A 55,287-nucleotide genomic window follows, 5' to 3' on the forward strand; every position below is an offset into this window, starting at 1 on the left:
GGGCCGCGACTTGGGACGGGTCGACGTGCTCGGCCTGGACCCGGGTGCGAAGGCCACCGAGCGCACCCTGCGCGAGCGGATCGGGCTGGTGCTGCAGGACATCGCGGTCGAGCCCTATCTCACCGTACGGGAGACGGTCGCCCGCAACGCCGGCTACTACCCCGCGCCCCGGGGCGTCGACGAGGTGATCGGCCTGGTCGGTCTCGCCGGGCTGGAGAAGAAGAAGGTCCGGTCGCTCTCCGGCGGCCAGAAGCGCCGACTGGATCTCGCGCTGGGCCTGATCGGTAACCCCAGCCTGCTCTTCCTCGACGAGCCGACGACCGGATTCGATCCGAACGCCCGTCGGAACGCCTGGCAGTTGATACGGGACCTGCGCGACGCGGGAACCACGGTTCTGCTCACCACCCACTACATGGAAGAGGCCCAGGGTCTGGCCGATCGGGTGGCGGTGATCGCCGACGGCCGGATCGTGGCCGAGGGCACCCCCGCGACCCTCGGCGGACGTGACACCGCACGGGCGCGGATCCGCTTCGCGCTGCCGCCCGGAAACACGGTCGCCGATCTGCCCGTTCCCGCCACGCCCGGCCAGGACGGCCTGGTCTCCGTCGAGTCGCCGGAGCCGACGGAGACGCTGTACCGGCTCACCGACTGGGCGCTGCGCCGTGACACCGTGCTCGCCGGGCTGACGGTCGACCGGCCGAGCCTGGAGGAGGTCTACCTGCACCTGACCGACCAGAACAACGGCGCGCCGGAACACGCGCTGGAAAGGAGCCCAGGGTGAGCATCACCGCTTCCCGCGCCACGGCCGGGCATACGCCGAGCCGGAACCGTGGCCTGCGCCTGCTGTGGCATCAGATCCGGTACGAGCAGCTCTCGTTCTGGCGCAATCCGCAGAGCGCGTTCTTCACGTTCGTCTTCCCGGTCGTGGTCATGGCGGTCTTCGGCGGACTGTTCGGCGGCATCGGGAAGAGCGAGTTCTATTACGGGCGATCCGCGCTCCAGTACTACGTGTCCACGATCGCGGCGGTGTCCGTACTGGGCTCCTGTTACAGCCAGTTGGCGATCGTGCTCGCCATGCGGCGGCAGAGCGGGATACTGAAGCGGGTCCGGGCCACCCCCCTGTCCGCATCCGGGTACTTCGCGGGTCTGGTGGCGCACTGCGTCCTGGTGAGCGTGGTCGACGTCCTGCTCATCACGGCGGTCGGCAGGCTGTACGGTGTCCCGCTGCCCGCCGTCTCGCAGTGGCCCACGCTCGCGGTGTCCCTGGTGCTCGGCGCGGCCGCCTTCTGCGCCCTCGGAGTCGCGGTGGCCTCGCTGATCCGCAACGCGGAGGCGGCGCCGTCGGTCGTACAACTGGTGCTGTTCCCGCTCGTATTCATCTCGGGCACGTACATGCCGATCCACTCCGCGCTGCTCAACGGCATCGCCGGTGCGCTGCCGGTGAAGCCGTTCAACGACGCCCTGCTCCGCGCCTTCACCACGGACCACGCAGGCCTCCCGTGGCGGGACCACGCCGTCCTGCTGCTGTGGGGGGTGGCCGGCGCGGCGGTGGCCGTCCGACGGTTCCGCTGGGATGCACGTAGATGAGGGGGAACCGCTTCCCCTACCCCCAATACCCGGCGTGCACCGCTGCCGCCTCCTCGTACAGGTACGGCCCGGACGCCTCCACCGTGTTCCCACCCGACTCGAAGACTTGGCGGCACGGCAGGTCGAGCAGTGGTTCGTTGGGGTCCGCTCCCGCGAGGGCGTTCAGCTCCGTGGCCGAGAGCGCGTACACCACTCGGCGGATGCCGCTCCAGTAGACGGCGCCGGAGCACATCGCACACGGTTCGGTGCTGGCGTACATCGTGGCCTCGATGAGCTGATCCGGCTCCAGCGTGCGCGAGGCCAACCGCACCAGGTTGATCTCCGCGTGACCGGTGACGTCGCGTTCCGTCAGCACCGTGTTCTCGGCCGTGAGCAGGACGCTTCCCGCGGAGTCGGTCAGCAGCGCGCCGAACGGATGGTTTCCGTGCTTCCGCGCGCCGGCCGCGAGCTCGATGGCGGCCAGCAGGTGAGCTCGGTCAAGATCGGTCGGCTCGTTCGGTGATGGCTGCATGGCGCGCTCCTCAGGCGGTCGAAGATTGGAGGAAGGTAATACGTATGACGCTCGCTCCACCAGAGTCTCGCTTCCCTGTCGAGGTCATCTAAAGAATCAGCGTGATCACAGCGGCAGCCCCGCCCAGGCCGAGGGCGAACGCCGCCTCGCCCCAGCCGCCCGTGCCCCAGCGGAAGAAGCGGTCCAGGGCGAGGCGGCCCGGGCCGATGGCCGCGACGGCGATGGCGACCACGGTGATGCAGACGCTGTACTCCACGCCGCCGTCCGTGTCCCACAGGCCGTGCGCGCCGGTGACCGTGACCATGGCATTGATCATCGTGCCGATGAGGGCGGCGGCCGCGAGTGGAGTGAACAGTCCGAGGGCCAGGCCGAGCCCACCGAGGCACTCGGACAGACCTCCGATCGCGGCGAACAGCTTTCCCGGTCGGTAACCGAGGCTCGCGAAGGCCCGGCCGGTGGCCGTCAGGCCGTTCCCGCCGAAGATCCCGAACAGTTTCTGCGCGCCGTGCGCGGCCATCAGCAGTCCGAAGGTCAGTCGGACCAGCAGCAGGCCCCAGTCGGCGGCGGTGGCGACGGGCGCACCGGCGGCGTGCGCTCCTGATCCTTCAGAACTCGAAAGACGTCGCAACAGGTGTTTCGTATCCATGTCAAGGCTCCGGTAACAGCGCCGGAACGGGCTTACCCCCAGCTCGGACGGGCACCGAGACACCGGTCGGTGGTGAGCCCCGCACTGCGTCGCGGAGCGTGGACCACCCCGGCCGATCCTTCTATGCCGATCCTTCCGCCGCGCACATGGTCATGCATCCGGGCGGGGGCAGGATTCGGCCCGCAGGTCCGCGATGCGGTCGGGCGGTAGCCTGCTCGTGAGGGCAGCCATGGCCGATGAGGTACACATCCGGCTCCTCGGTGGTTTCGCCGTTGCGGTCGGGGACCGCCCGGTCGCCGCCGGGGCGTGGCGGCTGCGCAAGGCCCGGAGTCTGCTGAAACTGCTGTGTCTGTCACCGGGCCATCGGATGCACCGGGAACGGCTCTACGACCTCCTGTGGCCGGCCCTCGACGGGGCGTCCGCGGCGAACAACCTGCACCAGGTGCTGCACGCCGTGCGGCGCGCCCTGGCCTCCACAGGAGCGCCGGGAGACGTGCTCGTCCTCCGTGACGACATGGTGGTGCTCGCACCCGACGGCGGTGTGCGGATCGACCTCGACTCGTTCGAGCAGGCGGCCCGGCGGGCCTCGGACGGCGGCGGCGCCGCGGACTACCGTGCCGCGCTCACCCTGGCCGATGCCGGGCTGCTGCCCGAGGACCGGTACGAGCCCTGGGCGGCCGAGGCGGCCGAGGCACTGGAGGGGCGGCGTACGGCGCTCCGGCTGGGGCTCGGCGAGGCGCTGGAGCAAGATCACCACACGGCCGAGGCCCTCGACGTACTGAGGTCCCTGATCGCGCAGGACCCGCTGCACGAGCCCGGTCACCGGGCGCTGATGCGGGTCCTGGCCGACGCCGGTCGACGCCGCGAGGCGCTGGCCGACTTCGAGCAGCTGCGGGACGCACTCCGCGACGAGACCGGCGCCGACCCCGACCCGCAGACACGCCGTCTCTACCGTGAGCTGCTGGCCGACTCGGTCGAGGCACGGGAGCAGCGGCCGACGACGCCACGGCACCGTCTGCCGGCGCCGGCGACGGCCCTCATCGGGCGGGAACGCGAGATGGCCGAGGTGGAGAAGCTGCTCGGGCGGGGCAGGCTGTTGACCCTCACCGGGGCCGGTGGCTGCGGCAAGACCCGGCTGGCGCTCGCCGTGGCGGCTCGTCGGGGCGACGACTTCCGGGACGGGGCATGGTTCGTGGACCTCGCCGGGCTTGCGGAACCGCACCTTGTGCCCGAGGCGGTCGCCGCTGCCCTGGGACTGCAGCTGCCGCCGTCCGGCGGCGGCCGGGAGGCGCTGATCGCACAGCTCGGCGGCCGCGAGATGCTGCTGGTGCTGGACAACTGCGAGCACCTGATCGACGCGTGTGCCGCCCTGGCCTCGGAGGTCCTGGCCCGCTGCCCCGGCATGCTCGTGCTCGCGACCAGCCGTGAACCGCTGCGCAGCTACGGGGAACGTACCTTCCGGGTGCCCTCCCTCGGGCTGCCGGACCCCCGCCGACTCCCGTCCGTGGAGGAGCTGGGCCGCTTCGCCTCGGTACGGCTGTTCGTCGAGCGGGCCGGCGACGCGGACCCCGGGTTCCGGTTGACCCCGGGCAACGCGGAGGCCGTCGCGCAGATCTGTTTCCGGCTCGACGGCATGCCCCTGGCCCTGGAGCTCGCGGCGGCTCGGGTGCCCGTACTGGCCCCGCGTCAGATAGCCGAACGGCTCGACGACGCCCTGGCCCTCCTCGGCCGGGGAAGCCGGCGCGGCGCGACCCGCCAGGAGACGTTGCTGGCCACCCTGGAGTGGAGCCACCGGCTGCTCGACGAGGAGGAACGGCGCCTGTTCCGCCGGCTGGCGGTCTTCGCGGACGGGTTCTCCCTCGCCGCGGCCGAGGAGGTGTGCGCGGACGGTGCGCGGGACACCTCGGTGCTGGATCTCCTCGGCCGGCTGGCCGACAAGTCCCTGGTGTGGGCGGAGCCCCGGCAGGACGAGGTCCGCTACCGGCTGCTGGAGACGATCCGGCAGTACGCCGCCGAGCGGCTGCGGGCCGCCGGGGAACTGGCCGCCACCGAGGCCAGGCATCGCCGGTTCTACCTGGAGCTCGCCGAGGCGCGGGACCGCGAGCCGCCCACCGGCATCTGCGGAGCGACCTCGCTGGAACTGGAGGCCGACTACGGCAATCTCCGGGCCGCCCTGCGCTCTTTCCTGCGCCACGAACCGGACAGTGCGCTCCGGCTGGCCGTGGCCCTGCGCTCGTTCTGGCCCGAACGGGGACGCCTCGCCGAGGGCCGCCGCTGGCTGGAGGACTCCCTGGCCGCCGCACCGGATCCCACCCTCGCGCGGGCGAGAGCGCTGATGGGGCGCGCCGTGCTGGCGATCCGCCTCGGTGACGGCTCACCGCTTGAGGACATCGGCGAGCAGATCGTGGGCATCCACCAGCTGCGTGCGGACCCGGCGGCGCTGGCGTACGCCCACTGTCAGCAGGCGATCCTGCTGTGGATGCGGGGTACGTGGGACCGCGCCCGCACCGCCCTCGACCTGGCCCGCACCCTCGCCCACGATGTGGGAGACCTCTCGGTCCTCGCCGCCGCCGCGCACCTGGAGGGCGTGTGGGCCGTCTGCCGGGGCGAGGGCTCGGTGGCGCGCGAGGCCTGCGCCGAGTGTCTCCGGCTGCTGGATGACGTCCCGGGCGGGCGCGGGCCTTTCTTCCCGGTCATGACACCGGGTTACGTGGTCGAGGACGACGAGTCGGGGCAGGTGTCGCTGTTCTACGAGGAGACGGTGCTCGTCGGCCGTACGGTCGGCCCCGCCCGGGCACGCGGCTACGCCCTGGCGACTCTCGCATGTGCGAGCCGCCGCGACGGCGACACCGGCGCCGCTGTCGCGGCGGCCGAACACAGTGTCGACTGCTTCCGCGCGCTCGACGACCCGCACGGTGAGTCCCTGGCCCTCAACACCCTCGGCAACATCCACCGGAGTCAGGGCGGCCACGACGCGGCACGGAAGCACCTCGAGACGGCTCTGGAGATCCGGCGCCGGCTCGGCGACCGCCGGGCGGAGGGCATCACCCTCGGTTGCCTGGGCCTGCTCCACCTGGCCGCCGGGGACACGGACCGGGCGCAAGCGACTCTCTGCGATGTCCTCGCGGGCTTCGAGGAGACCGACGACATCCCGGGCACCACCAACAGCCTGCTCCACCTGGGGCTCGTGGCCAGGGCCGCGGACGACTCGGCGCGAGCCCTCACCCTGCTGACCCGCGCCCAGCGCCTGGAACACGTCGCCGGGTCGACCTGCACCGTCGGGTGGGTCGCCCTCATGCTGGCCCGGCTGCTGTGGGAGGCGGGCGACCGCGTGGCGGCCCAGGCGGCGGCAGCCCGGGCCGGTGTTCTCTTCGCCGACCTGGGCGACACGCACGGCCAGGCCGTCCTGCGGCGCACGCGGCCCTGGTCGCCGTCCGGTCAAAGCGGCTGCTGAGTGGATGCTAAGAGGAGCTGCCTACGGTCCTGAGTGTCAGCCCGACCAACTCACACCGAGGAGCCGACCATGTCGATCGACACGGCAAAGGGCATCCTGGGGGACGCCACCGTCGCCGAACTGGAGGCAGGCCTGCGCGGCACTGTCGTCCGCCCCGGGGACGCCGACTACGACCAGGCCCGCACGGTCTGGAACGCTTCCCATGACAAGCATCCGGCGCTGATCGTGCGGTGCGCCGGGACCGCGGACGTGATCCGCGCCGTCGAATTCGCCCGCAGTCAGGACCTGCTCGTCGCCGTACGCGGTGGCTCCCACAGCATCGCCGGGTTCTCGACCTGCGACGACGGCATCGTCATCGACCTGTCGCCCATGAAGGGCGCCTTCGTGGATCCGGTACGCCGCCGGGTGGTCGCCCAGACCGGTATGACCTGGGGCGACCTCGACCACGAGACCCAGGCCTTCGGCCTGGCCGTGACCGGTGGCCTGGTCTCCTCGACCGGCATCGCGGGCTTCACGCTGGGCGGCGGCGTGGGCTGGCTGCTGCGCCGCCACGGTCTGGCCTCCGACAACGTGACGGCGGCCGAGGTCGTCACGGCGGACGGCCGTGTGGTGCGCGCGGACGAGAACGAGAACCCCGAGCTGTTCTGGGCGCTGCGGGGTGGCGGCGGCAACTTCGGCGTCGTGACCTCCCTCGAGTACCAGGTGCACCCGGTCGGGCCGCAGGTCCTCGCCGGCCTGATCGTCTATCCGCTGGAGCAGGCCCGGCAGGTGGTCACGGGCTGGCGTGAGCTGACCGGGAACATGCCCGACGAGCTGACGACCTTGGTCAACTTCACCACGGCGCCCCCGCTGCCCTTCCTGCCCCCGGAGGTCCACGGCACCCGCGTCGTGGTGCTGGTCGGCATGTACGCGGGCGACCCCGCGGCCGGCGAGGCGGCCGTCGCCCCGCTGCGGACGCTGGGGACCCCGATCGCCGACCTCATGGGCCCCATGCCGTACACCGGCATGCAGACACTGCTCGACCCGCTGTGGACGGCGGGCGCGCACAACTACTTCACGTCGGCGTTCATCGAGCCGTCCGACGCCGCCCTCGACGCCGTACTGCGCCATCACCTGACGTCACCCTCGCCCTCGAGCGAACTGCATCTGCACCAGCTGGGCGGTGCCTTCGCCCGCGTGCCCGCCGAGGCCACGGCCTTCAGCCAGCGTGATGCGAGCGTGCTGTGCAACGTGATCGCGCGGTCCCCGGACCCGACCGGCTTCGACGCGCAGATCGCCTGGGCCCGCGGCGCCCGTGAGGAGATCGCCCGCCACGGCCGCGGGACCATGTACGTCAACTTCACCGGCGACGCGGCCGAGGACAAGGTGCGCGCCGCGTACCCCGACACGGTCCACGAGCGGCTGGTGCGGGTGAAGGACGCCTTCGATCCCACGAACCTGTTCCGCCTCAACCAGAACATCCGGCCCTCGAACCCGGCCTGATCGGCCTTCTGGGCCGAGGCCCGGCCGAGGTGGTCTCCGCCGTATCGCTCAGCCTGTGCTGAAGTTCCCTCCTACGAGCTGGACAGCTCGACGCGGTTCTTCACCCGCCACCTGAACTGGCACCCTCTGCTGTCCACCGCGCGCTGATCGGGCTCCGCTCCCGGTCAGCGCGTCTCAGCGCACAGCTGATGCGGCACTGGTCGCTGCGTCCTTCAGGAGGGCACCCAGCAGATGGATGTCGGGGCGGTGGGCGGTGCCTGAGCGGCTGACGGTGACGATGGTCCTGCTGACCGGCATCGCCAGCGGATGAAGACTGACGCCCTCGGGGTTCTCCGGAACGGCCAGGCGAGGAGCCAGGGCCACACCGGCCCCTGCGGCCACCAGTGAGGTCAGCACGGAGAAGTCACTGCTTCGTACACGGATGTCAGGCACGAAACCTGCGGCGCCACAGGTGCGCTGGATCATCTCGTAGCAGGACGTGTCCGGTGCCGGAGCCAACCAGGGATCGTGCGCGAGGTCGACCAGGTCTGCCGGCCTGCCCGGAGTCAGCCCCAATGCCTGCGCACGATCGGGGTGGAGAACGGCGACGACCGGGTCCTCCATGAGCAGTTCCTGCTCGCTGCCCGACGGAAAGTCCCGGGGCAGCACGGTGTAGCTGTGCACGACGGCCACATCCGTCTCACGCTTGCGCAGGGCCTCCAGGGCCGCGTCGGGTTCCTGTTCGACGAGGTGCACGGTGAGTGCGGGCTCCGAGTCCTCGGCCTGTTCCGCGAGCGCCCTGTAGACCAGGGGCAGCAGCGTGCGGGCGGCCGACGCGAACGCGGCCACCCGGATCAGGCCGCGTCGCCCACCGCGCAGGGCCGCGAGGTCGGACTCCGCTGCGGCAAGGCCGCCGAGGACCACTTCGGCGTGGGCCACCAGCAGCTCCCCCGCGGCCGTCAGCCTCAAGGTGCGGCCCTGCTTCTCCACCACGGGCATTCCGGCCTCGCGCTCGAGTACGGCGAGCTGTTGGGAAACGGCCGGTGCGGTCAGGTGCAGGGCATCGGCGGCCGCTGCGACCGTGCCGTAGGTGGCCAGATGGTGCAGGATCCGGAGCCGACGCACATCAAGCATAAGTCGAGCTTAAGCTTTGTGAAGGGAAAATCAAGACTGCCTTTCGCATGGTCTCCGGCCGGCGAGCTGGACAATTAAGAACTTCTATGGTTAGCGGGAATAAACCCTAACTGGACCTTCTCGTTCCGTCGCGACACGGTTGGCGGGTGCTTACTCGGTTCACCTCTCCCCGCTTCCTGGCCCTGGCCGGCACGGTCGCGCTCTGGGCGTCCGCCTTTCCGGCGATCCGTGTCGGTGTCGACGGACTCGGTCTGGCGGCTCTGTCGTTCCTTCGGCTGGCCATCGCCGCCGTCGCGCTGGTCGCCGTAGCGCCTTTCGCTCATGTGCGGCTGCCGAGGCGAAGCGACCTGCCCTTGACAGCCCTGTGCGGACTCACCGGCATGACCGCCTACCAGATCCTGTTGAACTGGGGGGAGATCCACGTCGCAGCCGGAACAGCGAGCCTGCTGATCGCGTCCGCACCCGTGTTCAGCATCCTCCTGGGCAGCACCTTCCTCTCCGAGCCCCTGACCCGTGACATCGCCATCGGAAGTGCCGTCGCCATCGCGGGAACGGCCGTCGTCACCCTGGCCAACGGTGCCTCCGGGTTCAGCGCCGCTTCGTTGGCCGTCGTGGCCGCGGCTGTCGTCCAGGGCGTCTACCACAGTGCCACGAAGCCGCTCCTGCGCCGGTACACGGGCCTGGAGGTGGCCACCTACGCCATGGTCGCCGGCACCGTGTTCGCTCTGCCCCTGGTCCCGGCCGCCGTGCGTGCCACGACCCAGGCTCCGACCGCCGCCCTGCTGTCCGCCCTCTACCTCGGCCTACTGCCTTCCGCGCTCGGGTTCGTCATCTGGGGCTACGGCGTCGCACGGCTACCGCTAGCCGTATCCACCGCAGCGCTGTACTTGGTACCACCGGTGGCACTGGTCGTGTCCTTCGTCTGGCTCGGGGAGGTCCCGCAAGGGGTCGAAGTGCTGGGCGGTGGCGTTGTCGTGGCCGGCGTGATCCTCATCAACCGTCGCCGGCACCGGCCGGTATCGGAGGCGGAACAGCAGGCTGCTGTCGCCACCGAACCGTCCGGCATCGCCCGTCGGCCGGCCTTGCGACGACTCGATCGCGAGTGACCGAGAGAGCCACAACTCGCCCTTCCTGTCGGCCAGTTCAGACCTTGACGCGATTGGTTCAGACCTTTTACGTTCCAGGTCTGCCGGGTGGGTCCGAGCCCACCCGTCCGCCGACCGCGAAAGGTTGTGAGCTCCCCCTTGCCCGCACAACCCCCCACGCCTTCAGTACCGTTACGCTCCACGCTTGCCGCCGCCGTCCTCGCCGTGTCGACCGGCCTGCTCGCCGCAGCCCCGGCCCAGGCCGCCACCGGCACCATCACCGGCCTCGCCGGCAAGTGCCACGACGTCGTCGGCGCAAGTTCCGCCAATGGCACGGCCGTTCAGCTCTACGACTGCAACGGCACCGCCGCCCAGCAGTGGACGGCCGGCAGCGACGGCAGCCTCCGCGCCCTCGGCAAGTGCCTCGACGTCACCGGCAACTCCACCGCCGACGGCGCCAAGGTCCAGCTGTGGTCCTGCACCGGCGCCGCGAACCAGAAGTGGACCGTCAGCGCCGCCCACGACATCGTCAACCCGCAGGCCGACAAGTGTCTGGACGTCACCGACAACTCCTCGGCCAACGGCGCCCGCGCCCAGATCTGGAGCTGCACCGGCGGCGCCAACCAGAAATGGAACGCGCCGGCCACGCAGACCACCGACCAGTGCTGGGCGACGCACTACGGCCCCCAGCCACCGGGCGCCCTCACCGCCAGCGGCGAGCTCTTCGACAACAACGCCGACACGGCGGCGACTTCACTGAGTCGTCAGCCGCAACTTCCGTTCGGCACGCGCGTCCAGGTGACCAACACCGCCAACGGCCGGTCGCTGGTGGTCCGCATCAACGACCGGGGCACCTTCACCCAGACCCCGCAGGAACCCAAGTGCCTCGACCTGACCGACGGCGCCTTCAGCCGACTCGGCGGAAGCCTCAACCCTGACGACGGCCACATCGTCGTCACCCAGAGTGTCCTGAACTGAGGGCTCTGTTCCCGGTCAGTGGCCTTCCAGAAGCTCACCCCTTCGTCACCGGGACGACTGCTTCGTCGTGGGCCAGGTCTGCCGGCAGACGCTGTTCAGCCGGGTGGCCGCCGCCGTGGCGCGGCGACGCCGGCACCACGACGACGGCCACCCGAGCAGATGCTGCTCGACGCGATCAACTGAAATAGCGCGGGGTACTCAAGCCCGGTCCGCCCTGAAAGCGGATGCCCATGGGACGAAACCGACGGGTGATCATGCAGAATCGGCGTCCTGCGCCCGCTCTCCCTCCGCCTGGGACGGCTCGGTCCTGGGGACGTCCGGGTGCTGCTCCATAGCTGCACGCTCGGCCGGCTCGTCGCGCTCACCCTCGGCCTGGGAGGGAGTGTGCGAGTACAGCCAGGCGTCGTAATCCGAGGCTCCGGTCTTCATGACGGGCCCCCTTTGCTCGCCTTTGTTCACTCGCCTTCCATACTCCTCCGGGAAGCGCGGCAAGGCCAGAGCAGGCTCTTCGGAGCCTACGACGCCGACGGCAACGGTTACGTCGAGCGTCGCGATTTCGAGATCCCGGCGGAAAGGATCAACCGGAATCTCCGCAGCGATCTGCTCGGGCCTCTGGGGTCCGGGAGTCGTCGGCAGTGGACGAGGCCCCCTCAGCCGATCGAGCCGATCGGCTGCCAGTCGTTCCACTCACCGCTGCCGGGTCAGAACCGGGCGATCCGGTTGCAGCGGGCCGCGATGCCCAGCACGGTCACCGGCCTGCCCGTTCCGCCGAGGACCTCACTGCTGCGGCAGGGTCCTTGTGACGGCGCATCAGGTGTGGACCTTCGCAGCCCCATCGGGCACTCTGCATCCTCGGAGTCACACCACCCGCCCCAGGCGGCACCCCCCAACTACCGAGGGCTGTCCACATGTCGATAGCACCAGCTGTCCTGCGTCTGGCCGCAACAGCCGCGGGCCTCCTGCTCGTGGCCGCGCAGACGGCAACGGCGTCCGCCACTACACCGCCACCGCGCTCTCCGGCCGCTGTGACGGCCTCGGCCACCTGGGCCGCGCCCTTGTCGACGCAGGGCCGCTACATAGTCGACGCCCAGGGCAACCGCTTCCGGCTCAAGGCGGCCAACTGGGACGGCGCCCAAGGATCGTGGACGGGCAGCGGCAGCATCACCGACCCCGCCAACCACCACGCAGGCCAGGACTCCTACGGCATTCCGCTCGGTCTCGACCGTGTCCCGCTGGACGGGCTGCTCGCCGACTTCCACCAGCTGGGCATCAACACCATCCGGCTGCCGTTCTCCAACGAGATGATCCACAGCACGACCCCCGTGCCGGACAACGCCGTGAGCGCCAACCCCCAACTGCGGGGCAGGACTCCCCTGCAGATCTACGACGCCGTCGTCGGTGCGCTCAGCGACAGCGGGTTCGCCGTCATCCTCAACAACCACACCAACACGTCCCGTTGGTGCTGCGGCGTCGACGGCAACGAGCGGTGGAACAGCAGTCAGTCCACGCAGCAGTGGACCGACGACTGGGTCTTCATGGCCCGCCGCTACGCCGCCGTGCCCCGCGTGGTCGGCGCCGACCTGTACAACGAGGTGCGACGCGACGTCCTGGACGACCCCAACTGGGGCCTGGGCGACAACCACGACTGGTACGCGGCCGCCCAGCTCGCCGCCGACCGGATCCTCACCGAGGCCAACCCCCGTCTCCTCATCGTCGTCGAGGGCATCAACTGGACCGGTGTGCCCGTCGACGGGCTGCCGCACGGCCGGCCGATGCTCACCCCCGCCCGCACCCTCTCGCACACCCTGGTCGACTCCCACAAGCTGGTCTACTCCGCCCACTTCTACGGCTACACCGGCCCCCACCACAGCGGCGCCACCGGCATCGGCGAGACGCACGACGCCCGCTACCAGGATCTGACCCGCGACCAGCTCGCCGCTGCTCTCGACGACGAGGCGTTCTTCGTCGAGGAGACCGGCCGGCACTACACGGCACCCGTGTGGATCAGCGAGTTCGGCATCGGCAGCAACGAGACGAACGCGGCGGCCCGAACCTGGTTCGGCAACGTCACCGACTACTTCGCCGACCACGACGCCGACTTCGCGTACTGGCCGCTGGTGGGCTTCGCCGGGCACGACGACTGGGCGCTGCTGCGCTACGACACCGCCGGACACCGCGACGGCATCCTCGACTCCGGCGACTGGCGCAGTACGGCATGGCAGCACCTCATGTCCGCGCCGAGCACGGCCGGTCCCGTCGCGGCCGTTCCGGTGTGGCGGATGCTGAGCACCGACCACGCCGACGCGGTGGAATCCCTGCGCGTACGGGCCACGGGAGACTGGGATTCGGGGGCCTACAAGGCCGCCTGCCCGGATGGGCTGCGGTTGATCGGGCTGAGCCACACCACCGGTCGCGGCCTGTGCACCGACACCGGTACGGCGGATCTGCGGACCTCCGCCGCGGGGCAGACCGTCGTCACCGACGAGCGGTACGTTCCCGCGGGCGGCGACTGGGCGTCCGGGTACACCAAACTCCAGTGCCCACAGGGCGGTTTCCTGATCGGCTACAGCCTGCGCGGGGAGCGTGTGTCGGCGGCGTTGTGCGTGCCGGGTCGCACCGCCCTGTCGGGAACCGGACGCACCCTGTGGTTCGACCGGTCCGACAACCGCCCCGCCAACGGGGCGGGCGGCGACTTCGCCTACGGCGACTACAAGGGCCAGTGCGCGGCGAACGAGTACGCCGCCGGGATCGCCTTCACGACTCGCTTCGGCAGCCGTCCGGGACCCGCTGCGCTGCTGTGCCGGACACTGCCCTGAGGAAAGCAGCACGAAGAGGCCCCTCAGGAGGACGGATAGAACTGGCGGGCCCAGTGGCGGAACAGGCCGATGCCCTCGTCGTTCGCCGCGAGGCGGGGGCGCGGCTCGTACCGCTTGGTGTTCCAGATCCTCAGGTCCTGGCGGACCTTGCCGACCGCGGTCTTCAGCATCGCCCGGGCGAAGGCCCGGTGCAGGCCGTGCCGTGGGAGCGACGCTCCGGTGGCGTCGGGCCTGCGGAGGTCCGCGCAGGCCGTCGCGACCAGCATCTGGGTACGGCGTGGCCCGGTGGGTGTGTGCATGGCCCACAGGTAGCCGACGAGACCGAGCGAGGGCAGGGGCAGTTCGACACGGAGGTATCCCAGCCCTGCCATCAGGAACGTGTGGTCGGCCCGGATCCGGTGCCTGAGGGCGGGAGGCCGGTCCGGTCCGCGGCGCGGTCGCGTGTGCAGGAGGGGGCCCTGGGTCGTGGGCGGGTCGAGTTCCTGCACGGCCGCTTGGTGCGGGACGGGCAGATGCCGGTAGTCGACGGTGTTCTCGATGATCTCCTGCGGGTGGGTGCGCACCTCTGTGCTCCAGGCAGCCGTCGGTACGACTCCGGCCCGGGCGGTGTCGGGGACTTCCCAGCTGGGTGCGGCGCCCTCCGGGTCGTACCAGGCGAGGACGAGGCCGTTGCGCTCGCTGAGGGGGTGGTGCTCCAGGCGGGCGCACGGCGGCGGTCCGTCGGGGGTGCCGACGCAGGTGCCGTCGGGGGCGAAGGCGAAGCGGTGGACGGGGCACACCAGGTGCTCGCCCGCCACGGTGCCGCCCGCCACGAGCTGGGCGCCGAGGTGCGGACAGTGGGGACGCACCGCACGGAGCCGGCCGCCGCGGGTGCGGTGGAGGACGATGTCCTCGTCCAGGAAACGGCGGGTCAGGACACTGCCGGGGGCCAGTTCGCGTGCGCGTGCCAAGTAGAACCAGCCGCTGGGGTAGGGCAGTTCGTCCGTCGTCGTCATGGCCGGCAGCCAAACACGGGACAAGACGTCGAAGATCACATATCCGGCAGGGTCACTCGTATGAGGTAGCGGTGAGAAGATCAGGACTCCAGTGAGGAGGCTCCCCATGATGTCGCTCGATCTCCATCCCCTCTTCCGCAACAACCGTGACATCGAGCTGGCGCTGCGCCAGTTCGTCTTCAAGGCCAACCACTCGGGCGAAACGGTTGCGGAGATCATTCCGGGCAAGGGATCGGGGCAGCTCAGGGCGCGTGTCCTCGCCTTCCTGGACCAGAAGCACATCAGGAAGCTGTACGTCCGCCGGGAGGTCGACTCCGGCAACACCGGGCGCATCCTCGTCTACTTCAAGTGAGCCGACTGCCATGGCCCTGGATCAGTCGACGAATTCCATCGCCGGGTATCGGGGCGACGGTCGGTCCAGGAAGTGGTCGTGGCGGCCGCGCAGCCAGCGGTCGAAGAACGCGGAGACGTAAGCCTCGTCGGTGCGGACGGCCGTGGTCGGTTCGATCGTGCCGATGTCCTGCGTCAGTGTGGCCGCTGGCAGATCCAGCTGCGGGAGCAGGGCCTCCGCGTCCGTGAAGGAGGCGTGTTCGGCGCCGCGCAGTCTGAGCTGACGGTTCCAGCCGGGTGTGTGGGCCCGGAACGCGGTCCAGCCGGGGCCCGTGTCCGTGGGGCCGTCCTTGCCCATCAGCAGGAACGGCCGGGTGAGCCCGTGCTCGGCCACCGGCATCAGCGTGCCGTCGAAGTGGGTCAGGTTGCCGTCCATGTCGATACCGGCAGTGATGCGCGGGTCGGTGTCCATGACCGTGGCCGTGGCGGTTCCGCCCAGCGAGTGGCCGAACATGCCGACCTTGGCGAGGTCGAGAGCGCCGGCGAGGCCGCAGGGCAGTGGGCGGTCGTCCACGTCGGGGTTCCGGCCGGTGTTCAGCAGGCCCAGTTGGTCCAGCACGAAGCCGGTGTCGGCGTTCCGGACGCCGAGTGCCTTCCTGATGAAGGCGTCGGGGTCGCCCGGGGTGACCATGGTGGCCAAGGAACCGTCGGGGAACTCCACTTCCGGCGATTCGTAGGTGTTGTCGATGGTCACCACCACGTAGCCCCGGCCGGCCATGTCCGTCACCAGAGTGGTCCCCCAGGTCCGAGGTTCACCGAGGCCCGGGGAGTAGATCAGCACGGGTCGCCTGCTGCCGGCGTCGGCCACCGGAGCACCCTGTGAGGCGTGCGTGACCGTGGTCGCCCAGTCGGCCCGCCCGGTCGGCAGGCCCATCCCCAGGTAGTCGTCGGCGGTCACCGAGTCGAAGTGGGCTGCCGCCCTGGGCAGCATGTACGGCGCGGCCGGACGGCCGGCTGCGCGGGTCGCGGGGTAGTACACGTCAACCATCAGCTCGCGGCTGTTCCTGCCCTCCTGCCATGGGTCGTGGCGGGAGGTGTCGGCCAGGTGCAGCGTCACTTCGCCGACCTGGAAACGGCCTGTGGGGGCCGGTAACCGCATCCGGGCAGGAGGTGCGGCCGACCCGCGCTGCGTCGCGGCCTGAGCGGGAAGGAGCGCCATCAGTGAGCTGACGACCATGACCGCGCAGACGGCCATCGCCCGCAGGCCTTGATGCTGTTGGACTCGACGGCTGTTCGGCTGTGCCTTCGTCATGCCGCCCATCGTGCAAGCTCGGCTCCTGCCCGCGCATCGGGGACATCCCCCACTGGAACCCGGAGTCCAGGACACGCCCTCGCCGGGCCAGGCCGGACACGGCGCCACAGGGCGATCGTGTCAGCGGTGCGTCAGGCCCGGGTCAGCGGCCCCTGCCACTCTCATTCATGTGAACGGCACGGGAAACCGGAGGCCGGGAGCAGGGAGAGGTGCCCGGAGTGGCTGATCGGGGACCTACGAGCACGCCTCGAGGTCGGGCCCCACGGGGCCCACGCAGGTTCGAATCCTGCCCTCTCCGCACCGATCACCATCGCGTCCCTGGCCCGAGTGGTGGCTAGAATGAGTCATGACATCGAACTCCACACATTCTGGGACCAGTTGGTCCCGGCGGCGCACACCGATTCTGGCATCCTTGCTGAGTGCGGCGGCCCTTGGATGGACTGCCGTTGCACTGAGCGTGCACACGACCGGCTCGACCGCACTGGACCCTGACAGTGTGACCGATGCCGATCTGGCTCGGTTGGGTGCTGCTGTGATGGCCGGCATCGCTGCGGTGGCTGCCGGGCTGTGGTGGCGCCACTGGGCGACCGTACGTCGTTCGGAGATCGGCGGAGGTTGGGCACGGGGGGCGTTTGCCGTCTCCGCCATCCATTCGATGTTCGTCATACCGGTGATCGTGTTCGCCTCCTGGGACTGGAAGGCGCTTGCGATCGTGTTCACGTGCGCGGTGCTCGCTGCCGGTGTGCGGGAGGCCGCCGAGGTGACCGCACCGGCTACCGAGGCTCTCGGCCTGGGGTGACGCCGGCGTAGGTCGCACGGCGAGTACGGGTCTTCCCCAAGTCCGCAGCGCCGGGCGGCCGGCCGCTGCGAAGCCGCCGGCTGGGGGGCGTATCTCCCTGGCCGGTCCGGTCTGCCGCAGGGCCAACTGGTGTCGGCCCCACGTGACGTCGCCCCGAACCGAAGACCTCAGTGGCGCCCGGCCACGTAGTCGCTGATCGCGTACTCCGCCTCGTCGTCGACGGAGTTCGCCGACCAGTCCAGGGTGATGCGCAGTGGATGGCCCGTGGTCGAGTACTCCACCTCCGCGGTGTCCGCGCCGTCGCGCCGCGCCTGTTCCAGTTCCTTCACCAGTCCCCCGATGGTGGGCACCGCCTCGGGCGACTGCTTCACCACCCTGCGGCCCGGCTCGTCCAGCCCCACCGCACGCACCGCCTTCCCCTCCCGCACGGTCACCCGGAAGGTGCCGATCAGGAGCCGCTCTCCCCCGCTCGACTTCAGGGTGTACGTGTACGCCGACGGCTCCTTCCAGGCGGTGCTCTCCGCCTGCGCCGCTCTGTCGACCTCGGCCTCCCCCTGGCACGCGGCGGTTGCCCAGACAAGCCCCGCCGTCAGCGCGAGGCGGGGCAGTACGGACCGGGGAACCGGACGGACGGATCTCATGTTCGGGCCTCTCACCTACGCGGGCTGTTTCTCCTTCGACGCCGGAGGACCGCGGGACGTTCGCCCGACCGGCCCGAACGTCGGTTCAGGACCGGGCGGTGGCCGGGGACAGGTTCCGACGCACGCGGATACCCACTGCCGCCACGAGCACGACCGCGCACGCCGTGAACACCAGACCGGCCCCGCGCAGCCCCAGCGCCAGCGTCATGGCGCCCACCCCCACGACCGGCAACGAGATCCCCACGTACGCGACGACGAAGAACGCCGAGATGGTGGCGCCTTGGTGCGCCGGGGGCGCCGCGGTGCTCACCTCGGTCAGCCCGGCACGGAACGCCATCCCCTGCCCCGCGCCACCGGTCACCGCCCCGGCCAGCAGCAGCGGGAAGGACTCCAGGAACAGCGAGGACGCGATGAGGAGGAGGCCGGCGACGAGCACCGTACAGCCCAAGGGCAGGGCGCGGCGCGCACCGACCCATCCCATGAGCAACTGGCCACCGGTCGAGGCACAGAACACGCAGAAGACGACGCCACCGGCGACCGCCAGATTGTGCTCCCCCAGTGTCTGCGTGAGGAAGGCCGGGGCGACGGCCGTGAACAGGCCGAGCATGGCGAAGCCCGCGAAGGCGGCGAGGGCGCAGGGAGTGAACACCCCGCGCACCTCCGGCGGAACCCTCATGCCCTGCGGTCGCAGCGACGGCCGCGGAACCGTGCGGCGCACGGTCTCGGGCAGCAGGCAGACGACCGCCATGGCGACGGCCAGGAGCACCAGATGAGTGACGAACGGAAGCTTGAGCGGCCAAGGGGCGTACTCGGCGAGGAAGCCGGAGACGAGGGGGCCGAGCCCCAGACCGCCCATGTTGGCCGCGGTCGCCGCCAGTCCGGCACGGCCGCGTTTGCCGGGCGGGGCCAGTTCGAGTACGGCCGCGGTGCCCGTGCCACTGAGCAGACCGGCCGAGAAGCCCGACAGCACCCGGCCCGTGTACAGCAGCGGCAGTCCGACCTCGAACAGGAAGCAGACCGCGCTGAGGGCGGCCAGGCCGAGCGCGGCCAGCAGCACCGGCCGTCGTCCCAGCACGTCGGAGAAGCCGCCGGCGATCAGCAGGGCGGTGATGACGCCCACCGCGTAGACGGCGAACACCACCGTCACGATCAGTTCGGAGAACCCGATCTGCTCCCGGTACAAGCCGTACAGCGGTGTGGGCAGGGTGGTGCCCATCATTCCGATGGCGAAGACGCCCGCAGCGGACTTGTACCCAGGGCGTCCGCCACCCCGCCGGCGAGTCTCTGCGTCGCTGCTGGTCACGTCCCACCATAGGCATCGGCCGTCGGACGCGGTGCGCCTCGCAACGCCGTGCTGCGCCGTCCGGTGCCGCCGCCCCCGGCCAGGGGCTCAGCCCCCGAATGCGGGATACCCCGGCAGAGGCGCGGCCTGCCACCGTCCGGCGACCTTCCGCAGCAGCAGCTCCATGGTGTCCGCGAATGCCGGGAACTCCCGGATCCTGCTCGCCATCTCCCAACGGTGTCGCAGTACCTGACGCATCAGCGGCACGGGACGCCGGGTCCGGTGCATCGGCCGGTCCTCCGCGGTGCGCGGGAGCAGCGCCACTGTCACGCCGACCGTCCAGACCGCGATCGCCTCGCGCATCCCGGCCTCCCACACCGCGCCCTCGGCGAGGGCCGGGTAGGCGGTCACGGCCTCCGTGCGATAGGCCTGCTCGATCTCCTCGGCCAGTCCCGCCGGAAGCCTGAAGACGCACCAGCAGCTGGAGAAGGGCATCCGGCAGTAGGCGGCGGTCAGGAACACCGACTGGAAGCAGGCCGCCTCGAAGTCGATCAGCCGCAGGCCGTCCGCGGTGAGCAGGTTGTTGTCGGGGCAGGTGTCCCCCGGAGTGAACGCCGGATACTCGTCGCCGCCCGCCGTCCCGATCCGGTTCAGCTCGGCCGACAGTTCGGGTGGCGCGGTGATTCCTGCCTCGGCCAGCAACGGCAGCAGGTCGGCGGCGTTCCGCGCGATCCACGGCTCGTCCCCCCGGGACGGCAGTCCCTTGTCGTACCGGGCCGTCAGCCGGGTGAAGTCGGCTCGCCTGTGCACCGACGCCGCGGCGAGTCGGCCGAGTCCTGCGGCCCAGGTCAACAGGCCCTCCGCGGCGGCCTTCGGGTCGTCTCCGAGCAGTACGTCCGCCAGCGTGGGCGCAGTCCCCAGATCCTCCATCACCAGCAGCGGTACGTCGGTGTCCACGCCGAGCAGTGCCGGGCCGGCCACCCTGAGGTCGAGCCCGGCGGCCTCGGAGACGAACGAGCGCAGGGCGCTCGGCTCGTCGTTGAACGACTTGACGATCACGCTGCCGCCGGCCGCGGTGCGGCAGCGCAGCACGGTGCTGCGCCGGCTGCCTCCCAGGTCGACGGGGTCGGAGAGGCGGGTGCCCAGCAGGTCACCGGCGGCGCGGAGGATCGCATCCATCCCGGCATCCTGCCACCCTCTGCGGAGCGGCGTGCGCCCGACGGCCGTAGGCGATTCAGCTCCCGGCGCCGGCCGCGTAGAAGGCGCGGACGGCGAAGGCGATCCATTCCGGTCTTTCCCAAGTCGCCCAGCGGAGACGGGCGTTCTTGTCGATGACTGCGGCCGTCTCGTCGGCGCTCACGCCGGCTGCCCGCAGGCGCTCGGTCTCGTCGCGGACATGGGTGAGGTAGTCGCGGACGTCGCGGATCACCGACACGCCGGTCACCTCGCCATGGCCGGGTACGACGACCTCGGGTGCGAGGCCCGCGAGTTCACCCAGCACGGAGATCCACTTCCCGCCGTCGACGTCTACGTCGTACGGCGGGAAGTGGGGCGCGATGGGAAAGATGCGCGTCTCGAACAGGTCGCCGCCGAACAGGACCCGGTCGTCGACCAGGACGACCTGGTCGGAGGCGGTGTGGGCCGGACCGACCGCGCGCAGCACCGCCGTCCTGCCGCCCAGATCGATCTCGGCCCGGCCGTCGTGGACCACGTCCGGCTCGACCAGTTCGACGCCGCCCAGCTCGGCCGCGGCGGCCGGGCCGAGCCCCCGGAACATCTCGAGGTAGGACGGGCCCTTGCGGCGCAGCTCCGCACGCTGGCCGGCGTTGTAGACGATCGTCGCCTCCCCCTTGAACACCTGGGCGCCGAAACCGTGCTCGGGGTGGAAGTGCGTCAGGGTCAGGTAGAGGCGCCGGGGGCCCGCGAGGCGGCGGGCCTGCTCCAGCACGTAGGCGCCGTTCCGGGGCCCCATGCCGGTGTCGATGACCAGCGCGGCCGTCTCCCCCACCACGATCCCGATGTTCGGGACCAGCTCGATCCGGCGGTCGGGGATGACGAAGACGCCGTCGGACACCTCGACGGGCTCACCCTGCACCAGGGGCGGCGGGCTCTGCCGCAGGTCCGGCGCGGCATTCGGGTCAGCGAGCCGGCTACCGGGCGAGGTGGGGTCGCTGGGGCACATGACCGGGCTCCCATCTGAACAGTGTTGAGATTGCCCGTCGAGCGTACCATCCATCTGAACACTGTTAAGATCGAGTCATGGCCAGAGAGCGCTACCACCACGGTGACCTGCGCACCGCACTGCTGGACGCAGCCGAGGCACTCGTACGGGAACGCGGTGCCGACGGCTGGTCACTGCGGGAGGCCTCCGCCAGGACCGGGGTCAGTCCCAGCGCCGCCTATCACCACTTCGCCTCACGTGACGCGCTCGTCCACGCCTTGTCGGAACGGGTGCTCGCGCGGCTCGGTGACCGCCTGATCCACGCCTGCGCGGCGGCGCCCTCGCAGGGCGCCGACCCTCTGCAGCGCCTGATCGCTCTCGGCCGCAGCTACATCCGGTGGGCCGTCGAGGACCCCGCCGTCGCCCGGCTCGTCTTCAGGGCGGGAGCCACCGATCCGGACTCGGTCGTCACCCCGCACCCGCACGAGGTGCTCGGGGCCGAACTCGACCGGTTCGCCGCGGCCGGCGGACTGTCGGCCGCGGCGCGCCCGGGCGCCGAGTTCACTGTCTGGGCGGCCCTTCACGGGCTCGCCGTGCTGCTCGTCGACGGGCTCGTGCACACCGACGACGAGCGGGCCGCCGACCTCCAGGTCGAACGCCTGGTACGGGCAGTTCTCGCGGGCCTGACACAGGAGGAGACGCCGTCCGCCGGCTGGCCGGCGCTCCGCTCCGCCCACACCCGGCGCCTGGCAGGCCGGCAGCCCGGATCCGAGCCGACTACACGAGGAAAGCGTTGACGCGGCCCGCCGCGATCTGCTTCTTGCCCGTGACCGGCTGTGCGACGGCGGCCTGGGGTGTGGAGGAGTTGACGCTCCAGCGGTAGCCGACGAAGAGGGACGTGTCGGGGTCCGCGTAGAAGACCATGTGCCCGTAGCCCACACCGCTGTGCTCGGAGTAGGTGGAGTTGTCGTCGGCGATCTCGGCGCGGCTGTCCGGGTACGAACGGTAGCGGTCGATGCTGGACTGGCTGGTGAGGTCGGGGCCGCCGTGGGGGCTGTTGGTGCAGTCGACGATCTGGAAGAGGTGCGGGACGACCCCGGTGATGCCCAGCTTGCTGTCGACGGAGGAGGCGAAGGTGCCGAGGTAGGCACGGATCATCACGGTGTGCCCGGTGTAGGGGGTGCTCTTGGCGTTGGGGTCGTAGTCCCAGGCCACGATGTCGCCGGGACGCAGGTTCACCGGCTTGGTCACCGGGTCGATGTGCGGCACGTTGGAGGCGTTCAGGAAGCCCGCCTGCAGGTCCTCGGCGTTGGGGAACGAGGCAGTGCGGGGCGAGCCGTCCTTCGGCGGGAAGTACTGGTTGAAGTAGGCCGTGGTGGCCCAGCCGTACGCGGTGTCAGCGCCGTAGGAGCGCTGCAGCAGGCTCGTCATGAACGAGGCGCACTGGGAGAGGTTCTCGAACTCATCGGGGTGCCCCGGACGACCCCAGGTCACCTGGGTTCTGCCGAGGTTCTCACCGCTGGTCTGTTCGACGTTGTACCGGTTGTGGTCCCACTGGTTCGCGCGCAGCCGCAGGTACTCCACCAGCGTCTCGGCCTCCAGCAGGTGGGGCGGCTTGAGCTGGTAGAGGGCGGCGGTCGCCGGTTCGGCCGCGGCGGCGCGGGTGGGCGAGATCAGGGAACCGGCGGACGCGGCGAGCGCCAACCCGGCACTCCCGGTCAGCAGATGACGACGGGACGGACCCGAAAAGGACGTGGACACATGACCCCCCTGGTATGTGAACGGCGAGGACGGTCGGGGCCTCGCCTTCGATCGCCGGACGATACCAGGCGATCTGATCTTGGTCGGGCCGCCCGCCTTGGCAGTGATCCAGATCGGGCATATGGTCCCGATAAGGCAATATGTGCGTCGCGCGGCCGATACACAGACACGTCGACGCGTGGTTCGGTGGCGCCGCCCGGAAGCGAGCGGAGAGCACGATGCGGCCCGGTGATCTACCGCAGGGTGGCGGGTCACTGGACGATGCGCTCGGGACGGGTCTGACGGACGTCATGCGCCGTACCGGCGCCGTGATCGGCGGCCTCTACCTGATCGAGGAGTCGGAGCCGATGCTGCGCCTGGTGGCGCTGTTGCGGGCTGCCCGTCGAGTTCGCCCGGACCTGGCAGCGCCTGCCGCTCACCGCCCCGGTCCCGGTCGCCGACGCGATCCGTGACAACCGGCTGGTGTGGATCGGCAGCCAGGAGGAGATGACCCGCCGCTATCCGATCACCGCGGCCGTCCTGCCCTACCGTTTCGCGCTCGCGGCCGTCTCCCTGACCGGCGTGCACGGGTGCTGGGGAGGCATCGTCCTCATGTGGTCCGGCGACCACCCGCAGGAGGCCACCCCGGGCGAGCGCGGCCACCTCATCGCCAGCGCAGACCGGCTGGCCAGTCTGCTGGACGACGCGCCTTCGCCGCCCAGCCTTCCCGAGCAGCCGAGAATCTGGCCGCTCGAAGCCGTACGCCACCCGACACAGACCGCAATGGTCGCGGCCGACTACCTCGACCGCCTGCCCGAGGGTGCCCTCGCCCTGGACCTGGAGGGCCGTGTCACCTTCGTCAGCGGCACCGCCGCCCGGCTCCTCGGGCGCCCCGCCGACCAGCTGCTGGGCGCGCGGCCCTGGCAGGCACTGCGTTGGCTGGACGACCCCGCGTACGAGGACCAGTACCGCACCGCCGTCGTCAGCCGTACGCCACTCTCCTTCGAGGCACTCCGGCCGCCCGACCAGTGGCTGACCTTCCATCTCCACCCGGACACCAGCGGCATCAGCGTCCGCGTCACCCCGTGCACGCAGCAGCCCGACGACTCGGCGGCGCCCGCCGCGCAGCGACCCGCGGCGCCAACCGGACGTCTCTACCAGTTGGTCCACCTGGCGGCGGCACTCACGGAGACGGTGACCGTACGGGACGTCGCCGCCCTGATCTCCGACCAGGTCCTCCCCGCCTTCGCAGCCCAGGGGATGGTCCTGTCCGCGTTGGACGCGGGCCGGCTGAAGATCACCGCCCACCACGGCTACCCCGACGACAACATCGAGGGCCTCGACGCCCTCCCCCCGGACACCGACCTCACCCCCGCCGGCCAGGTCCTCGCCAGCGGCGTGCCCGGCTTCTTCGCCAGTCCCGCCGACATGGCACGCAGCCACCCCCGAGCACCCCAGATCAGCGGCAAACAGGCCTGGGCCTTCCTGCCCCTCGTCATCGCGAGCCGTCCGGTGGGCTGCTGCATCCTGTCCTACGACCGTCCGCACACCTTCACGGCCGACGAGCGCGCGGTCCTCACGCCGCTGGCCCGTCTCATCGCCCAGGCGCTCGACCGCGCCCGCCTCTATGACGCCCAGCACCGTCTCGTCCACGAGCTCCAGCAGACTCTGCTGCCCCGCACCCTGCCCGCCCTGCCCGGCCTCGACGTCGCCGCCCGGTATCTGCCGGCCGGGCGCGGACTCGATGTCAGCGGAGACTTCTACGACCTGCTCCGCCTGGACGACACGACGGTCGCGGCATTCATCGGCGACGTGGAGGGCCACAGCATCGCCGCGGCCACCCTCATGGGGCAGGTCCGCACCGCCATTCACGCCCACGCGACCGCCGGCGCCGCACCGGACGAGGTGTTGTCCCGCACCGACCGGCTGCTGGCCGACCTGGAATCCGACCTGCTCGTCACCTGCCTCTACGCCCATATGGACCTGGCCCGCGAAAGGCTGACCCTTGCCAGCGCGGGTCACGTCCCCCCACTGCTGCTCAAGCCTCATCACGGCGGAAGGATTCTGGACATCGAGCCCGGCCCGCCTCTGGGCATCGGCGCGGACGTGCACTACCCCGTCACCGCCGCCCCGCTGCGCGACGGAGCCATTCTGGCCCTCTACACCGACGGGCTGGTGGAAAAGCCCGGACGCGACGCAGCAGACACCACGTCCGACCTGCTCGAGCACGTGGCGGGCACGGACGACCCCGACCTCGGCCACCTCGCCGACAGCCTGATCCACCGTGCCTGGCCGACCGGACAGTACACGGACGACGTCACCGTCCTGCTCCTGCGCGCATCGCACAACCACGTGTCTGTGCAGGGAAGTTGATGTGCGAAGCTGTCGCGAACCGTTCGGGCGTGGGGCCGTGGCGGTCGTCGAGAGGAGTGCGGTGTGGGACAGGACGGCGGCTTCGGCGTCGGGGAGATCGACACCAGCAGGCCGCACCCTGCGCGGATCTACGACTACCTGCTGGGCGGCAAGGACAACTACGAGGTGGACCGGCGGGCCGGCGACGAACTGGCCGCCGCCGCACCCGAGGTGCGCATGGGCCTGCGCGCCAACCGCGCCTTCCTGCGGCGTGCCGTCCGGTACGTCGTCAGCCGCGGGGTACGCCAGATCCTCGACATCGGCACCGGGCTGCCCACCTCGCCGAACGTGCACGAGATCGCCCACGAGCTGGCGCCGGACGTCCGCGTGGCCTACGTCGACAACGATCCGATCGTGGCCCCGCACGCCAACGCGCTGCTCAGCAGCTCCGGCGCGACCAGTGTCGTACCCGGCGATGTGCGCGACCCCCAGGCCGTCATGAACCACCCCGAGGTCCGCCGGGCCATCGACTTCGACCGGCCGGTCGCGCTCCTCCTCGTGGCCGTCCTCCACTTCCTCACCGACGTGGAGAAGCCCGCGCAGGCCGTCGCCGCCCTGCGCGACGCACTTCCGGCCGGCAGCTTCCTGGTGCTCTCGCACGCCACCGGCGACTTCGCCGACCGCAGCGCCGCCCAGGCCGTCTACCACAAGGCCACCGCCACGCTGAACCTGCGGTCCCGCGCCGAGGTGGAGGCGTTCTTCGACGGCTTCGAACTGGTCGAGCCCGGCCTGGCCCAGGTCCCGTTCTGGCACCCGGACGCCCCGCCACCACCGAGGTCGGCCGAGATCGGCTTCTACGGAGGGGTGGCCCGCAAGACCGGGTGATCTCAAGGTGGTTCGGGAAGCGTGGGCGGTCCCGGCCCGTCGCCGTTCACCGGTGGCGAATCGTGCCCCGGTCCGAGGGTGGGCGAGTGATCATGGGCGGATGATCGAAGACCGACTTGCGCAGGTGTTCGCCGAGGCCGAGTGCCAGGGCAGTGTCGCTGTCCTGGACATCGACGGTCCGGGGCAAGTGGTGCTGGGCGACGACGATTTGATGGTCGCCGGGTCCACGTTCAAGGTCGCGGTGGCGTTGGAGTTGTTCTGCCAGGGCGCCGAGGGCGAGCTGGACCTGGGCGAGCGGGTCCGGCTCTCGCCGTCGCGGGCCACGCCGGGCGGTCAGGGCTTCTGCATCTTCGAGGACGAGGCCGAGGTCTCGCTGCGCGATGTGGCCCGGATGATGGTGACGATCAGCGACAACACCGCGACCGACACGGTGATCCGTCGGGTGTCGGTGCCTCGGGTTCACGCACGGCTGGCCGCGTTGGGCCTGGACCGGATCCGGTTGGCGGGCACGATCCAGGAGGAGTTCGACGCGATCGGCCGCGATGCGGGCTTCGCCGGGTGGACGGAGATGAACCGCGCGATGCGCGAGGCGGACTCGCCCCGGAACGCCGACCGCATCTGGGAGCGCGCGCTGTCCGCTCCGTCCCTGCAACCCGGGCGCATCACGAGCGCGACGGCCGGTCAGATGGCCGCCTTGCTGAGGATGATCTGGCGGGACGAGGCCGGCCCCGCTGCCGCCTGCGCCGCGGTGCGGACCGTCCTCGGGCAGCAGCGGCTGACCCGGAAGATCGCCGCAGGGTTCGGTGCCGAGGTGCGGGTGGCCGCCAAGTCGGGCACGGTTCCTGGATGTGTGAGCAACGACGCCGGAGTCGTGCAGTTCCCGGACGGTTCCCGCTTCGCGGTGGCGGTGTTCACCAGGCCCGCCGGGCCCGGTACGGGGACTCCTCAGGCCGATTCCGTGATCGGCACGGCCGCCCGGTCGGCCGTCGAGCACCTGCGCCGGCCGAGGGGCGCCGAGTGATCAGTCGTCGAGCAGCCGCCATGCGGTGAGGGCGAGCCTGGCCCGCAACAGGCCGGTGGGCTCGGTGAGTTCGGTGCCGAGGGTCCTTCCGATCTGTTCGAGTCGGCGGGCGACGCTGCTGTGATGCAGATGGAGACAGCCGGCGGCCCGGCGCAGGGAGCCGGTGGCGCAGTAGGCGTCGAGGGTCTCCAGGTCTTCCGGGTTTCCGGCGATACGGGCGATCGCGGCCACGTCGGCGTTGTCCCGCGCTGCGTCCTCGGGTATCCGGGCGAGCAGTGCCAACGCCCCCAGGCCGTCGTGGTGGACGACCGGTCGGCGCGCGGTGGTGAAGCGGAGGGCCGTGCGGGCTTCCCGCCAGGACCGGTCGGGACTCTCCGCGGCGCCGATGCCTGCGCGTGCGTCCGGCGGAAAGCGGTCGGCGTTCACGGTGGTGGCCAGGATGACACCCACGTCGGCAAGAGTCGCCGCCTTCACCGGGCGGGCCGGGCAGACCAGGCCGCCGATCCGGTCGAGCGGAACCTGAGACCGTACGGCGACGACGCGGAGCGGCAGGTCGGCGGCGAACCCCAGGAGCCGTAGCGCCCGGGCTCTGGCGGCCTCGTCGCAGTCGGGGCTGACGACCAGTTCGACGAGGGCGGGGTCGGCCATGGTGGTGCGGGCCGGGCCGTACCGCTCGGCTACGGCCGCGGCGGCGAGGGCGAGCCGGTCGAGGAGCACTTCGTCGAGCGGGCCGGGCGGGCCGGGGCGCTCCAGCCACACGCTGCCGATCTCCTCCTCGTCGAGGACGATCGGCGTCGTGCTGGACGCGAGTGCCGGCGGAGCGGACGTCTCCCTGCCGTCGGGCGACATACGGATCGCGCGCGCTGTGCCGTGGAGCCGGATCCCGGCCACGCACTCGGCCAGGGCCGCCGACGCCCGGGCGAGCGCCGGGAGGTCGACGCGGCGGCGCATCAGTGTGTCGTAGAACGTGACGACGCGGATCGCGCCCTGGACGTGCGTGTCCAGGTGCGACAGCCGTTCGGCCAGTGCCTCCATGACGCAAGGATAGGTGCCGACGGGTGCGCCAACTGGCGTGAGAACGCGGCGAGATGGCCGACGTCCGGCGGACGGTCCCTGGGGGTGGCGGCTGCCAGGATGACCGACATGGATCCCGAACTCGAAGCATTCATCCCGTTGGTCCCCCGGGTCGACCTGAACGACCCGATCTCCGACCGCAAGAACTACGCAGCGCGCGCCGCCGCGGCACCGGTCCCGGACACCACCGGCCTGGACATCGAGGACCGCACGGTACCCGCCGATCCGGAGGTGCCGGTGCGGATCTATCGCCCGCAGGGGGCGCAGGGCGCCGTCGTCTGGCTGCACGGCGGCTCATGGGTCATGGGCGACCTGGACACCGAACACCCGTGGGCCACCCGGCTCGCTGCCGCCTCCGGCACGACGGTGATCTCGGTGGGCTATCGCCTGGCCCCCGAGCACCGGTTCCCGGCCGCCCTGGACGACGCCTACGCCGTGCTGACCTGGACGGCCGAGCACGCGACCGAGCTCGGCATCGGCCCGGACCGGATCGCGGTCGGAGGGCACAGCGCGGGCGGAGCCATGGCCGCCGCGCTGGCGCTGCGGGCGCGTGACCAGCAGGGACCGCCGATCCGCTTCCAACTGCTCAACCAGCCCGGGCTCGACGACCGGGAAGAGACGTGGTCGACGGATCACCTCGCCGCGACGCTCGGGGGCGGCCACGCCCACATGGCCGCAGCGTGGCGACACTGGCTGGGCTCGGCGCCCGCCACACCGTACGCCGCCCCGGCACGGGCCATCGACCTCTCCGGTCTTCCCCCCGCCCACATCGCCACCGCGGAGTTCTGTCCGTACCGCGACGTGGACATCACCTACGCGCAGCGCCTCCTGCGGGCAGGTGTGTCGGTCGAGTTGCACCAGTGGCCCGGCACGTTCCACGGGTCCCAGGCGATCCTGTCCGCCGAGATCTCGCAGCGGCAGATCGCCGAGCTCGCCGCGACCCTGCGCCGTGCCCTGACCAAGTGAGATGTGCCGAAGGTCAGCCATTCCTTGCCGTCCCCTCGCGTTCGCGTGCGTGCTCAGCCCTGACGAGGAGCACTTCGGCCAGCCACGCCCATCTCTCTCCTCACCCGAGCCCGGTCGAGATACCACGCGCCGAGACCCACGAGTACGGCTGCCGCGAACCCGTACACCGGCAGCCACAGGGTCGTAGTGGCCGACAGGCAGTCGGCGACAGCCTCGTGGATCTTCGCCTCCTGCGCGTGAGCCAGGGCAGCTCTGTCGCGGCCGACCAGGTCGGACAGCGCGGCCTCCGCCTGGATGCCCGCGTACTGGCCCAGCGCGGGACACACGCGTCGAGTGCCTGGCATCGGAAACAGCCACGCCGAGCGCTGAAGAGCGGGCGCGATGGTGATCGCTACGCACAGGCCGACCACCAGTGAGAACGCGGTCAGTTTCCTTATGTACATGGATCCGAGGCCGGGTACCCATGTCGGCAGTCGGTAGAAGGAGAAGATCACCGCAAGAAGCGTCACCCCGATGTAGCTGGCGAACCATTGCCAGGAACCCTGCGCGAATGCGGCCGTGAGCACGGCGGCGAGGGCGATGCCGATGACCCCCGCTTCACCGGGGCTGTCATGGCCCGCACCCATGGATGTCGCTTGCCGAGCCTCTTGAAGTCCGGGCTGATCGTCCATGATCTCTCCTGCGGGGTTCGGAAGCCATCAGCATCCGGGCACGGTGCGCCTCGACACGGAGCCATGCCGAACCGGCCCGGAGACCCCGCCCGATTGGCCGGGACTCCACGCCGGGCGCGGCCGCCGACGGTAGCGCGCGTCCTCACCCTTCGGCGCGTCAGATCAAAGGTAGTCCGGGCGCCCGGCCCCGGCAGGGACGGACGGGTTGCGCCACACGAACACCTCGGTGCTGGGCCCCCGTTCGCAGAAGCGGCCCGTCGGGGAGGACGAGCGCAGCAGACGGCGCAGGTCGGCTTCGAAGGCGTCACGGCGCGCACCGAACAGGCCGGGGGCGGAGTACGACATCGAGAAGGTGCCGGCGACGACGTCGTCCTCGCCGCGTTCCAGTAGCTGCCCGCCGGGGACGACATGCCGCTCCGGACCCAGGAATCCGGCGCGGGCGATGATCGCCGCTTCGCCGCCGGGTGTCCCGTGGGGCAGCACTCCCCGCCCGGCACGGCGGACCGGGCCCAAGTACTGCTTGACCAGTTCGTCGATCGCACCGTACGGCACACCGGGGTGGGGCAGGCCCTCGATGCCGAGTTGCTCGCCCTTCAGGTCCGAGACGTGCACCAGCGCCCCGCCGGGCCGGAGCATGCCGCGCACGGTGGCCGCCACCAAGGCGCGGTCCATCCAGTGGAAGGACTGGGCGAAGACCGCCACCGTGAACGTGCCGAGGCCCGCCGGGAGGTCCTCGGCCCGCATCCGTACCCAGCGGGACGTGGCGGCCCCGCCCGCGGCGGCGGCCCGGCGGGCGGCCTCGTCGAGCATGCCGGGGTCGGGGTCCACGCCCACGACTTCGCCGAACAGGGGCGCGAAGGGCACGGACAGGGTGCCTGGGCCGCATCCCACGTCGAGGAGCCGCCCGGTTCCGTCGAGCCCGAGCTCGTCGGCCAGCACGGGCACGAGGGTGGGGGCGTACGGCAGTCTGCCCCGGTCGTAGTAGGGGGCTGCGCCCGCGAACAGTGTTTCGTCCCACACCCAGTCTTCGGTCACGGGAGGATTTTCCACGTGTGTGGGGCGCGAGGCCTGGTGTTTGTCGGTGGGGTGCTCAGCGACACCAGATGCTCAAGCAGACCCTTCTGCACGTCGCGGGTCTCCACGAAGGTAGGTTGATCGCCATGAGTGACAACGTGTACTTCGACATCAGCATCAACGACGAGCCGGCCGGCCGGATCGTCTTCAAGCTTTTCGACGACGTGGTTCCCAAGACCGCCAAGAACTTCCGTGAGCTGGCCACCGGCGAGCACGGCTACGGTTACGCCGGTTCCTCGTTCCACCGCGTCATCCCGCAGTTCATGCTGCAGGGCGGCGACTTCACCAAGGGCAATGGCACCGGCGGCAAGAGCATCTACGGCGAGAAGTTCGCCGACGAGAACTTCACCCTGAAGCACGACCGCCCGTACCTGCTGAGCATGGCGAACGCCGGCCGTAACACCAATGGCTCGCAGTTCTTCATCACCACGATCGTCACCGACTGGCTCGACGGCAAGCACGTCGTCTTCGGTGAGGTCGTAGAGGGGCAGAAGCTCGTCGACCAGATCGAGGGCCTGGGCAGCCGGAGCGGCACCCCCAGCGCGAAGGTCACGATCGCCGCGAGCGGCACGGTCTGACCGACGCTCCCCCGCACCGGCGGGTGACGCGAACGCCCCGGTGACGACGCCGGTCGGTTCTCTCCTGACCGGCCGTCTCACCGGGCGTCGCCCTGTACGCGGGTCGTCAGTGCGCGAAGACCGTGCTGGCCAGCGCCACATGGACGGCGGTGCCGGCGAGGATGCTCAACAGGGCGTTGCGGCGCCACAGATGGAGGCCGACGGTGACCGTCAGGGCCGCCAGGGGGGCCGCCACCCGGGCGTGGGCCAGCGGCAGGTCGCGCAGGCAGTAGACGACCAGGATGACCATGATCCCGGCGGGCATGCGCGTGCTCAGGTACTGGACCGTACCGCTCGCCCGCAGCGGGGCGAGGGCGGCGAAGGGGAGGGCACGCAGGGCCCAGGTCACCGCGGCGGATACCAGGACCGCGGCGACGAGGTAGGTCGTGTCAGGCATGGCTGGGCTTCCTGCGGGTGGTGAGGTGCCGGGCCAGGAGCCCGGCGGTGAACAGGGCGAAGGCGACCGGCAGCAGTTGACCGGGGAAGAGCAGCCGGGCGGCCAGGGCGCTGAGGAGGGCGAGCAGCGGGGTGGGCAGATCGCCCCGCCGGTCACGGACGGCGTCGAGCGCCAGTACGGTGAACAGGGCGGTCAGCGCGAAGTCCAGCCCGGTGACGCTGTCCGGGACGAGGGAGCCGAGCAGGGCTCCGGCGGTGGCGCCCCCCGCCCAGTACAGGTGCATGAAGAGCTGGAGCCAGAGGATGCGCCGGCTCGGCCAGGAGCGGGCCTGCTGCCCGGCGGTCAGGGCGTACGCCTCGTCGCACAGGGCGAAGGTGCTGTACGCCTTCCCGAGACGTCCCTGCACCCGGTGCAGCGGGAAGGACAGGGCGTAGAAGACGTGCCGTAGGTTCACCAGGAACGCGGACACGGCGATGGAGACCAGCGGCGCTGACGCCGCGACCATGCCGATCAGCAGGAACTCGAACGACCCGCCGTAGATGAGCGCGCTGGACAGGCCCGCCCACCACCAGCCGACTCCGGAGTGGGTGACGAGCACCCCGAAGGCGACGCCGAGCGGGACGAAGCCGAGGCCCACGGACGTGGAGTCCTGGAACGCGGCCCGCGCCTCGGAGCGGGGCCGGGGCGGCGGGGTCGGCGCAGGCGCGGCCGGGCTGTCGGCGACGGCAGGGGATGTTCGCATGAAGACATTTTAGGAAATATGTCATGTCATATGGTTGCTGATAATGTCCGTATGCTGGGCTGATGCGCAATGAAGTGAAACTCGACGCCGTCGATCGGGACATTCTGTTTCACCTGCGCCAGGACGGCCGGCTGACCAACGTCGAGCTGGCCCAGCGGGTGGGGCTGACCCCGCCGCCCTGCCTGCGCCGGGTCAAGCGGCTGGAGGAGGCGGGTGTCATCGCCGGGTACCGGGCCGTCGTCGACCCCGAGGCCCTCGGCCGCGGTCTCGAGGTTCTCATCGACGTCGAGGTCAGCGCCAACGACCGGACGACGTTCCTGGAGTTCGAGGACACCGTGGCAGCCTTCGACGAGGTGATCGAGTTCCGGCGCATGTACGGCCGCCCCGACTACTTCGTCCGCGTGGCCGTCGCCGACCACGCCGCCTACGAGTCCTTCCTCACCGAGAAGCTCAGCGGCCTGCCGTGCGTCCTGCGCATCGACTCCCACCTGACCATGAAGACGATCAAGTCGGGTTCCTGAGTGCGGTCAGGCGCAACGGGGGCCGCCCCGGGGTGGGCCTCCTCGGCATGTCAGGCCGGGCGATTCCGCGGCTTTCGTTCGATCATGTCACCAGAGACTCGTCGAGGGCCGCCCGGGCGAACCCGGCGGCGGACGACCGTCGGCGACGATGCCTGGTGCGGCGAGCACGGGAGGAACCCGTGAGGCAGTGGCGGCGCGGACTCCACCGCGCTTGGGAGTGGCTGCGTCTGCGCGCCCTGCTCCGACACGGCCGTGAACTGGAGCTGATGCACCGGGCCATGGGGTTCGCCACGCTGGCCCTGGTGACGCTGGCCCCGCTGCTGATCGTGGTCGCCGCGGCCGATCCGCTGGTGCGGGGAGGCTTCGCCTCGTGGCTCACCGACGGCATGGGACTGTCGGGACAGTCCGCCGAGGCGCTCACCAACATCATCAGTCCCCCGCGCAAGGTCATCGGCACCACCAGTGTGCTGAGCCTGATCCTGCTCGCGGTGTTCGGCATCTCCTTCGCGGGCAGCGTGCAGAACGGGTACGAGCGGATCTGGGACCTCGCGTCGGGACCCTGGCACCGGGTCTGGCGGCAGGTGACCTGGCTGGCGGTGCTGACCGCCTACCTCTATCAGGAGGTGCAGACGCGGACGGCGATGCACGGTACGCAGCGGATCGCACTGTCCGTGATCAGCGGGGTGCTGTTCTTCTGGTGGGGCCAGCGGTTCCTGCTCGGGGGCCAGGTCCACTGGCGCACCCTGCTGCCGGGCGCGATCGCCACGGTGCTCGGCCTGGTCGGCCTCAGGGCCTTCTCGTTCCTCGTCTTCGCCCCGCTCATCATCACCAACGCACTCAACTACGGCGCGGTCGGGACCGTGCTGGTGGTGGAGTCGTGGCTGATCGGCGTCGGGTTCGTGGTGTACGGGGGTGCGCTGTTCGGCCGCTGGTTCGTCGAGCACCACTGGATGCCCACCCACGAGGGGCCCACCCACGGGGAGTGAGCGGCCCGTCAGCCGGTCGAGGCCGCGACCGGCGCGCCTTCGAGGTTGCGCGTCATGCGTTCCAGGACCCGTACAGCGGTGCCGTACTCCTCCAGCGAGATGCCCGCGATGACCGCCTCCCGGAAGAACGCGACCCGTTCGGTGACGGCGGCCAGGCGGGCGTCGCCCTGCGCGGTGAGGGTGAGCAGGCCCGTGGCGGGCCGTGTCGCCCAGCCGTCGGCGAGGACGGTCCGGACGGCGGCGGCCAGGGCGACGGTGTCGGCGTTGGCGGCCAGGGTGGTGTGCACCTCGGTGTCGGCGACTCCGGGTGCGGCGCGGACGACGTTGAGGACCTGCCAGGTCAGGCGGGTGAGGCCGTACTCCGCGAGCAGGGCGTCCATGTGCCGGGTGAGGGCCTGGTCGGTGCGGTTGAGCCAGTAGCCGATGGGCTTCATGACAGGTCGGGTTCCTTCGGGTTCGGGGCGAGCAGGGCGGGCCAGTCCTGGGCGGCGGCCCAGTCGGCGAAGGTGTGCCAGCCGACCTCGGGGTGGGCGCGGCGCAGGCCGGTGACGTCGACGTCGAGGCCGGCGGTGGTGAAGTAGGAGAACATCGCCGCGAGGTCGTCGGAGTGGGTGCGGACGTAGGACAGCGGCACCTCGCGGTGCCTGACGGGGCGGCCGGTGGCGGCGGACAGGGCCGCGGCGATCTGGGCGGCGGTGAGTTCGTCGGAGGCGATGTCGACACGGCGGCCGGTGAAGACGGACCGGCGCTGCAGGACCAGGGCCGCGAACGCGCCGATGTCGTCGGCCGGGATGAGCGTCAGGGGGCGGTCGGCCGGCATGGGCCAGGCGAAGGTGTTCTCGCGCAGGCCTTCCAGGGTCCAGCCGGAGGCGAAGTTGTCCATGAAGGCCGCGGGGGCGATGACCGTCCAGGGGACGCCCGTCGTCATGAGATGGCGTTCGATCTCGTGCTTGCTGTCGTAGTGCGGGATGCCCGTGCCGCGGTCGGCGTGCGCGGCCGACGTGAGCACGATGTGGCCGACCCGGGCGGCCGCCGCCGCGTCCAGCAGGGTCCTGCCCTGGCGGACCTCGGTGGCGGTGTCCGTACCGAACGGGGTGGTCACCGCGAAGAGGGAGTCGGCGCCGGCGAGGGCGGAGTCCAGGGAGGGGCGGTCGTCGAAGTCGGCGTACCGGACGTCAGCACCGAGCCGGCGCAGGGCCTCGGCCGCCGGTGCGGCGGGGGTGCGGGTGAGGGCGCGGACCTGGTGCCCGGCAGCCAGCAGGGCGTGGGCGGTGGCTCCGCCCTGGGCGCCGGTCGCACCGGTGACGGCGATGGTGAGCATGTGGGCTCCTGAAAGGACGGGCAGCACTTATCTGCGCTGCGCATTAGCTGCGTTGCGAAGAGAATACCCACATCTTCACTGCGTCGCGCAGATAAAAGCTAGTGAAGTGGATCACCCCTGCGTCGACGCGACGGGCGCGCGGGCGGTTTCGTCGACATGGAGGGTGAAGACGTCCGGACGGGCGTAGTGGCCTGTGGGGTCGAAGTCGAAGCGGGCCCGGGCGAGGTCGTCGAGGTCGAGTGCGGCGGACAGGATGCCCTCGCCCTCGCGCAGCGGGCCGGCCAGGACCTCACCGAGCGGGGACACGACGACGGAGCCGCCGCCGATGAGGACGGTGCCGGGTGCGTCGCCCTGAACGGGGTGGACGTCGGCGGGCAGGGCGTCGCGGCGCAGGTACTGGCAGGCCCCGAGCACGAAGCAGCGGCCCTCCAGGGCGATGTGCCGCAGGGTGACCTGCCACGAGTCGCGGTCGTCCACGGTCGGGGCGCACCACAGGTCGACGCCCTTGGCGTACATCGCCGTACGGAACAACGGCATGTAGTTCTCCCAGCAGATCGCCGCGCCCAGGCGCGCCGTGCCGGTGTCCACGACGGGCAGCGTGGAGCCGTCGCCCTGCCCCCACAGGTAGCGTTCGGCGGCGGTCGGCATCAGCTTGCGGTGCAGGCCCAGGTAGCCGTCCGGGCCGAAGAACAGGGCGACGCAGTACAGCGTGCCGCGCTGCCGTTCGACCGCGCCGACCACGGCGTGCACACCCAGCTCACGGGTGAGGGCGGCCAGCGCCTCGACCTCCGGGCCGGGGATCTCGATGGCGGCTGCGTGGTAGCGGCGGAAGAGGTCGCGGCCTTCCGGGGTGCGGCTGCCGACGGTGATGCCGAAGTCCAGGCCCTTGGGATAGCCGCCGAGGAACGCCTCGGGCAGGACGACGACGTCGGCTCGGTGGCTCCCGGCCGCCTCACGGATCAGCTGCCCGGCTCGGTGCAGCGCGGCGGGCGTGTCGAACAGCGGGGCGGCGGCCTGGACTACGGCTGCGGTCACAGTGGTCATGCCGTCGAGGCTAGAACCGGCCCTCGCTCTCACGCGCGGCAAAGGTGGAGCCTGCTCCCCCGACCGTCCGGGCCTGATCGCCTAGCGTTGCCCCATGGGTAGAGCGTTGCGGCAGGCCGGGCGTGCCACGGTTCACCTGACCCTTGCCGCGGTCCTGGTCTTCGGCCTGTAACTCTTCATCACCGTCCTGCTTCTCACGGCCGTCGCCACGATCGTCGTGGTCGGGGCCTGGATGCTGCCCGAGACCGTGCTGCTGATACCCCGGATCGCCGGAGCCGAGCGGCACATGACCGCCGCCTGGACGGGCCGGGAGATCCCCGAGGCGTATCAGCCTCTCACCGGTCCGCTGCGCCAACGCCTGCGTACCGCGGTCCGCGATCCCGGCACCCGTCTCGATCCGCGCTGGATGATCGCCTCGTACGTCTACGGCGCCCTGGTCCTCCTGGCACTGCCGCTGTGGCCGCTGGGCCTGGTCGTCGACGGAGTGCGGAGCGGGCTGCTGCGCCGCACGCCGACCGTGCTGCCGCTGATCACCCGGCTCGCCGACCTGGAAGCCGCCTGGTCGACGGCCCTGTTGCGGCCTTCGCCCCGGGCCCTGCTCGCCGCCCGAGTCGAGGAGCTGGCCGCGACCCGCGCCGACGCGATCTCCGCGCACGAGGCCGAACTGCGCCGTATCGAACGCGATCTGCACGACGGCGCCCAGGCCCGCCTGGTCGCGCTGTCCATGCGGATCGGGCTGGCACGGCGAGCGTACGACCGTGATCCGCAGACCGCGCGCAGGCTGCTGGACGAGGCACAGGACCAGGCCGAGGAGGCGCTCACCGAGCTGCGTCAGGTGGTGCGCGGCATCCATCCGCCGATCCTCACCGACCGTGGCCTGGCCGGGGCCGTACGGGCCCTGGCGGCCAGGTGGGGGTCCCCCCGCTCGAGTGGAGCCGAGAGTGGGAGAGGGCTGGAGGTGACCGTGGAGGTGGGGGGTGGCCTGGAGAAGGGCCCTCGGCCCCCGGCCGCCGTCGAGGCGGCCGCGTACTTCGCGGTCGCCGAGGCGCTGACCAACGCCGCCAAGCACGGTGGTGGCCGACGGGCGGCCGTACGGCTGGAACGCCTGCGCTCCGGGCTGCGTGCCGTCGTCCGGGACGACGGCACGGGCGGGGTGGACGAGGGCGAGGGCACGGGACTGCTGGGCATCCGTCGCCGGGCGGCCGCACTGGACGGCAGCGTGCAGGTGTCCAGTCCGGTCGGGGGTCCGACCGTCGTCGAGGTGCGGCTGCCGTGTGTGTGGTGACCGCCGACGATGGCGGGCGACAGGCCCGGGCCCTCACTTCATGCAGTCCCCCGAGCCCGTGAACTCGGGGAAGCGGCTGTTGCCCTCCCACACGAGCACGGACCAGCGGGTGTACTGCCACGCCTTGTTGCTGCTGTACTCGGAGACCAGCTTCCGGCAGGCGGTGGTGGTGACCACGTCCTGGAAGTTGTCCCGCTGGGCGCGGCCGATCAGTGTGCCGTCGGGGTCGTGCATCCACACGTACGCGGCCTTCTCGACGGGATCGAAGCCGAGGCTGATGTCGTTCTCCGCGGCCGCGGGATCCACCCCGTTGCCCTCGGCGACCCGGACCTTCCAGGCCGCCGTGACGGCCTTGTCGGTGGCGTCGGCGACGCGGATCTCCGCCCGGTCGCTGCTCGGTATCTGCGCGGTCGCCATGCCGGACTCGTCGCCCTGCCACTGCCCGGCGGTCAGGTTGTAGCACCCGTCGGTGGCCTCGCCGAAGCCGAGGACGTTCGCCTCGGGATCGGTGTCGTAGTCCTTCCAGAAGACCGAGTAGCGGCCGTAGGACCAGGCGGTGGGGTCGTCCGCGAGCCGGCGGGCGAGGGCAGTGCAGGCCGCCATCTCCCCGCTCCTGCGGAACACTTCCTGCTGGTCCTCGGGAAGCTGGGAGATCGGGCCACCGGTCACCATCAGCGTCTGTGCGCTCTTGTTGAACGTGACCGTGGGCTCCATGAAGGCCATGTCCTTGGTGGCGAGCATGGTCCTGATGTCGTCCCGGACCGTCGTCGCCACGTCCTGCTCGGCCGCGGTGCTCGCTCCGGTGCTGGCTCTCCACTCGTCGTCACCGGGCTGGGTCTCGTCCCCGGCGCGGGTGAAGGCGGGGTCGGTCACCCCGGCGAGCGGGTCGGTCGGCACGGCTGCTCTGCGGGGATCGACCGCCGGTTGCGCCGGTTCCGTCGTCCCGTCGGGCGCGGCGGATCGGGTGTGCTGCGCGGTGCTGTCCGCGTGCGCGGCCGGAGACGCGGCGGCCGTGGACTCCTTGGTTCTTGCGGCACGGTCGTCGCTGCCGCCGGGGAGGGCGATGACGGCGCCGGCGAGACCACCGGCCACGGCCGCGGCGACGAGGACGGTCGTGATGGTCCGCTTGCGGGAGGACGGTGTCGCCGGGGCATGCCAGCGGGGATCGTCCAGGGTGGGCACGTCCCACTGGGCCATGACCGGCACACCGGCGCGGGTGGGTCCCAGGTCCACCTCGCCACCGATGACCTGTGTGGTCTGCGCGGCGAGCAGCCCTGCGCACTTGTCCGCCGCCGTGCCGGCGCTCGTCCGGTCGGCGGGATCCTTCGCGAGGGCCGTCTCCACGATCTCCCGCAACTCCGGCGGAACTCCGTCCAGATCGGGCTCCCCCGACATGACGCGGAAGGCGACCGCGTCCGGCGCGCCGGCGCCGAACGGGAGACGGCCGGTCGCGGCGTACGCCACCAGCGCGCCCCAGGCGAACAGGTCGCCCTCGGGTCCGGCCGTGCCGCCGCGGTAGTACTCGGGGCTGATCCAGCCGGGGGTCCCGGTCAGGACGCCGGTCCGGGTCACGCTGGTGCCGTCGGCGGCGTGGGCGATGCCGAAGTCCAGCACGCGGGGCCCGGCGGGCGTGAGGATGACGTTCTGCGGCTTCACGTCCCGGTGGACCACACCGGCCTGGTGAATCGCCGCCAGCGCCTGGGCCGTACCTGCCGCGAAGGCGTACAGCGTGCCGCCGGTGAGGGGGCCGTGCTCGGCGAGGTGCTCGCTGAGGGTGGGGCCGGGCGCGTAGGCGGTGGCCAGCCAGGGTGCGGCGGCCTCGGGGTCGGCGGCGAGCAGGGGGACGAGGCAGGGGCCCTGCACCCGGGCGGAGAGCTGGACCTCGCGGCGGAACCGGGCCCGGAACTCCGGGTCCTGGGCCTGCGCGGGGTGGATCACCTTGACCGCGACCCGGAGTCCGTCGCCGGTGAGGCCGGCGTGGACCGTGCCCATGCCGCCGGAGCCGAGACGGCCGATGATCTGATACGGGCCGATGCGGGCGGGGTCCCCGGGGTGGGCAGGCCGCACCCGCCCGCCCGCGCCAGTAGTGCTCACGGAACTCCCCCCAGGAGCATGCCGATGGACCGTGCAGAAGATGTGGAGAATGTGTATATCACGCAGATGGTTGACGTCGGCACGCGTTCTCGGGGAGCAGGCGGGTCACACGGTCACCGCGATACTCACCCCGTCCGACGCACCGTCAAGCTGCCATTCCCTGGGCGTCATCCCGTACGCGGCGCGGAAGGAGCGGCTGAAGTGGCTGGGGCTCACGTAACCCCAGCGGCGGGCGACGGCTGCCACGCCGCCCGACTGCGTCTCGGGCCTCAGCAGGTCCCGTCGGCAGCGTTCCAGGCGCTGCAGCCGGATCCAGCCGCCCACGGTCACGCCTTCGGTCCGGAACAGCTGGTGCAGGGAGCGGACCGACATGAAGTGTGCGGCTGCGATCCCGGACGGGGAGAGGTCCGGGTCGGACAGGCTGCGCACGATGTGGTCCTTCACGCGCACCAGGGTGGCCGCGGCGGTTTCCGAGCACGGCGGCGCGAGGCGTCCGCGCCGCTCGTCGATCAGCAGCGCCAGCAGGTCGAGCGCCGTGGTGGCGACCTGCCGGCCCGCGGTGGCGTCGAAGCTGTCCGCCGCACGCGCCATGCGGGTGAAGTACGTCGACACCAGTGCGGAGCTCGCCTCGTCGGGACGGAACGCCGTCGCCGTCACCGCCCGCAGGTCCTCGTCCGGCACCCGGAGGGCCTGGCGGGGGAAATGGAAGGACGTGAAGCGGAACTTCTCGTCGAGTCTCTTTCTGAACCGGCGGGAGGAATCCGAGAGGGAGAACTCGCCGGGCCGTACGACGGTTTCCCGGCCGTCCTGCTCCTTGAGTGCGGAACCCCGGAGCTGGAGGCTGAGGGTGAGGAACTCCTGGCCGTCGCGGGCGATTTGACGTCTGCTGCGCGTCACCAGTTGCGGGCCCGCCTCGACTTGGGCGACCTGCAGGACGCCGACGCGCCGGCCGACGATGCTTCCCGGGGACGGTTCCCTCTCCAGGAAAGCGACGTCGAGCGGGATGAAGGTGCGGGACACCGCCTCGTGCCAGCGCTCGGCACGGGCGGAGGCGGCGAGGGGCGCCGTGGAGAGAACGTCGGACACCAGGCTCCACGAAGAGTCGGAAGGAAAATCGCGTACGGGCCCGCCCTTCCGCACGGGCGGAAGGGCGAGCTCGGTGGCGTGCGGTCAGCTCGTCGCGCGGACGGCGTCGCGGATCAGTGCGGCGACCTCCTTGGGCCGGGACACGGCGACCGCGTGGGACGCGCCCGCCAGCTCCAGGACGGTCGCTCCGGCCCGCTTCGCGCCGTAGCGCTCGACCTCCGGGTTGATGGCCTCGTCCGCGCCGGCAACCAGGGCCCAGGACGGCTTGGTCTGCCACGCGGCGGCGGAGGCGGTCTCCTCGAAGGCCGCGGCGGCGAGCGGACGCTGGGCCACCGCGAGAACCTTGGTGACCTCGGGGGCCACGTCGGCGGCGAAGACCGACGGGAAGGCATCCGCCGCGATGGTGACCTCGACCGCGTCCGCGCCGTCCGGGCCGGGGTACGTCCACTGCTTCAGGTTGCTCACCAGCGGCGAGAGCGGGAAGCGGCCCTGCAGCTCACCGAGGCTCTCGCCCTCCTCGAGGACGTAGGCGGCCACGTAGACCAGCCCGACGACGTTGTCGACGGTACCGGCCACGGTGATGAGCGCACCGCCGTACGAGTGACCGACCAGCACGACGGGGCCGTCGATCTGGGCGGCCACGGAGGCGATGTAGGCGGCGTCGGAGGCGAGGCCGCGCAGCGGGTTGGGCGGCGCGACGACGGGGATGCCCTCGCGCTGCAGTTCCTCGATGACCCCGGACCAGCTGGTCGCGTCTGCGAACGCGCCGTGGACGAGGACGACCGTGGGAGTGGAGGCGGTCATGTCGGTGCTGTCTCCTCGGCTTCAGGCGGTGTGCAGGGCGGCGCGCAGGGTGCGGGCGGCCAGGGTGATGGCGGCCTCGGCGGCGTGGGTGCCGCGCAGGGCGTTGAGCATGACGAAGTCGTGGATGATGCCCTGGAAGCGCACCGCGGTGACGGGCACGCCGGCCTCGCGCAGCTTGTTGGCGTAGGCCTCGCCCTCGTCCCGCAGGACGTCCGCCTCGGCGGTGATGACCAGGGCCGGCGGCAGGTCCTCGAGCTGCTCGGTGGTGGCGCGCAGCGGGGACGCGGTGATCTGCGCCCGCTCGGCCTCGTCGGTCGTGTACTGGTCCCAGAACCACTGCATGCCGTCCCGGCGCAGGAAGTAGCCGGTGGCGAACTGGTGGTAGGAGCCGGTGTCGAGGTTCGCGTCCGTGACCGGGTAGAACAGCACCTGCTGGACCAGCGGGAGGCCGCCGCGCTCCTTGGCCATCAGGGTGAGGGCGGCGGTCATGTTGCCGCCGACGGAGTCACCGGCCACGGCCAGCCGCGAGCCGTCCAGGCCCTTGGCGGCGCCCTGCTCGACGACCCACCGGGCGACGGCGTAGTTCTGCTCGATGGCGACCGGGTAGCGGGCCTCGGGCGACAGGTCGTACTCGGGGAAGACGACGGCCGCGTCGGCGCCGACGGCGAGTTCGCGCACCAGGCGGTCGTGGGTGTGGGCGTTGCCGAAGACCCAGCCGGCGCCGTGGATGTAGACGATCACGGGGAGGGTGCCCGTGGCGCCGGCGGGCTTGACGATGCGTGCCCGGACGCTGCCCGTGGGGCCGCCGGAGACGGTGATCCACTCCTCGTCGACGGCCGGCTTCTCGATGTCGCCGGACTGCACCTCGTCGACCGCCTTGCGGCCCTCCGCCGGGTCGAGGTCGAACAGGTACGGCGGGTTGGCGGTCGCGCGGGCGAACTCGGCGGCCGCGGGTTCCAGGACCGGCTGGACCGGGGCTACGGCATCGGACATCGATTCTCCTCGGTTGATCGGGGGCGCCGGATCGCGTGGTGGATCCGCTGAGTACTCCGGCGTCGCTGAGCGCCACCGTAGGTCCGCTGGGCGGAGGTCAATTGCCCGTGAGCGAACGGTCGGTGTGCCCACAGTGCACGGATGCGCGGGGGCGCCGCCGTGGGTGCGCCGGAGGGAACGGTTCGGTGCGCCGGCAGGAGGCAGCCGGCTACCGGCCCGCGGAATCCCGCCACTCACGCGGGGTCATCCCGTACGTGGCCCGGAAGACGCGGCTGAAGTGCGTGGCGCTGGCGAAGCCCCAGTGGCCCGCCACGGCGGCGATGGTCCGGGTCCCGCGGGAACGGTCGGCGAGTTCGCGCCGGCACTCCTCCAGCCGGCGCAGCAGGATCCGCCGGCCGACGGTGGTCCCTTCGTCGGCGAAGAGCTTGTGCAGGTATCGCACGGAGATGTGGTGGGCGCGGGCGATCCGCTCGGGGGACAGCTCCACGTCGCTCAGGTTCAGGTCGATGAACCCGAGGATCCGGGACACCAGGGCCGACTGGTCGCCGGCGGCCGCCCTGCCGTGTTCCCGCAGGTGCTCCGTGGCGAGGGTGGTGAGCAGGTTCACGGCGTTCCAGGCGAGCATCTCGCCGACCGTGGCCCGCGACGCGACGGCGGTGTCGGCGAGGTCGGACAGGAACGGCGAGAGGAGCGAGCCCATCCGGGAGTCGCGGCGCACGGGCACCCTGGTGATCCGGTGCAGGTCGCGGTCGGCGAGCCCCAGCAGTTCGCGTGAGAGCAGGAACGTCTTCGTACGGCATCCTTCGGGGAGGTCCAGCGCGGGCGGGCGGTGCAGGTCGTAGAAGCAGATGTCGCCCGGGCCGAGTTCGCCGTCCACGGAGGGTTCCTGCAGTAACAGCGGCCCGCCGCCCCGCACGCCCACGAAGAGGAACTCGCCGCTGTTCCGGGCGATCCACCTGCTGGGCCCTCCGGTGAGGTCCGGTTGCGCGTACGGCGAGCGTTCGCGGGGCAGCACGGCGGGGGCCGGGTCCGTGATGAGGATGTCGAGTCCCATGGCCCGCCGCCACACCGGTCCCGGTTGCGGTGACCCCGGGTGTCCGCCGCTCGCCTCGATGCCGGTCGTCGCCGTCATCCGTCGTCGCCTCCGCTCTGTCGTCACGTGAAGCGGCGATGGAGAAGGCCACTTCGCCGGGAGCGTAGGTCGGGGGATGTGCAAAAAAAGTGACAAGGAAGTGAGGGCGCTACTCGGTGAGCTCGGCGGCGAAGGCGCGCAGCAGTTCGTGCAGGGCGTAGTGGCCGGGCGCGGATTCGGTGGCGAGGTGCGCCTCGGCCAGCTCGCCCAGGAGGGTCCGGGCCTCGCACACCGGCAGGTCGGCCAGTGCTGCGGCGGCACCGGCCGTGACGAAGGGGCCGGTGTGCCGCGGAAGCAGCCGGAACAGCCGGGCGCCCTGCGCCGACAGGGTGCGGTAGGAGCAGTGGAACGCGGCGCGGACGTCGGCCGCCCCCTTGGCGGAGCAGAAGGCGTCGAGGCTGCCGTGCGAGGCGCGGAGTTCGGCGGCGAGGGCGGCCAGCGGGAAGTCTCTGCGGCTGGTGGCGCGCGCGGCGACGACGGCGAGGGCCAGCGGCACCCGCCCGCACCGCGCCACGATCTCCTCGGCCGCCTCGGGTTCGGCGGCCACCCGCTCGGAGCCGATCCGCCGGGTCAGGACGGCGTGGGCGTCCGCCGCGGACGGCAGGTTCAGGGGCAGGTGGCGTGCGCCGGCGGCGATCAGACCGGGCAGTCCGTTGCGGCTCGTGACCACGGTCAGGCAGCCGGACGAGACGGGCAGCAGGGGGCGGAGCTGCTCGGTGTCGGCGGCGCCGTCGAGGAGGAGGAGAAGGCGGCGGCCTGTCAGCAGGCCTTGGTAGAGGGCGGCGAGCGCGTCGACGCCTTCCGGCATCCGCTGTGCGGGCACGCCGAGGGCAGCGAGGAGCTGCCGTAGCGCCTCGGCGGGTGTCAGGGCGGCCCGGCGCGGGTCGAAGCCGCCCAGGTCCACGTGGAGTTGACCGTCCGGGAAGCGGTCGGTGGCGCGGTGCGCCCAGTGGACCGCGAGGGTGGTCTTGCCGATGCCCGCCATTCCGCTGATCAGAACGGTGGCGGGCAGGTGGCCGGCGGCCGCCGTGGCGTCGGCCGGGCCGCTCAGCGTGTCGAGCTCGGTGCTGCGGCCCGTGAAGACGGCGAGGTCGGGCGGCAACTGAGCGGGCCGGACGAAGGGTTCCGGGTGTTTCGGTCGCGTGGGCGACATGCTCCGGGTGGTGATGTGCCCGGCGGGCCGCACCTCCTGGCGCAGGACGCGGGCATGGGCCGCGCCCAGCTCACGACCGGGTGCGACGCCCAGCTGGGCGGCCAGGTCGCGCCGGACGTGCTCGTACGCGGTCAACGCCTCCGCCTGCAGTCCGCAGGCGGCCAGCGACATGACCAGTCGGGCGTGCAACGGCTCGTCGAGCGGTTCGAGTTCGGCGGCTCTGCGCAGGGCGGGGAGCACCTCCTCCGACCTGCCGCTCAGCAGGGCGGCGTCCGCTGCCATCTGTGCGGTGCGCACGATGTCCCGCTCCACGGCCGCGAAGTGCGGGTGCGCGCGGGTGGCCGCGGGTATCCCCGTCGCCACCGGGCCGCGCCACAGGGCGAGGGCGTCGGCGAAGTGGCGTACCGCTTCCTCCGGCCGTCCGGTGGCGGCGGCCCGCATGCCCTGTCGGGCGAGGTCGCGGAAGCACAGCAGGTCGACCTCGTCGGTGTCCGCCGCCAGCAGATAGCCGTCGGTGCGGCCGAGCAGGCGCTGTCCGGGCGCGCGCGGCGGCAGCCCCGGTTCCAGCAGCCTGCGCAGCGCACCGACGTAGCGGCGCACCACGTTCCGGGCGCTTGCAGGGGGCTGCCCGGACCAGAGCACCTCGACGATCTCGCTCATCCGCATGGGCCGGCCCGTGTGCACGAGCAGTAGCCCGAGCAGGGCCCGTTGCTGGGGAAAGCCGAGATCCAGCTCGGTCTCCCCCCGCACCACCCGCAGGGATCCGAGCACTTCGAACCGCATCACTTCACCGAGCCCCGTCCCGCACGACCACCGACCACCGACCACCGCCGCATCGCGGGTGTGCGCACCGCTCACACCGCGCCGAGCCGTTCGTCCCGTCCGTCGAGTCTGGCCCGGACCCGGTCGGCGTCGGGATGGCCGAGAGCGGTGAGGAGGGTGAGGGCCTCTTCCCAGGCCGCCCGGGCGCTGTCGCGGTCGCCGGTGGCCAGGTGGGTCTCGCCGATGCGGGTGAGCGTGTCGGCCTCCGGGTACGGCACCCCGAGCGCCCGGTACAGGGTCAGCGCGTTGCGGTAGCCGAGCAGGGCGTGCGGGTGGCGGCCGAGGTGGTGGTGGGCGTAGGCGATGCTGTCCCAGGTCGCGGCCTGGCCGTAGCGGTCGCCCAGGTCCTGGAGCAGGGTCAGGGCTTCGAAGCAGTGCGCGAGCGCCTGCCGGTGCTCGCCGAGCAGGACGTGGTACCAGCCGACGGAGTTGAGGACACTGGCCTGCGCCGGCCGGTGGCCCGCGGTACGGAACAGTTCGAGGGCGAGCCGGTTGTGCCGCAGGGCCCCGGCCAGGTCGCCCTGCTGCTGGCTCTCCCAGCCCAGGCTGCGGTGGGTTCCCGCCCGGCCGACGAGGTCGTCGAGACCGGTGAACAGCTCCAGGGCTCGTTCGAGGTGGGCGCGGGCCTCCTCGTGCAGTCCCAGTCTGCCCGCCGCCCGGCCGAGGCCCCGCAGCGCGCGGGCCTCCAGGGCGGGATCGGCGAGCCGCAGCGCGGCACCGAGCGCGGTGCGCTGGGCGGCCAGTCCGTCGTGCCAGTGGCCGCACCGTTCGAAGTACGGTTCCAGGGACCAGGCCAGCAGACACGCGAGCCGGTCGCGTCGGGAGGCCGCCGCCTCCTGGATGACGGCGGGCAGCGCCCCGTACTCGGCACCGAGCCAGGCCAGGGCCCGGCTGTCGTCGGCGAACGGTTCGGCGTGCGTGCCCTCCGGCAGGGGCGGGAGATCCCCGCTCGGATCGAGGAGCGCACCGGCGGCATGGGCGCGGTACAGGTAGTACGCGAACAGCCTGTCGATCGCCTCCTGCCGCTCGGCCTCGTCGTGGTGGATCCGGAGGAGTTCGGCGGCGTGCGCGCGGAGCAGGTCGTGGAAGGCGTAGCGGCCGGGTGCGGGTTCGTTGACGAGGTGGACGCCGGAGAGTTCGGCGAGCAGCGGTCGTACCTGACGGAGCGGCAGTCCGGCGAGCGCGGCCGCGGCGGCCGGGGACGTGTCCGGGCCGGGGTGCAGGGCGAGGAGCCGGAAGAGTCGGGCTGCCTCGGCCGACACGGCACGTACGGACCAGGAGAACACCGTGGCGACATCCGCCGAGGTGTCGGGCCGGGTGAAGGCGTCGAGGCTGCCTTGGGCCTCGCGGAGTTCGGCGGCCACGGCAGCCAGCGGGAAGTGCGGGCGGAGGGCGGCGCGGGCGGCCACGCAGGCGAGGGCGAGGGGCAGTCCGGCGCACCGGGTGATGATCGCGTCGACCGCCCCGGGTTCGGCGGCGATCCGTTCCGCGCCCAGCCGGCCGGCGAGGAACGCCCGCGCCTGGCCGGTGTCGAACGGCCGCAGGGTCAGGGAGCGGGCTCCGTGGGCGGCCACCAGGCCGGTGAGTTCGTCCCGGCTGGTGACGATGGTGAGGCAGCCGGGCGCGCCGGGCAGCAGTGGCCGCACCTGCTCCGCGTCACGCGCGTTGTCGAGCAGGACGAGCACCCGCCGTCCGGACAGCACGCTGCGGTAGAGCGCGGCCTGGGCGTCCAGGCCCTGCGGGATGCGCTCCGGCGGCACCCCCAGCGCGTCGAGGAAGCCGCGCAGGGCCTCCCCCGCATCGGTGATCGCCCCGGACGGAGCGAAGCCGCGCAGGTCGACGTAGAGCTGCCCGTCCGGATACCGGTCGGCGACCCGGTGGGCCCAGTGGACGGCGAGCGTGGTCTTGCCCACCCCCGCCATCCCGCCGAGCGCGGAGATCAGCACCGTCCCGGCGTGCTCCGCGTCGCCGGCGAGCGAGCCGAGCACCTCCGCGAGTTCGGTGTGCCGTCCGGTGAACGTGGCCAGGTCGTGGGGCAGTTGGGCGGGTACGGCGGGGTGCGGGCCCGGGGATTCCGGGTGCGGTGTGCCGGCGCCCCGGCCGGTCGCCTCGCGCAGCGCGTCCCGCAGTTCGGGGCCGGGGTCGATGCCCAGCTCGTCGGCGAGGCGGCCGCAGGCGGTCCGGTGCGTGTCCAGCGCCTCGGCGCGGCGGCCGGTGGCCGCGAGGGCCAGGACCAGCCGGGCCAGCAGGGGCTCGTCCAGCGGATGCGCGGCGGCGGCCTGCCGGAGTTCCGGCAGCACCCTGTCCGGTACGCCGGCGTGCAGCGCCGCGTCGGCCGCCTCGCGCACGGCGGTGAGGCGCTCGCGCTCCGGCCCGCCGACCGCGATGCGGTCGCGCACGTCCGGGGAGATCCCGGCGGCAACCGGTCCGTTCCACAGCGACAACGCTTCGGCGAGCAGCTCCACGGCCCGTGCGGGCGAACCCTCGGCCGCGGCCCGCCGGGCTTGATCCCGCAACTCGCGGAACCGTACGAGGTCCAGGGCGTCGCCGTCGGTGACGAGCCGGTAGCCGCCCGCGCCGCGCACCAGCCGACGGCCCGACGCCCGCGCGGGCAGCCCCGGTTCCACCAGGCGGCGCAGCGAGCCGACATGGCGGCGGACGACGTTGACGGCGGTGCGCGGCGGGTGCGGTCCCCACAGCGCGTCGACGATCTCGGGCACGGACACGGGCTGACCTGCGCGAAGCAACAGGAGGGCCAGCAGCGCCCGTTCCTGAGGTCCCCCGAGTTCCCGCTCGCGCTCTCCGCGCCAGACCCGCACCGGCCCCAGCACCGCGAACCGCACGGCCGACTCGTCCGGCATGACGTCCCCCTCCGGTCTGCCTCCCCGGACTCGAATGTACGTCACCGGATCAGTAACCGAGAGTTACTGCACCGCGAGACCTCCGGAACTTCCGGCAGCTCTGCGTGCAACCATTCGCCATAGTCGCGTGTCTCACCGGATAACAGCATGACTCGACCAAGGGGGACATCATGCGAAGAATTGGGGCAGTGATAGCAGCGCTCCTTCTGGCGGGCGCGGGGTTGGGGACGGCGTCGAGCGCGGCGGCCACCACCCAGGCGACGGCCTGTCCGACCGGCTGGGGCAGCGGCCCCAAGGGCGGTCCCACCGCCGGTGCCGTGCCGCTCGACGACATCAGGACCGGTCGGCACGCCTGCTTCGACCGGATGGTCTTCGACGTGCCGGGCGGGGGCCGTTCCCTCGGCTACTCCGTCAAGTACGTCCACCGGCTCCACGAGTCCGCCAGCGGCCGCTACATCCCGGTCGGCGGCGGGGCGATCCTCGACGTCCACATCGGCGCGCCGAGTTACGACCCGGAGACCGGTGCGGTGACGTACCCGGGACGGGTGGGCCACACCCTTCCCGGCGTGCACCTCAGCGGGTACCGCACCTTCCGCGACACCCGGTTCGCCGGCAGCTTCGAGGGAGAGACGCAGATCGGTCTCGGGGTCCGGGCCCGGCTGCCGTTCCGGGTGATCCAGCTGTCCGGCCATCTGGTGATCGACGTGGCCCACAACTGGACGGGCAGCCGCTGATCACGGGCCGCCCGCAGGCTTGCCCTGTGTTCCCGAGTCTGGTTGGGTACCCGGCACCCCGTATGCACGGGGCACGGCAGGCGGGAGGGGCGGGCGGCGTGCGGCCGACGGAACGACAGGACACCGAGGGGCTGTTGCCCGACGGACTCGGGCAGGCGATACGCGGGACCGCCGAGGACATCGCCGCGCTGTTGCGGGGTGTGCCCGACACGGCGGTTCCCGTACCGGGGTCGGAGTGGACCGTCGGTGAGGCGGCCGCGCATCTGGCGCTGGCCAACGAGCTGATGGCCGACCTCGCCGCCGGGCGCGAACGCCCCTACGGCGACGGCACCCCGCAGAGCCTGGCCGCGGCGAACGAGGAGTCCCTCGCCGTCTTCGGGGAGCGCCGGGCGGAGCCACTGGCGACGATGATCGCGGAGCAGGCCGAGGTGTTCCTGGACGCCCTGACGCGGACGCCCGCCGAAGACCCCGCACCGACCACGCCGCTGGGCCCCATGAACCGCGGCGTTCTCGCGTCCTACCTGCTCACGCACATGCTGGGTCACGGCTACGATCTCGCGGCCGCCCTGGGCCGCCCGCACATGGTCGACGGACCGCGCGTGAGCCTCTGCATGCCGTTCATGCTCTCGGTCATGCCGCGCGTCACGAACACCGCGGCCACCGCCGGTCTCACGGCTCGCTACACGGTCCGGCTCCGCGGGGGCGAGGCGTTCGGCGTGGCCTTGGCCGACGGTGCCGTGCAGGTGACCCCGGGGCCGCCGCAGGACCGCTCGGACTGCACCATCCTCATCGAGCCCACCGCCTTCCTGCTCGTCGCGCTGGGCCGGCTCAACCCGTGGCGTGCCATCGCCCGGGGACAGATCCTCGCCTGGGGATCCAAGCCCTGGCTGGCTCCCCGCTTCCCGACCCTGTTCACCGCGCCCTGAGCCGTCTCACCCCTGGGACCGGGTGGCTCCGAAGTGGGTCTCGTGGTTCCAGACGTGGGTGCAGGACGGGCACTGCAGGTGGAGCAGGCTGCCGGTGTTGGAGAGCAGGTAGCGCCAGTGGGAGCGGCACTCACCGCCCTGCGCACAGGTGGCGCACTGCCGGCGGTCGTCGCACTTCGGGCAGTCCACCCAGGCACGGCGCCCGATGTCGGCCTGCGGATCAAGCGGCAGCATCGCCACCCCCGCGCCTGGGGAGCACCCCGGCCGCGAGCAACTCGTCGTAGATCCGCTGCTGCTCCGCGTCGAGGCCGGAGTACAGCAGGTCGTACGCCTCCTCCTCACCGCGCAGCGCCGCGACGGGATCCCAGTCGGGCCCCAGCGCGGCCAGGGCGTGCGTGCGCCGGAGCATCTCGTGCGCGGTCAGGTCGACGACGAAGTCGACCGGCTCGGACTCGCTCACCGCGGCAGGCTCGTCCGGCTCGCCAGGAAGGACGGGGTCAAAGGAGGACATACGATCGAACGTAGGTAAGCCTTTCCCGCCAGGGCAAGAGCAGGTGGGGGAAGTCACAGCAGGTCACTTGAGGATGTTCACGGCCCGCGCGACCACCAGGACCACGGTCACCAGGGAGACCGAGGACTGCAGCATCATCAGCATCTTCGCCCACCGTGAGAGGGGCATCACGTCGGTCGGGCTGAAGGCGGTGGAGTTGGTGAAGGACAGGTACAGGTAGTCCAGGAACGCCGGCTCCCAGTCCGGCGGGGCGACCTCCGGGCTCTGCATCTGCACGAAGAGGAAGTCGGCGTGCTGCTGCCGGCCGAGGACCCGCGCCATCGGGCCGCCGCGGTCCCACTCCCAGTACCACAGGGCGAACACGATGACGTTCGTCAGCCAGATGCCGCCGCCGGTCAGCAGCAGCGGCACCGCGTCCTGCCCCGCACGGCCGCTCACCAGGTCCGCGACGAGCCGGAGTGCCGCCAGGCCGTTGGCCAGGCTGATGACGGAGATCAGGCCCAGGCCGAGCCACCGCAGCCAGCGCGTCTGCGGCTCGACCCGCCGGGGGTTCGCGGCGACGAGGCCGGCCAGCAGCAGCAGCTCCAGCACGGGCAGCGCCCAGTACGGCCGGAGCCCGAGCCGGTGCGGCAGCATCAGCTGGAGGGCGACCGCCACCAGGATCACGGCGGTCACCGCCCAGCGCGGCTCCCCGCGCGTCGCCCGACGCCACGCGGGGACCAGATCACGCTCGCCGGTCTCCAGCAGTCGCTCGATCCTGGCCAAGCGGTTCTCGGCGTCGCCCATGTCATCGGTCATGGCGATGATTGTCCCGGGTGGCTGTCCGCGCGTCGGAGGGGGTGCGGGGCACTGGGCGTACGAGCGCTGAGCTGCGGTTCAGCCGCCGATGAGGGCGGTGAACCGCTCGGTGTCGATGTTGCCGCCCGAGGCGATGACGCCGATCCGCCGCGGGAGGTTCTCGACGCGTCCGGCCAGCAGGGCCGCCAGGCCCGTGGCGCCGCTGGGTTCCAGGACGATCTTCAGACGCTCGAAGGCGAACCTCATGGCCTGGACGATCTCCTCGTCGGTGACGAGCGTGACGGCGTCGACCAGCCGCTGGTTGATGGCGAAGGTGATCTCGCCGGGGGTGGAGATCGCCTGGCCGTCGGCGATGGTGCGGGGCACGGGAATGGTGACGCGCTCGCCGCCCTCCAGGGAGCGCTTGGTGTCGTCGCCCGCCTCGGGTTCGACGCCGATCATCCGGATGCCCGGGTGCAGCGCCTTGGCGGTGGTGGCGCTGCCGGCGATGAGACCGCCCCCGCCGACGGGCACGACGAGGGCGTCGAGTTCTCCGGTGTCCTCGAGGAGTTCGAGGGCGGCCGTGCCCTGGCCGGCGATGACATGGGGGTGGTCGTAGGGCGGGATCAGGGCCAGGCCGCGGTCCTCGGCCAGGGCCTCGCCGAGGGCGGTGCGGTCCTGGGTGTAGCGGTCGTACGTGACGATCTCCGCCCCGTATCCGGCGGTGGCCGCCATCTTGGAGCGGGGGGCGTCCTCGGGCATCAGGATGACGGCGCTGGTGCCCAGTTCGCGGGCGGCCAAGGCGGTGGCCTGGGCGTGGTTGCCGGAGGAGTAGGCGGCGATGCCCTTGGCCAGTTGCCCGGGAGAGAGCTGTGCGGCCGCGTTGTAGGCGCCGCGGATCTTGAAGGCGCCGATCCGCTGGAAGTTCTCGCACTTGATGAACACCTCGGCGCCGACGAGGGCGTCGAGCGTGCGCGAGGTGAGGACGGGGGTGCGGTGGGCGATGCCCTTGAGGCGCGCGGCGGCCTCACGGACGTCGGCGAACGTTACGGGCGGAGCGGCGGCCATGGCAGGTCCTTGGAGTAGGAGGCGGGAGGTGGTCGGGAACCTCGGTGGGCGGGCTACCAGCCGCTGATGCGGTTATAGACCCCCTGGATCACGGGCGTGGGGCGGCCCGGCAGGCTGCCGTCGACGACGTGGTAGCCGTGGTGCTGGGCCGCTGTGGCGCAGGCGTGGTTGGGCAGGACGCGCAGGCGGGTGCCGACGGGCAGGTCGGGCAGGACAGCTCCGGCATGTGCGGAGAGGGTGCCGTGCTCCTGGCTCGCGCCGGTCATGACGAGCCCGGGGATCAGCCGCCCGGTCAGGTCGGCGACCAGGCCGTAGCCCTGGTCCTGGGGCTGGGCGGAGGTGCCCCGGTCGCGGGACATGGCCATCCAGCCGCCGTCGGTGATGATCCACCCGTACTCGGGACGGTGACCGATGACGGTGACGACCACCGACAGAGCGAGGTCGTCGAGGTTGCAGACGCCCAGACCGGCCATGACCAGGTCGAAGAAGACGTAGTTGCCGGCGCGCAGTTCGGTCACACCGGTGAGGTCGTCCGCCGCGTGGGCGGTGGGGGTGGAGCCGACACTGACGACGGGCACCGGCAGCCCGGCGGCCCGCAGTGCGTCGGCCGCGGCGACGACGGCGTCGCGTTCGTTCTTCGCCGCCAGGCGCTGATCCTGCGCGGTGGGGGCGAAGTAGGACTCCCCCGCGTGCGTCAGGACGCCGTCGAGGCAGCCCGCCTCGTGCAGGATACGGCCGATGCCGACGAGCCCGGGCGCGTCGGGCCTCAGGCCGCCGCGGTGTCCGTCACAGTCGATCTCGATCTGGGCGGGCAGGGCGATGCCCGCTTCGCGCGCGGCGTCGGCGACGGCCGTCGCCTGTTCGGTGCTGTCGAGCAGGACGCGCAGCGTGACACCGCGGCGCAAAAGGGCGATCACGCGGGGCAGCTTGTGGGGGTCGATACCGACGGCGTAGGTGATGTCGGTGTAGCCGGCGTCGGCGAACGCCTCGGCTTCGGCCAGGGTGGAGACGGTGACCGGGCCGGGTGTGCCGTCGTGCAGGAGCGCGGCGACGTCGAGGCTCTTGGCCGTCTTGACGTGCGGGCGCAAGGTGACTCCGAGGCGGTCCGCTCGCTGGGCGAGCCGTGCGATGTTGCGTCGTGTCCGGTGCACGTCGACGACGGCGAACGGGGTGTCGGGATCAGCCAGATTCCGGACGTGCACTGACGGTGCGGTGGTCACAGGCTCATGTCCAGTTTCTTCAGAAGGGCCAGGCCCAGGTAGAGGTCCTGCAGGCCGATGCCGGAGCTGTCGAAGACCGTGATGTCGGCGTCGTCGGCGCGTCCCGCGACCCGGCCGGTGAGGACCTCGCCGAGCGGGGTGAGTGCGGTCTCCTCGGGGGCGTGCTGGCTCTCGCCCATGCGGCGGGCCTGCTCGGGCAGATCGCAGAACACGCGCGCCACGGAGAACAGTTCCGGGTCCAGTTCCCGCTTGCCGGGAGCGTCGGCGCCCATGCAGGAGATGTGGGTGCCGGGCCGGACCCACTCGGCCCGGAACAGGGGCGGAGCGTCGGCAGTGGCGTTGGTGGCGGTGACGATGACGTCGGCCCGGGCGCAGGCCTCCTCGGCGCCGGTGGCCATCGCTGTACGGCCTTCGGCGGCGAGGCCGGCTGCCATCCGTGCGGCGCGGTCCTTGTCGCGGCCCACGACCAGGACCTCCTCCACGGGCCGGACCCGGCTGACGGCCCGTACCTCGTAGGCGGCCTGGTGCCCGGTGCCGAACACGGCCAGCGTGGTGGTGTCGGGGCGGGCCAGCAGATCGACGGCGAGGGCGTCGGCGGCCGCGGTCCGGTAGGCGTTGGCCTTGCCGACCTCCAGGACGGCGGCGATCCGGCCGATCGTCTGGTCGAGGAGCAGCAGGGTGGAGTGGTGGCGCGGCAGTCCCTGCTCCGGGTTGCCCGGCCAGTAGCTGCCGATCTTCACCCCGGCGTGCGTGGCGGAGGCCGACGGCTTGAGCGTGAACCGGTTCCTCGGGTCGGATCCGTGCACGGCCAGACTGGGGAAGACCGCGCCGTCCACGGTCGCGGCGAACGCCTCGCGGGCCGCCCGCAGCGCGAGGTCCTCGTCGACGACCGCGGCGGTCTCTTCCTCGGTGACGTGCAGCAGACGCCGGCTCATGAGTGGCCCTTCACTTGGTGTAGTTGTAGACGGTCGCGCGGGACACACCGAGCAGGTCCGCGATCGTCTGGGCGGCATCGCGCGAGTCGAAGTAGCCGTCCGAGTGCAGCTGCCGTACGAGCGCCTTCTTGCCCTCCCGGCCCAGCGACCTCGGGGTTCCCCCGCGTTCCGCGGCGAGCGCCTCGACCGCCCTGCGCAGTTCCCGGGCGTTGCGGTCGCGCAGGGTCTCCAGCGGCTGTTCGCGGTGCTCGGTGTCGGTGGCGACGAGGTTGGCCAGGGCGAG

At 71.7% G+C, this 55,287-nt stretch carries 53 protein-coding genes and 2 pseudogenes (2 of these 55 cut by a window edge); 22 read left to right on the forward strand and 33 right to left on the reverse strand.

Translation table 11 applies throughout. The features are described from left to right. Together ACIRVH_RS26620 and ACIRVH_RS26625 are read left to right on the forward strand one after the other, a co-directional pair. On the forward strand, nt 1-781 hold the 3' portion of the coding sequence (locus tag ACIRVH_RS26620) for an ABC transporter ATP-binding protein (protein ID WP_403957687.1). It extends 161 nt beyond the left edge of the window; the window shows 781 of its 942 coding nt (coding positions 162-942); the start codon falls outside the window, past its left edge; the stop codon is at nt 779-781. Further along, nucleotides 778-1,587: an ABC transporter permease gene (locus tag ACIRVH_RS26625; protein ID WP_403957690.1), complete on the forward strand. Its 810-nt coding sequence runs from the start codon at nt 778-780 to the stop codon at nt 1,585-1,587. The genes ACIRVH_RS26620 and ACIRVH_RS26625 overlap by 4 nt, the downstream gene beginning before the upstream one ends. A 16-nt stretch (nt 1,588-1,603) precedes the next feature. On the opposite strand, the gene ACIRVH_RS26630 is transcribed toward ACIRVH_RS26625, so the two are convergent. After that, entirely contained in the window at nt 1,604-2,098 is a 495-nt protein-coding gene (locus ACIRVH_RS26630) for a nucleoside deaminase (protein ID WP_403957692.1), read from the reverse strand. An 88-nt stretch (nt 2,099-2,186) separates the two neighbouring features. Further along, nucleotides 2,187-2,744, reverse strand: coding sequence for a DoxX family protein (locus ACIRVH_RS26635; RefSeq protein WP_403957695.1), 558 nt, complete (start codon nt 2,742-2,744; stop codon nt 2,187-2,189). 229 nt (nt 2,745-2,973) lie between these two features. Here ACIRVH_RS26635 and ACIRVH_RS26640 point away from each other — a divergent pair, with 229 nt between their 5' ends. Continuing rightward, on the forward strand, nt 2,974-6,198 hold the full coding sequence (locus ACIRVH_RS26640) for a BTAD domain-containing putative transcriptional regulator (protein WP_403957698.1): 3,225 nt from the start codon (nt 2,974-2,976) through the stop codon (nt 6,196-6,198). A 69-nt stretch (nt 6,199-6,267) separates the two neighbouring features. Continuing rightward, nucleotides 6,268-7,680 carry an FAD-binding oxidoreductase gene (locus ACIRVH_RS26645; RefSeq protein WP_403957701.1) on the forward strand — a complete coding sequence of 471 codons (1,413 nt, stop codon included), beginning with the start codon at nt 6,268-6,270 and terminating at the stop codon, nt 7,678-7,680. A 174-nt stretch (nt 7,681-7,854) separates the two neighbouring features. On the opposite strand, the gene ACIRVH_RS26650 is transcribed toward ACIRVH_RS26645, so the two are convergent. Then, entirely contained in the window at nt 7,855-8,793 is a 939-nt protein-coding gene (locus ACIRVH_RS26650; RefSeq protein WP_403957705.1) for a LysR family transcriptional regulator, read from the reverse strand. A gap of 146 nt (nt 8,794-8,939) precedes the next feature. Here ACIRVH_RS26650 and ACIRVH_RS26655 point away from each other — a divergent pair, with 146 nt between their 5' ends. Next, a complete protein-coding gene (locus tag ACIRVH_RS26655) occupies nt 8,940-9,899 on the forward strand; it encodes a DMT family transporter (RefSeq protein WP_403957708.1) in 960 nt (319 codons plus the stop codon). 204 nt (nt 9,900-10,103) lie between these two features. Next, nucleotides 10,104-10,856, forward strand: a complete 753-nt coding sequence (locus ACIRVH_RS26660) for a lectin (RefSeq protein ID WP_403957711.1) — start codon at nt 10,104-10,106, stop codon at nt 10,854-10,856. Nucleotides 10,857-11,108: 252 nt separating this feature from the next. On the opposite strand, the gene ACIRVH_RS26665 is transcribed toward ACIRVH_RS26660, so the two are convergent. Continuing rightward, entirely contained in the window at nt 11,109-11,285 is a 177-nt protein-coding gene (locus ACIRVH_RS26665; protein ID WP_403957714.1) for a hypothetical protein, read from the reverse strand. 479 nt (nt 11,286-11,764) lie between these two features. Between ACIRVH_RS26665 and ACIRVH_RS26670 the strand changes: the two genes are divergently transcribed. Beyond that, nucleotides 11,765-13,672, forward strand: coding sequence for a glycoside hydrolase family 5 protein (locus ACIRVH_RS26670; RefSeq protein ID WP_403957716.1), 1,908 nt, complete (start codon nt 11,765-11,767; stop codon nt 13,670-13,672). A 23-nt stretch (nt 13,673-13,695) separates the two neighbouring features. Here the strand turns inward: ACIRVH_RS26670 and ACIRVH_RS26675 are convergent, their stop codons facing one another. Continuing rightward, complete coding sequence (locus ACIRVH_RS26675) at nt 13,696-14,667, reverse strand: aromatic ring-hydroxylating dioxygenase subunit alpha (RefSeq protein WP_403957719.1); 972 nt, start codon at nt 14,665-14,667, stop codon at nt 13,696-13,698. Between the two features lie 106 nt (nt 14,668-14,773). On the opposite strand from ACIRVH_RS26675, the gene ACIRVH_RS26680 reads away from it, so the two are divergent. Further along, a complete protein-coding gene (locus ACIRVH_RS26680) occupies nt 14,774-15,019 on the forward strand; it encodes a Smr/MutS family protein (protein WP_403957721.1) in 246 nt (81 codons plus the stop codon). Nucleotides 15,020-15,040: 21 nt separating this feature from the next. Here the strand turns inward: ACIRVH_RS26680 and ACIRVH_RS26685 are convergent, their stop codons facing one another. Then, the gene (locus ACIRVH_RS26685; protein ID WP_403957723.1) at nt 15,041-16,309 is read right to left on the reverse strand and encodes an alpha/beta hydrolase family protein; all 1,269 of its coding nucleotides are present in this window, start codon (nt 16,307-16,309) and stop codon (nt 15,041-15,043) included. Nucleotides 16,310-16,512: 203 nt separating this feature from the next. Here ACIRVH_RS26685 and ACIRVH_RS26690 point away from each other — a divergent pair. Beyond that, nucleotides 16,513-16,607: pseudogene (locus ACIRVH_RS26690) on the forward strand. Between the two features lie 198 nt (nt 16,608-16,805). Continuing rightward, a complete protein-coding gene (locus ACIRVH_RS26695) occupies nt 16,806-17,108 on the forward strand; it encodes a hypothetical protein (RefSeq protein ID WP_403957724.1) in 303 nt (100 codons plus the stop codon). A 167-nt stretch (nt 17,109-17,275) separates the two neighbouring features. On the opposite strand, the gene ACIRVH_RS26700 is transcribed toward ACIRVH_RS26695, so the two are convergent. The 4 genes from ACIRVH_RS26700 to ACIRVH_RS26715 form a co-directional block, all read right to left on the reverse strand. Then, entirely contained in the window at nt 17,276-17,749 is a 474-nt protein-coding gene (locus ACIRVH_RS26700) for a DUF6174 domain-containing protein (RefSeq protein ID WP_403957726.1), read from the reverse strand. Nucleotides 17,750-17,834: 85 nt separating this feature from the next. After that, nucleotides 17,835-18,968, reverse strand: coding sequence for an MFS transporter (locus ACIRVH_RS26705; RefSeq protein ID WP_403958013.1), 1,134 nt, complete (start codon nt 18,966-18,968; stop codon nt 17,835-17,837). Between the two features lie 171 nt (nt 18,969-19,139). Next, nucleotides 19,140-20,210 carry a hypothetical protein gene (locus tag ACIRVH_RS26710; protein ID WP_403957728.1) on the reverse strand — a complete coding sequence of 357 codons (1,071 nt, stop codon included), beginning with the start codon at nt 20,208-20,210 and terminating at the stop codon, nt 19,140-19,142. Between the two features lie 55 nt (nt 20,211-20,265). Beyond that, nucleotides 20,266-21,213: an MBL fold metallo-hydrolase gene (locus ACIRVH_RS26715; RefSeq protein WP_403957731.1), complete on the reverse strand. Its 948-nt coding sequence runs from the start codon at nt 21,211-21,213 to the stop codon at nt 20,266-20,268. A 77-nt stretch (nt 21,214-21,290) separates the two neighbouring features. Between ACIRVH_RS26715 and ACIRVH_RS26720 the strand changes: the two genes are divergently transcribed. Further along, a complete protein-coding gene (locus ACIRVH_RS26720; protein ID WP_403957734.1) occupies nt 21,291-21,989 on the forward strand; it encodes a TetR/AcrR family transcriptional regulator in 699 nt (232 codons plus the stop codon). On the opposite strand, the gene ACIRVH_RS26725 is transcribed toward ACIRVH_RS26720, so the two are convergent. Then, the gene (locus ACIRVH_RS26725) at nt 21,970-22,953 is read right to left on the reverse strand and encodes a hypothetical protein (RefSeq protein ID WP_403957737.1); all 984 of its coding nucleotides are present in this window, start codon (nt 22,951-22,953) and stop codon (nt 21,970-21,972) included. The two genes, ACIRVH_RS26720 and ACIRVH_RS26725, sit on opposite strands and share 20 nt — an antisense overlap. Before the next feature lie 218 nt (nt 22,954-23,171). Here ACIRVH_RS26725 and ACIRVH_RS26730 point away from each other — a divergent pair, with 218 nt between their 5' ends. From ACIRVH_RS26730 to ACIRVH_RS26745, 4 genes are all read left to right on the forward strand, one after another. Continuing rightward, complete coding sequence (locus tag ACIRVH_RS26730) at nt 23,172-23,405, forward strand: hypothetical protein (RefSeq protein ID WP_403957740.1); 234 nt, start codon at nt 23,172-23,174, stop codon at nt 23,403-23,405. Between the two features lie 10 nt (nt 23,406-23,415). Continuing rightward, nucleotides 23,416-25,305, forward strand: a complete 1,890-nt coding sequence (locus ACIRVH_RS26735; RefSeq protein ID WP_403957743.1) for a SpoIIE family protein phosphatase — start codon at nt 23,416-23,418, stop codon at nt 25,303-25,305. Between the two features lie 63 nt (nt 25,306-25,368). Continuing rightward, complete coding sequence (locus tag ACIRVH_RS26740; protein ID WP_403957746.1) at nt 25,369-26,169, forward strand: SAM-dependent methyltransferase; 801 nt, start codon at nt 25,369-25,371, stop codon at nt 26,167-26,169. 100 nt (nt 26,170-26,269) lie between these two features. After that, nucleotides 26,270-27,190: a serine hydrolase gene (locus ACIRVH_RS26745; RefSeq protein ID WP_403957749.1), complete on the forward strand. Its 921-nt coding sequence runs from the start codon at nt 26,270-26,272 to the stop codon at nt 27,188-27,190. Here the strand turns inward: ACIRVH_RS26745 and ACIRVH_RS26750 are convergent, their stop codons facing one another. Continuing rightward, nucleotides 27,191-28,225, reverse strand: a complete 1,035-nt coding sequence (locus tag ACIRVH_RS26750) for a helix-turn-helix domain-containing protein (protein ID WP_403957752.1) — start codon at nt 28,223-28,225, stop codon at nt 27,191-27,193. It lies immediately after the preceding gene. A gap of 108 nt (nt 28,226-28,333) precedes the next feature. Here ACIRVH_RS26750 and ACIRVH_RS26755 point away from each other — a divergent pair, with 108 nt between their 5' ends. Further along, nucleotides 28,334-29,230, forward strand: a complete 897-nt coding sequence (locus ACIRVH_RS26755) for an alpha/beta hydrolase (RefSeq protein ID WP_403957755.1) — start codon at nt 28,334-28,336, stop codon at nt 29,228-29,230. A gap of 53 nt (nt 29,231-29,283) precedes the next feature. Here ACIRVH_RS26755 and ACIRVH_RS26760 read toward each other — a convergent pair whose 3' ends face one another. Next, complete coding sequence (locus tag ACIRVH_RS26760; RefSeq protein ID WP_403957758.1) at nt 29,284-29,901, reverse strand: hypothetical protein; 618 nt, start codon at nt 29,899-29,901, stop codon at nt 29,284-29,286. 162 nt (nt 29,902-30,063) lie between these two features. Next, complete coding sequence (locus ACIRVH_RS26765) at nt 30,064-30,936, reverse strand: class I SAM-dependent methyltransferase (RefSeq protein WP_403957761.1); 873 nt, start codon at nt 30,934-30,936, stop codon at nt 30,064-30,066. 125 nt (nt 30,937-31,061) lie between these two features. Between ACIRVH_RS26765 and ACIRVH_RS26770 the strand changes: the two genes are divergently transcribed. Then, nucleotides 31,062-31,553, forward strand: a complete 492-nt coding sequence (locus tag ACIRVH_RS26770) for a peptidylprolyl isomerase (RefSeq protein ID WP_403957764.1) — start codon at nt 31,062-31,064, stop codon at nt 31,551-31,553. A 106-nt stretch (nt 31,554-31,659) separates the two neighbouring features. Here ACIRVH_RS26770 and ACIRVH_RS26775 read toward each other — a convergent pair whose 3' ends face one another. Both ACIRVH_RS26775 and ACIRVH_RS26780 read right to left on the reverse strand, forming a co-directional pair. Beyond that, nucleotides 31,660-31,989, reverse strand: a complete 330-nt coding sequence (locus ACIRVH_RS26775; RefSeq protein WP_403957767.1) for a branched-chain amino acid transporter permease — start codon at nt 31,987-31,989, stop codon at nt 31,660-31,662. Beyond that, complete coding sequence (locus ACIRVH_RS26780; RefSeq protein WP_403957770.1) at nt 31,982-32,731, reverse strand: AzlC family ABC transporter permease; 750 nt, start codon at nt 32,729-32,731, stop codon at nt 31,982-31,984. The genes ACIRVH_RS26775 and ACIRVH_RS26780 overlap by 8 nt, the downstream gene beginning before the upstream one ends. Before the next feature lie 62 nt (nt 32,732-32,793). Between ACIRVH_RS26780 and ACIRVH_RS26785 the strand changes: the two genes are divergently transcribed. Next, complete coding sequence (locus ACIRVH_RS26785; RefSeq protein ID WP_403957773.1) at nt 32,794-33,252, forward strand: Lrp/AsnC family transcriptional regulator; 459 nt, start codon at nt 32,794-32,796, stop codon at nt 33,250-33,252. 179 nt (nt 33,253-33,431) lie between these two features. Next, nucleotides 33,432-34,238: a ribonuclease BN gene (locus ACIRVH_RS26790; protein WP_403957776.1), complete on the forward strand. Its 807-nt coding sequence runs from the start codon at nt 33,432-33,434 to the stop codon at nt 34,236-34,238. A gap of 8 nt (nt 34,239-34,246) precedes the next feature. Here ACIRVH_RS26790 and ACIRVH_RS26795 read toward each other — a convergent pair whose 3' ends face one another. From ACIRVH_RS26795 to ACIRVH_RS26805, 3 genes are all read right to left on the reverse strand, one after another. After that, on the reverse strand, nt 34,247-34,672 hold the full coding sequence (locus tag ACIRVH_RS26795) for a MarR family winged helix-turn-helix transcriptional regulator (protein WP_403957779.1): 426 nt from the start codon (nt 34,670-34,672) through the stop codon (nt 34,247-34,249). Beyond that, nucleotides 34,669-35,559, reverse strand: coding sequence for an NmrA/HSCARG family protein (locus tag ACIRVH_RS26800; protein WP_403957782.1), 891 nt, complete (start codon nt 35,557-35,559; stop codon nt 34,669-34,671). The genes ACIRVH_RS26795 and ACIRVH_RS26800 overlap by 4 nt, the downstream gene beginning before the upstream one ends. A gap of 111 nt (nt 35,560-35,670) precedes the next feature. Beyond that, a complete protein-coding gene (locus ACIRVH_RS26805) occupies nt 35,671-36,603 on the reverse strand; it encodes a nitrilase-related carbon-nitrogen hydrolase (RefSeq protein WP_403957785.1) in 933 nt (310 codons plus the stop codon). Between the two features lie 94 nt (nt 36,604-36,697). On the opposite strand from ACIRVH_RS26805, the pseudogene ACIRVH_RS26810 reads away from it, so the two are divergent. Next, nucleotides 36,698-37,888: pseudogene (locus ACIRVH_RS26810) on the forward strand (histidine kinase). Between the two features lie 33 nt (nt 37,889-37,921). Here ACIRVH_RS26810 and ACIRVH_RS26815 read toward each other — a convergent pair. The 7 genes from ACIRVH_RS26815 to ACIRVH_RS26845 all read right to left on the reverse strand — a co-directional run bounded on the left by ACIRVH_RS26815 (nt 37,922) and on the right by ACIRVH_RS26845 (nt 48,833). Further along, nucleotides 37,922-39,982 (reverse strand): serine/threonine-protein kinase, encoded by a 2,061-nt coding sequence (locus tag ACIRVH_RS26815; RefSeq protein WP_403957788.1) that lies wholly within the window; start codon nt 39,980-39,982, stop codon nt 37,922-37,924. 105 nt (nt 39,983-40,087) lie between these two features. After that, a complete protein-coding gene (locus ACIRVH_RS26820) occupies nt 40,088-41,068 on the reverse strand; it encodes a helix-turn-helix domain-containing protein (protein WP_403957791.1) in 981 nt (326 codons plus the stop codon). 84 nt (nt 41,069-41,152) lie between these two features. Next, entirely contained in the window at nt 41,153-41,872 is a 720-nt protein-coding gene (locus ACIRVH_RS26825) for an alpha/beta fold hydrolase (RefSeq protein WP_403957794.1), read from the reverse strand. Nucleotides 41,873-41,893: 21 nt separating this feature from the next. Continuing rightward, the gene (locus ACIRVH_RS26830; protein WP_403957796.1) at nt 41,894-42,865 is read right to left on the reverse strand and encodes an alpha/beta hydrolase; all 972 of its coding nucleotides are present in this window, start codon (nt 42,863-42,865) and stop codon (nt 41,894-41,896) included. 208 nt (nt 42,866-43,073) lie between these two features. Continuing rightward, nucleotides 43,074-43,997, reverse strand: a complete 924-nt coding sequence (locus ACIRVH_RS26835; protein ID WP_403957799.1) for a helix-turn-helix domain-containing protein — start codon at nt 43,995-43,997, stop codon at nt 43,074-43,076. Nucleotides 43,998-44,106: 109 nt separating this feature from the next. Further along, nucleotides 44,107-45,933, reverse strand: coding sequence for a BTAD domain-containing putative transcriptional regulator (locus ACIRVH_RS26840; RefSeq protein WP_403957801.1), 1,827 nt, complete (start codon nt 45,931-45,933; stop codon nt 44,107-44,109). Between the two features lie 71 nt (nt 45,934-46,004). Then, nucleotides 46,005-48,833 carry an AfsR/SARP family transcriptional regulator gene (locus ACIRVH_RS26845; RefSeq protein ID WP_403957803.1) on the reverse strand — a complete coding sequence of 943 codons (2,829 nt, stop codon included), beginning with the start codon at nt 48,831-48,833 and terminating at the stop codon, nt 46,005-46,007. Between the two features lie 170 nt (nt 48,834-49,003). Between ACIRVH_RS26845 and ACIRVH_RS26850 the strand changes: the two genes are divergently transcribed. Both ACIRVH_RS26850 and ACIRVH_RS26855 read left to right on the forward strand, forming a co-directional pair. Continuing rightward, on the forward strand, nt 49,004-49,567 hold the full coding sequence (locus ACIRVH_RS26850) for a hypothetical protein (protein ID WP_403957806.1): 564 nt from the start codon (nt 49,004-49,006) through the stop codon (nt 49,565-49,567). Between the two features lie 98 nt (nt 49,568-49,665). Beyond that, complete coding sequence (locus tag ACIRVH_RS26855) at nt 49,666-50,493, forward strand: maleylpyruvate isomerase family mycothiol-dependent enzyme (protein WP_403957809.1); 828 nt, start codon at nt 49,666-49,668, stop codon at nt 50,491-50,493. A 6-nt stretch (nt 50,494-50,499) separates the two neighbouring features. On the opposite strand, the gene ACIRVH_RS26860 is transcribed toward ACIRVH_RS26855, so the two are convergent. The 7 genes from ACIRVH_RS26860 to ACIRVH_RS26890 form a co-directional block, all read right to left on the reverse strand. Further along, nucleotides 50,500-50,727: a hypothetical protein gene (locus ACIRVH_RS26860; protein ID WP_403957812.1), complete on the reverse strand. Its 228-nt coding sequence runs from the start codon at nt 50,725-50,727 to the stop codon at nt 50,500-50,502. Next, a complete protein-coding gene (locus tag ACIRVH_RS26865) occupies nt 50,714-51,004 on the reverse strand; it encodes a DUF6400 family protein (RefSeq protein ID WP_403957815.1) in 291 nt (96 codons plus the stop codon). Before ACIRVH_RS26865 ends, ACIRVH_RS26860 begins: the two co-directional genes overlap by 14 nt. Nucleotides 51,005-51,067: 63 nt before the next feature. Next, complete coding sequence (locus ACIRVH_RS26870) at nt 51,068-51,802, reverse strand: hypothetical protein (RefSeq protein WP_403957818.1); 735 nt, start codon at nt 51,800-51,802, stop codon at nt 51,068-51,070. Nucleotides 51,803-51,880: 78 nt separating this feature from the next. Further along, nucleotides 51,881-52,849 (reverse strand): threo-3-hydroxy-L-aspartate ammonia-lyase, encoded by a 969-nt coding sequence (locus ACIRVH_RS26875; protein WP_403957821.1) that lies wholly within the window; start codon nt 52,847-52,849, stop codon nt 51,881-51,883. 53 nt (nt 52,850-52,902) lie between these two features. Next, entirely contained in the window at nt 52,903-54,051 is a 1,149-nt protein-coding gene (locus tag ACIRVH_RS26880) for an alanine racemase (RefSeq protein WP_403957823.1), read from the reverse strand. A gap of 14 nt (nt 54,052-54,065) precedes the next feature. Then, nucleotides 54,066-55,004, reverse strand: a complete 939-nt coding sequence (locus ACIRVH_RS26885; RefSeq protein ID WP_403957826.1) for an ornithine cyclodeaminase family protein — start codon at nt 55,002-55,004, stop codon at nt 54,066-54,068. Between the two features lie 10 nt (nt 55,005-55,014). Next, nucleotides 55,015-55,287 carry the 3' end of a transcriptional regulator gene (locus ACIRVH_RS26890; RefSeq protein ID WP_403957829.1) on the reverse strand. 366 nt of this gene lie beyond the right edge of the window, so the window shows 273 of its 639 coding nt (coding positions 367-639); the start codon falls outside the window, past its right edge — the gene reads right to left on this strand; the stop codon is at nt 55,015-55,017.

Source organism: Streptomyces sp. NPDC101165 (assembly GCF_044768135.1).
Taxonomy (GTDB): Bacteria; Actinomycetota; Actinomycetes; order Streptomycetales; family Streptomycetaceae; genus Streptomyces.

Excerpts from the sequence above, each read along its gene's own strand:
- ACIRVH_RS26885 (WP_403957826.1), bottom strand. The coding sequence starts at position 55,004 with ATGAGCCGGCGTCTGCTGCACGTCACCGAGGAAGAGACCGCCGCGGTC.
- ACIRVH_RS26755 (WP_403957755.1), top strand. The coding sequence starts at position 28,334 with ATGGATCCCGAACTCGAAGCATTCATCCCGTTGGTCCCCCGGGTCGAC.
- ACIRVH_RS26675 (WP_403957719.1), bottom strand. The coding sequence starts at position 14,667 with ATGACGACGACGGACGAACTGCCCTACCCCAGCGGCTGGTTCTACTTG.
- ACIRVH_RS26830 (WP_403957796.1), bottom strand. The coding sequence starts at position 42,865 with ATGTCCGATGCCGTAGCCCCGGTCCAGCCGGTCCTGGAACCCGCGGCC.
- ACIRVH_RS26650 (WP_403957705.1), bottom strand. The coding sequence starts at position 8,793 with ATGCTTGATGTGCGTCGGCTCCGGATCCTGCACCATCTGGCCACCTAC.
- ACIRVH_RS26840 (WP_403957801.1), bottom strand. The coding sequence starts at position 45,933 with ATGCGGTTCGAAGTGCTCGGATCCCTGCGGGTGGTGCGGGGGGAGACC.
- ACIRVH_RS26780 (WP_403957770.1), bottom strand. The coding sequence starts at position 32,731 with ATGCGAACATCCCCTGCCGTCGCCGACAGCCCGGCCGCGCCTGCGCCG.
- ACIRVH_RS26825 (WP_403957794.1), bottom strand. The coding sequence starts at position 41,872 with ATGACCGCCTCCACTCCCACGGTCGTCCTCGTCCACGGCGCGTTCGCA.
- ACIRVH_RS26750 (WP_403957752.1), bottom strand. The coding sequence starts at position 28,225 with ATGGAGGCACTGGCCGAACGGCTGTCGCACCTGGACACGCACGTCCAG.
- ACIRVH_RS26850 (WP_403957806.1), top strand. The coding sequence starts at position 49,004 with ATGCGAAGAATTGGGGCAGTGATAGCAGCGCTCCTTCTGGCGGGCGCG.
- ACIRVH_RS26770 (WP_403957764.1), top strand. The coding sequence starts at position 31,062 with ATGAGTGACAACGTGTACTTCGACATCAGCATCAACGACGAGCCGGCC.
- ACIRVH_RS26720 (WP_403957734.1), top strand. The coding sequence starts at position 21,291 with ATGGCCAGAGAGCGCTACCACCACGGTGACCTGCGCACCGCACTGCTG.
- ACIRVH_RS26845 (WP_403957803.1), bottom strand. The coding sequence starts at position 48,833 with ATGCCGGACGAGTCGGCCGTGCGGTTCGCGGTGCTGGGGCCGGTGCGG.
- ACIRVH_RS26835 (WP_403957799.1), bottom strand. The coding sequence starts at position 43,997 with ATGACGGCGACGACCGGCATCGAGGCGAGCGGCGGACACCCGGGGTCA.
- ACIRVH_RS26715 (WP_403957731.1), bottom strand. The coding sequence starts at position 21,213 with ATGTGCCCCAGCGACCCCACCTCGCCCGGTAGCCGGCTCGCTGACCCG.
- ACIRVH_RS26710 (WP_403957728.1), bottom strand. The coding sequence starts at position 20,210 with ATGGATGCGATCCTCCGCGCCGCCGGTGACCTGCTGGGCACCCGCCTC.
- ACIRVH_RS26645 (WP_403957701.1), top strand. The coding sequence starts at position 6,268 with ATGTCGATCGACACGGCAAAGGGCATCCTGGGGGACGCCACCGTCGCC.
- ACIRVH_RS26665 (WP_403957714.1), bottom strand. The coding sequence starts at position 11,285 with ATGAAGACCGGAGCCTCGGATTACGACGCCTGGCTGTACTCGCACACT.
- ACIRVH_RS26685 (WP_403957723.1), bottom strand. The coding sequence starts at position 16,309 with ATGACGAAGGCACAGCCGAACAGCCGTCGAGTCCAACAGCATCAAGGC.
- ACIRVH_RS26630 (WP_403957692.1), bottom strand. The coding sequence starts at position 2,098 with ATGCAGCCATCACCGAACGAGCCGACCGATCTTGACCGAGCTCACCTG.
- ACIRVH_RS26680 (WP_403957721.1), top strand. The coding sequence starts at position 14,774 with ATGATGTCGCTCGATCTCCATCCCCTCTTCCGCAACAACCGTGACATC.
- ACIRVH_RS26795 (WP_403957779.1), bottom strand. The coding sequence starts at position 34,672 with ATGAAGCCCATCGGCTACTGGCTCAACCGCACCGACCAGGCCCTCACC.
- ACIRVH_RS26705 (WP_403958013.1), bottom strand. The coding sequence starts at position 18,968 with ATGATGGGCACCACCCTGCCCACACCGCTGTACGGCTTGTACCGGGAG.
- ACIRVH_RS26640 (WP_403957698.1), top strand. The coding sequence starts at position 2,974 with ATGGCCGATGAGGTACACATCCGGCTCCTCGGTGGTTTCGCCGTTGCG.
- ACIRVH_RS26785 (WP_403957773.1), top strand. The coding sequence starts at position 32,794 with ATGCGCAATGAAGTGAAACTCGACGCCGTCGATCGGGACATTCTGTTT.
- ACIRVH_RS26760 (WP_403957758.1), bottom strand. The coding sequence starts at position 29,901 with ATGGACGATCAGCCCGGACTTCAAGAGGCTCGGCAAGCGACATCCATG.
- ACIRVH_RS26775 (WP_403957767.1), bottom strand. The coding sequence starts at position 31,989 with ATGCCTGACACGACCTACCTCGTCGCCGCGGTCCTGGTATCCGCCGCG.
- ACIRVH_RS26860 (WP_403957812.1), bottom strand. The coding sequence starts at position 50,727 with ATGCTGCCGCTTGATCCGCAGGCCGACATCGGGCGCCGTGCCTGGGTG.
- ACIRVH_RS26805 (WP_403957785.1), bottom strand. The coding sequence starts at position 36,603 with ATGACCACTGTGACCGCAGCCGTAGTCCAGGCCGCCGCCCCGCTGTTC.
- ACIRVH_RS26700 (WP_403957726.1), bottom strand. The coding sequence starts at position 17,749 with ATGAGATCCGTCCGTCCGGTTCCCCGGTCCGTACTGCCCCGCCTCGCG.
- ACIRVH_RS26865 (WP_403957815.1), bottom strand. The coding sequence starts at position 51,004 with ATGTCCTCCTTTGACCCCGTCCTTCCTGGCGAGCCGGACGAGCCTGCC.
- ACIRVH_RS26745 (WP_403957749.1), top strand. The coding sequence starts at position 26,270 with ATGATCGAAGACCGACTTGCGCAGGTGTTCGCCGAGGCCGAGTGCCAG.
- ACIRVH_RS26635 (WP_403957695.1), bottom strand. The coding sequence starts at position 2,744 with ATGGATACGAAACACCTGTTGCGACGTCTTTCGAGTTCTGAAGGATCA.
- ACIRVH_RS26875 (WP_403957821.1), bottom strand. The coding sequence starts at position 52,849 with ATGGCCGCCGCTCCGCCCGTAACGTTCGCCGACGTCCGTGAGGCCGCC.
- ACIRVH_RS26800 (WP_403957782.1), bottom strand. The coding sequence starts at position 35,559 with ATGCTCACCATCGCCGTCACCGGTGCGACCGGCGCCCAGGGCGGAGCC.
- ACIRVH_RS26730 (WP_403957740.1), top strand. The coding sequence starts at position 23,172 with ATGCGGCCCGGTGATCTACCGCAGGGTGGCGGGTCACTGGACGATGCG.
- ACIRVH_RS26670 (WP_403957716.1), top strand. The coding sequence starts at position 11,765 with ATGTCGATAGCACCAGCTGTCCTGCGTCTGGCCGCAACAGCCGCGGGC.
- ACIRVH_RS26870 (WP_403957818.1), bottom strand. The coding sequence starts at position 51,802 with ATGACCGATGACATGGGCGACGCCGAGAACCGCTTGGCCAGGATCGAG.